The organism is Burkholderia sp. S171, from assembly GCF_009766085.1.
GTDB lineage: Bacteria > Pseudomonadota > Gammaproteobacteria > Burkholderiales > Burkholderiaceae > Caballeronia.
The window spans coordinates 87172-143330 of record NZ_LMUF01000052.1 but is presented as its reverse complement, the minus strand read 5'-3'; the positions used below and the strand labels follow the sequence as shown (position 1 = coordinate 143330).

At 59.5% G+C, this 56159-nt stretch carries 55 protein-coding genes and 3 pseudogenes (1 of these 58 running past the window's edge); 28 read left to right on the top strand and 30 right to left on the bottom strand.

Features of this window, described 5'->3' with window-relative positions; genetic code table 11:
* On the top strand, positions 1-762 hold the 3' portion of the coding sequence (locus GSQ93_RS29615; protein WP_158939272.1) for a DHA2 family efflux MFS transporter permease subunit. It extends 777 nt beyond the left edge of the window; the window shows 762 of its 1539 coding nt (coding positions 778-1539); its start codon lies off the left edge, out of view; the stop codon is at positions 760-762.
* The gene (locus GSQ93_RS29610; RefSeq protein ID WP_158939270.1) at positions 752-2317 is read left to right on the top strand and encodes an efflux transporter outer membrane subunit; all 1566 of its coding nucleotides are present in this window, start codon (positions 752-754) and stop codon (positions 2315-2317) included. The genes GSQ93_RS29615 and GSQ93_RS29610 overlap by 11 nt, the downstream gene beginning before the upstream one ends.
* Before the next feature lie 163 nt (positions 2318-2480).
* Here the strand turns inward: GSQ93_RS29610 and GSQ93_RS29605 are convergent, their stop codons facing one another.
* Complete coding sequence (locus GSQ93_RS29605; protein ID WP_254074125.1) at positions 2481-4274, bottom strand: arabinofuranosidase catalytic domain-containing protein; 1794 nt, start codon at positions 4272-4274, stop codon at positions 2481-2483.
* Between the two features lie 22 nt (positions 4275-4296).
* On the opposite strand from GSQ93_RS29605, the gene GSQ93_RS38390 reads away from it, so the two are divergent.
* The 3 genes from GSQ93_RS38390 to GSQ93_RS29595 all read left to right on the top strand — a co-directional run bounded on the left by GSQ93_RS38390 (position 4297) and on the right by GSQ93_RS29595 (position 7561).
* Positions 4297-4563 (top strand): hypothetical protein, encoded by a 267-nt coding sequence (locus GSQ93_RS38390; RefSeq protein WP_254074124.1) that lies wholly within the window; start codon positions 4297-4299, stop codon positions 4561-4563.
* Between the two features lie 992 nt (positions 4564-5555).
* Positions 5556-5918 (top strand): translation initiation factor Sui1, encoded by a 363-nt coding sequence (locus GSQ93_RS29600; RefSeq protein WP_158939268.1) that lies wholly within the window; start codon positions 5556-5558, stop codon positions 5916-5918.
* 506 nt (positions 5919-6424) lie between these two features.
* Positions 6425-7561, top strand: coding sequence for a branched-chain amino acid ABC transporter substrate-binding protein (locus GSQ93_RS29595; protein WP_158939267.1), 1137 nt, complete (start codon positions 6425-6427; stop codon positions 7559-7561).
* Between the two features lie 112 nt (positions 7562-7673).
* Here GSQ93_RS29595 and GSQ93_RS29590 read toward each other — a convergent pair whose 3' ends face one another.
* From GSQ93_RS29590 to phnA, 4 genes are all read right to left on the bottom strand, one after another.
* Positions 7674-8150 carry an Lrp/AsnC family transcriptional regulator gene (locus GSQ93_RS29590; protein ID WP_158939265.1) on the bottom strand — a complete coding sequence of 159 codons (477 nt, stop codon included), beginning with the start codon at positions 8148-8150 and terminating at the stop codon, positions 7674-7676.
* 159 nt (positions 8151-8309) lie between these two features.
* Complete coding sequence (locus GSQ93_RS29585; RefSeq protein WP_158939847.1) at positions 8310-8711, bottom strand: hypothetical protein; 402 nt, start codon at positions 8709-8711, stop codon at positions 8310-8312.
* A 120-nt stretch (positions 8712-8831) separates the two neighbouring features.
* Positions 8832-10118 carry an MFS transporter gene (locus GSQ93_RS29580; RefSeq protein ID WP_158939263.1) on the bottom strand — a complete coding sequence of 429 codons (1287 nt, stop codon included), beginning with the start codon at positions 10116-10118 and terminating at the stop codon, positions 8832-8834.
* A gap of 50 nt (positions 10119-10168) precedes the next feature.
* The gene (gene phnA, locus GSQ93_RS29575) at positions 10169-11392 is read right to left on the bottom strand and encodes a phosphonoacetate hydrolase (RefSeq protein WP_158939261.1); all 1224 of its coding nucleotides are present in this window, start codon (positions 11390-11392) and stop codon (positions 10169-10171) included.
* A 96-nt stretch (positions 11393-11488) separates the two neighbouring features.
* Between phnA and GSQ93_RS29570 the strand changes: the two genes are divergently transcribed.
* Positions 11489-12388: a LysR substrate-binding domain-containing protein gene (locus tag GSQ93_RS29570; RefSeq protein ID WP_158939259.1), complete on the top strand. Its 900-nt coding sequence runs from the start codon at positions 11489-11491 to the stop codon at positions 12386-12388.
* A 17-nt stretch (positions 12389-12405) separates the two neighbouring features.
* On the opposite strand, the gene GSQ93_RS29565 is transcribed toward GSQ93_RS29570, so the two are convergent.
* Positions 12406-12789: a hypothetical protein gene (locus tag GSQ93_RS29565; protein WP_158939258.1), complete on the bottom strand. Its 384-nt coding sequence runs from the start codon at positions 12787-12789 to the stop codon at positions 12406-12408.
* A 142-nt stretch (positions 12790-12931) separates the two neighbouring features.
* Between GSQ93_RS29565 and GSQ93_RS29560 the strand changes: the two genes are divergently transcribed.
* The 9 genes from GSQ93_RS29560 (at position 12932) to GSQ93_RS29520 (ending at position 22510) form a co-directional block, all read left to right on the top strand.
* On the top strand, positions 12932-13627 hold the full coding sequence (locus GSQ93_RS29560; RefSeq protein WP_254074123.1) for a GntR family transcriptional regulator: 696 nt from the start codon (positions 12932-12934) through the stop codon (positions 13625-13627).
* A 59-nt stretch (positions 13628-13686) separates the two neighbouring features.
* Complete coding sequence (gene mtnK, locus GSQ93_RS29555; RefSeq protein WP_158939254.1) at positions 13687-14955, top strand: S-methyl-5-thioribose kinase; 1269 nt, start codon at positions 13687-13689, stop codon at positions 14953-14955.
* An 89-nt stretch (positions 14956-15044) separates the two neighbouring features.
* Entirely contained in the window at positions 15045-16124 is a 1080-nt protein-coding gene (gene mtnA / locus GSQ93_RS29550; RefSeq protein ID WP_158939846.1) for an S-methyl-5-thioribose-1-phosphate isomerase, read from the top strand.
* Between the two features lie 5 nt (positions 16125-16129).
* Positions 16130-16792 (top strand): L-fuculose-phosphate aldolase, encoded by a 663-nt coding sequence (locus tag GSQ93_RS29545; protein WP_158939845.1) that lies wholly within the window; start codon positions 16130-16132, stop codon positions 16790-16792.
* 229 nt (positions 16793-17021) lie between these two features.
* Positions 17022-18128, top strand: a complete 1107-nt coding sequence (locus tag GSQ93_RS29540) for a sugar ABC transporter substrate-binding protein (RefSeq protein ID WP_158939253.1) — start codon at positions 17022-17024, stop codon at positions 18126-18128.
* Between the two features lie 88 nt (positions 18129-18216).
* Positions 18217-19764: a sugar ABC transporter ATP-binding protein gene (locus tag GSQ93_RS29535; RefSeq protein WP_158939251.1), complete on the top strand. Its 1548-nt coding sequence runs from the start codon at positions 18217-18219 to the stop codon at positions 19762-19764.
* Entirely contained in the window at positions 19761-20762 is a 1002-nt protein-coding gene (locus tag GSQ93_RS29530; RefSeq protein ID WP_158939249.1) for an ABC transporter permease, read from the top strand. The genes GSQ93_RS29535 and GSQ93_RS29530 overlap by 4 nt, the downstream gene beginning before the upstream one ends.
* Before the next feature lie 97 nt (positions 20763-20859).
* Positions 20860-21858, top strand: coding sequence for a dihydroxyacetone kinase subunit DhaK (locus GSQ93_RS29525; protein WP_158939247.1), 999 nt, complete (start codon positions 20860-20862; stop codon positions 21856-21858).
* A 31-nt stretch (positions 21859-21889) separates the two neighbouring features.
* Positions 21890-22510: a DAK2 domain-containing protein gene (locus GSQ93_RS29520; RefSeq protein ID WP_158939245.1), complete on the top strand. Its 621-nt coding sequence runs from the start codon at positions 21890-21892 to the stop codon at positions 22508-22510.
* Positions 22511-22577: 67 nt separating this feature from the next.
* Here GSQ93_RS29520 and GSQ93_RS29515 read toward each other — a convergent pair whose 3' ends face one another.
* From GSQ93_RS29515 to GSQ93_RS29480, 8 genes and pseudogenes are all read right to left on the bottom strand, one after another.
* The gene (locus GSQ93_RS29515; protein ID WP_158939243.1) at positions 22578-23240 is read right to left on the bottom strand and encodes a hypothetical protein; all 663 of its coding nucleotides are present in this window, start codon (positions 23238-23240) and stop codon (positions 22578-22580) included.
* Between the two features lie 95 nt (positions 23241-23335).
* Positions 23336-23578 (bottom strand): hypothetical protein, encoded by a 243-nt coding sequence (locus tag GSQ93_RS29510; RefSeq protein ID WP_158939241.1) that lies wholly within the window; start codon positions 23576-23578, stop codon positions 23336-23338.
* 608 nt (positions 23579-24186) lie between these two features.
* Positions 24187-24594: pseudogene (locus GSQ93_RS29505) on the bottom strand (ABC transporter permease); the annotation flags it as partial.
* Between the two features lie 74 nt (positions 24595-24668).
* On the bottom strand, positions 24669-25742 hold the full coding sequence (locus tag GSQ93_RS29500; RefSeq protein WP_158939239.1) for an ABC transporter ATP-binding protein: 1074 nt from the start codon (positions 25740-25742) through the stop codon (positions 24669-24671).
* A gap of 34 nt (positions 25743-25776) precedes the next feature.
* Positions 25777-26646 (bottom strand): ABC transporter permease, encoded by an 870-nt coding sequence (locus GSQ93_RS29495; protein ID WP_158939237.1) that lies wholly within the window; start codon positions 26644-26646, stop codon positions 25777-25779.
* Positions 26643-27572, bottom strand: coding sequence for an ABC transporter permease (locus GSQ93_RS29490; RefSeq protein WP_158939235.1), 930 nt, complete (start codon positions 27570-27572; stop codon positions 26643-26645). Before GSQ93_RS29490 ends, GSQ93_RS29495 begins: the two co-directional genes overlap by 4 nt.
* Positions 27569-28663 carry a PotD/PotF family extracellular solute-binding protein gene (locus GSQ93_RS29485; protein ID WP_158939233.1) on the bottom strand — a complete coding sequence of 365 codons (1095 nt, stop codon included), beginning with the start codon at positions 28661-28663 and terminating at the stop codon, positions 27569-27571. The genes GSQ93_RS29490 and GSQ93_RS29485 overlap by 4 nt, the downstream gene beginning before the upstream one ends.
* Positions 28664-28904: 241 nt before the next feature.
* A pseudogene (locus tag GSQ93_RS29480) lies at positions 28905-29100 on the bottom strand (arginase family protein); the annotation flags it as partial.
* A gap of 167 nt (positions 29101-29267) precedes the next feature.
* On the opposite strand from GSQ93_RS29480, the gene GSQ93_RS29475 reads away from it, so the two are divergent.
* The 4 genes from GSQ93_RS29475 (at position 29268) to GSQ93_RS29460 (ending at position 32897) form a co-directional block, all read left to right on the top strand.
* Positions 29268-29927, top strand: a complete 660-nt coding sequence (locus GSQ93_RS29475; RefSeq protein WP_158939231.1) for a M24 family metallopeptidase — start codon at positions 29268-29270, stop codon at positions 29925-29927.
* A 35-nt stretch (positions 29928-29962) separates the two neighbouring features.
* The gene (locus tag GSQ93_RS29470; protein WP_158939229.1) at positions 29963-30910 is read left to right on the top strand and encodes a LysR substrate-binding domain-containing protein; all 948 of its coding nucleotides are present in this window, start codon (positions 29963-29965) and stop codon (positions 30908-30910) included.
* A 215-nt stretch (positions 30911-31125) separates the two neighbouring features.
* Positions 31126-32328, top strand: coding sequence for an NAD-dependent formate dehydrogenase (locus GSQ93_RS29465; RefSeq protein WP_158939227.1), 1203 nt, complete (start codon positions 31126-31128; stop codon positions 32326-32328).
* A 65-nt stretch (positions 32329-32393) separates the two neighbouring features.
* A complete protein-coding gene (locus GSQ93_RS29460) occupies positions 32394-32897 on the top strand; it encodes an HPP family protein (RefSeq protein ID WP_158939225.1) in 504 nt (167 codons plus the stop codon).
* A gap of 64 nt (positions 32898-32961) precedes the next feature.
* Here GSQ93_RS29460 and GSQ93_RS29455 read toward each other — a convergent pair whose 3' ends face one another.
* Both GSQ93_RS29455 and GSQ93_RS29450 read right to left on the bottom strand, forming a co-directional pair.
* Entirely contained in the window at positions 32962-33750 is a 789-nt protein-coding gene (locus tag GSQ93_RS29455) for an aldolase (protein WP_158939223.1), read from the bottom strand.
* A 22-nt stretch (positions 33751-33772) separates the two neighbouring features.
* Positions 33773-34486, bottom strand: a complete 714-nt coding sequence (locus GSQ93_RS29450) for a haloacid dehalogenase type II (RefSeq protein WP_158939221.1) — start codon at positions 34484-34486, stop codon at positions 33773-33775.
* A 192-nt stretch (positions 34487-34678) separates the two neighbouring features.
* On the opposite strand from GSQ93_RS29450, the gene GSQ93_RS29445 reads away from it, so the two are divergent.
* On the top strand, positions 34679-35518 hold the full coding sequence (locus GSQ93_RS29445; RefSeq protein WP_158939219.1) for a LysR substrate-binding domain-containing protein: 840 nt from the start codon (positions 34679-34681) through the stop codon (positions 35516-35518).
* Positions 35519-35537: 19 nt separating this feature from the next.
* Here GSQ93_RS29445 and GSQ93_RS29440 read toward each other — a convergent pair whose 3' ends face one another.
* The 3 genes from GSQ93_RS29440 to GSQ93_RS29430 all read right to left on the bottom strand — a co-directional run bounded on the left by GSQ93_RS29440 (position 35538) and on the right by GSQ93_RS29430 (position 39403).
* Positions 35538-37031, bottom strand: coding sequence for an aspartate/glutamate racemase family protein (locus tag GSQ93_RS29440; RefSeq protein WP_158939217.1), 1494 nt, complete (start codon positions 37029-37031; stop codon positions 35538-35540).
* The gene (locus GSQ93_RS29435) at positions 37028-38305 is read right to left on the bottom strand and encodes a dicarboxylate/amino acid:cation symporter (RefSeq protein WP_158939216.1); all 1278 of its coding nucleotides are present in this window, start codon (positions 38303-38305) and stop codon (positions 37028-37030) included. The genes GSQ93_RS29440 and GSQ93_RS29435 overlap by 4 nt, the downstream gene beginning before the upstream one ends.
* 195 nt (positions 38306-38500) lie before the next feature.
* Positions 38501-39403, bottom strand: a complete 903-nt coding sequence (locus GSQ93_RS29430; RefSeq protein WP_158939214.1) for a LysR substrate-binding domain-containing protein — start codon at positions 39401-39403, stop codon at positions 38501-38503.
* A 488-nt stretch (positions 39404-39891) separates the two neighbouring features.
* On the opposite strand from GSQ93_RS29430, the gene GSQ93_RS29425 reads away from it, so the two are divergent.
* Both GSQ93_RS29425 and GSQ93_RS29420 read left to right on the top strand, forming a co-directional pair.
* Positions 39892-40281: a DUF2917 domain-containing protein gene (locus GSQ93_RS29425; protein WP_367889788.1), complete on the top strand. Its 390-nt coding sequence runs from the start codon at positions 39892-39894 to the stop codon at positions 40279-40281.
* Between the two features lie 106 nt (positions 40282-40387).
* Complete coding sequence (locus tag GSQ93_RS29420) at positions 40388-41038, top strand: glutathione S-transferase family protein (RefSeq protein WP_158939211.1); 651 nt, start codon at positions 40388-40390, stop codon at positions 41036-41038.
* A gap of 67 nt (positions 41039-41105) precedes the next feature.
* Here the strand turns inward: GSQ93_RS29420 and GSQ93_RS29415 are convergent, their stop codons facing one another.
* Positions 41106-42032: a LysR family transcriptional regulator gene (locus GSQ93_RS29415; protein WP_158939210.1), complete on the bottom strand. Its 927-nt coding sequence runs from the start codon at positions 42030-42032 to the stop codon at positions 41106-41108.
* Positions 42033-42154: 122 nt separating this feature from the next.
* On the opposite strand from GSQ93_RS29415, the gene GSQ93_RS29410 reads away from it, so the two are divergent.
* Positions 42155-43084, top strand: coding sequence for a DMT family transporter (locus GSQ93_RS29410; RefSeq protein WP_158939209.1), 930 nt, complete (start codon positions 42155-42157; stop codon positions 43082-43084).
* Here GSQ93_RS29410 and GSQ93_RS29405 read toward each other — a convergent pair.
* Positions 43067-43657 carry a hypothetical protein gene (locus GSQ93_RS29405; protein ID WP_158939208.1) on the bottom strand — a complete coding sequence of 197 codons (591 nt, stop codon included), beginning with the start codon at positions 43655-43657 and terminating at the stop codon, positions 43067-43069. The genes GSQ93_RS29410 and GSQ93_RS29405 overlap by 18 nt on opposite strands.
* An 11-nt stretch (positions 43658-43668) precedes the next feature.
* On the opposite strand from GSQ93_RS29405, the pseudogene GSQ93_RS29400 reads away from it, so the two are divergent.
* Positions 43669-43932: pseudogene (locus tag GSQ93_RS29400) on the top strand (FCD domain-containing protein); the annotation flags it as partial.
* A gap of 29 nt (positions 43933-43961) precedes the next feature.
* Here GSQ93_RS29400 and GSQ93_RS29395 read toward each other — a convergent pair.
* The 9 genes from GSQ93_RS29395 to GSQ93_RS29355 all read right to left on the bottom strand — a co-directional run bounded on the left by GSQ93_RS29395 (position 43962) and on the right by GSQ93_RS29355 (position 52936).
* Complete coding sequence (locus tag GSQ93_RS29395; protein ID WP_158939207.1) at positions 43962-44246, bottom strand: cupin domain-containing protein; 285 nt, start codon at positions 44244-44246, stop codon at positions 43962-43964.
* 26 nt (positions 44247-44272) lie between these two features.
* Positions 44273-45454 carry an amidase gene (locus GSQ93_RS29390; RefSeq protein WP_158939206.1) on the bottom strand — a complete coding sequence of 394 codons (1182 nt, stop codon included), beginning with the start codon at positions 45452-45454 and terminating at the stop codon, positions 44273-44275.
* Positions 45455-45461: 7 nt separating this feature from the next.
* Entirely contained in the window at positions 45462-46484 is a 1023-nt protein-coding gene (locus tag GSQ93_RS29385; protein WP_158939844.1) for an ABC transporter ATP-binding protein, read from the bottom strand.
* Positions 46484-47545: an ABC transporter ATP-binding protein gene (locus tag GSQ93_RS29380; protein ID WP_254074122.1), complete on the bottom strand. Its 1062-nt coding sequence runs from the start codon at positions 47543-47545 to the stop codon at positions 46484-46486. Before GSQ93_RS29380 ends, GSQ93_RS29385 begins: the two co-directional genes overlap by 1 nt.
* Positions 47545-48441 (bottom strand): ABC transporter permease, encoded by an 897-nt coding sequence (locus GSQ93_RS29375; protein WP_254074121.1) that lies wholly within the window; start codon positions 48439-48441, stop codon positions 47545-47547. The genes GSQ93_RS29380 and GSQ93_RS29375 overlap by 1 nt, the downstream gene beginning before the upstream one ends.
* Positions 48442-48444: 3 nt before the next feature.
* On the bottom strand, positions 48445-49398 hold the full coding sequence (locus GSQ93_RS29370) for an ABC transporter permease (protein WP_158939205.1): 954 nt from the start codon (positions 49396-49398) through the stop codon (positions 48445-48447).
* Between the two features lie 60 nt (positions 49399-49458).
* On the bottom strand, positions 49459-51114 hold the full coding sequence (locus GSQ93_RS29365; RefSeq protein ID WP_158939203.1) for an ABC transporter substrate-binding protein: 1656 nt from the start codon (positions 51112-51114) through the stop codon (positions 49459-49461).
* 90 nt (positions 51115-51204) lie between these two features.
* Positions 51205-51864, bottom strand: a complete 660-nt coding sequence (locus GSQ93_RS29360) for a FadR/GntR family transcriptional regulator (RefSeq protein ID WP_158939201.1) — start codon at positions 51862-51864, stop codon at positions 51205-51207.
* A 187-nt stretch (positions 51865-52051) separates the two neighbouring features.
* Positions 52052-52936, bottom strand: a complete 885-nt coding sequence (locus tag GSQ93_RS29355; protein WP_158939199.1) for a LysR family transcriptional regulator — start codon at positions 52934-52936, stop codon at positions 52052-52054.
* A gap of 134 nt (positions 52937-53070) precedes the next feature.
* Between GSQ93_RS29355 and GSQ93_RS29350 the strand changes: the two genes are divergently transcribed.
* The 4 genes from GSQ93_RS29350 to GSQ93_RS29335 all read left to right on the top strand — a co-directional run.
* Positions 53071-53919 carry a transporter substrate-binding domain-containing protein gene (locus tag GSQ93_RS29350; protein ID WP_158939197.1) on the top strand — a complete coding sequence of 283 codons (849 nt, stop codon included), beginning with the start codon at positions 53071-53073 and terminating at the stop codon, positions 53917-53919.
* 13 nt (positions 53920-53932) lie between these two features.
* Positions 53933-54625, top strand: coding sequence for an amino acid ABC transporter permease (locus GSQ93_RS29345; RefSeq protein ID WP_158939195.1), 693 nt, complete (start codon positions 53933-53935; stop codon positions 54623-54625).
* Entirely contained in the window at positions 54615-55277 is a 663-nt protein-coding gene (locus GSQ93_RS29340; RefSeq protein ID WP_158939193.1) for an amino acid ABC transporter permease, read from the top strand. Before GSQ93_RS29345 ends, GSQ93_RS29340 begins: the two co-directional genes overlap by 11 nt.
* Positions 55278-55327: 50 nt before the next feature.
* Positions 55328-56159, top strand: an 832-nt coding sequence (locus tag GSQ93_RS29335) for an agmatinase (RefSeq protein WP_158939191.1), incomplete at its 3' end; no start/stop codon positions are given.

The following is a 56159-nucleotide window of genomic DNA, read 5'->3' as shown; positions in this document are numbered from 1 at the left end:
GTTGCGCTCGTGGCGCTGGTCATTCGTGAACTGACCACCGCGCAGCCGATCGTGAACCTGCGGCTTTTCAAGTCGCGCGCGTTTGCCATCAGTTGCAGCGTGATGTTTGCGTTCGGTTTCATCATCAACAGCACGACGCAGATGCTGCCGCAATTCACGCAGGAACTCCTCGGCTATGACGCAACCAATGCTGGACTGACGCTCGGTCTGGGCGGTCTCGTTACGCTATTCATCATGCCGATAGCAGGCATTGTGACCGGGCGGCTTTTCCAACCCAAATGGCTGGTCATGATGTCGCTCGTCGGCACTGGATTTGCGTTGCTGCATACCGCGGGACTGGACTTGAACATCGGCTTCTGGGATGTATCGTTGTCGCGGCTCTATCAGGTTATCTGGCTGCCGTTCCTCTTCATTCCACTTTCGACCGTGCAGTTCATCGGCATCCCGCCGAAAGAGAACAACAATGCGTCGGCGCTGATCAACATGATGCGTAATCTCGGCGGCAGCTTCGGCGTGTCTTTGGTGACAACACAGCTCGCGTGGCGGGAACAGTTTCATCATGCAAGGCTCGCTGAGCACATCACGCCGTACAACGGCTTTGTCAGCTCGCTCGGATCGATTGCCTCGACGGTCGAGCAGCAGGCGTCGGTCATGAGTTACCTCGACGTCTTCATCATGCTGGGGGTGATCTCGCTCGTGCTGGCTCCCGTTTGTTTCTTGTTGCCGAAGTTGCCTAAGGGGGCACAGGTCAATGCGCATTGATTATCGATGGATTCCGTTCGTAGTCCTCCTGTCCGCCTGCACGATGGGACCGGACTTCAAGCATCCTGTATTGCAGACGCCGGCGCAATGGCCGGATGCGTCAGCCGCTACGGGTGCCGCTACCGATGCCGTTCGTTCGGTCCCGGTGCCTGAACCCGTTGATCCGCTGTGGTGGAACAGTTTCGGCGATCCGCTGTTGACCGAGCTGGTCACGCGCGCCATGGACAGCAATCTCGATCTCAAGATCGCGGCGGCGCGGCTCGCCGAGTCGCGGGCGCAGTTCGGACAAGCGAAAGCGGACGAGTTCCCTACGTTGAACGGCAACGCGTCCTACACGCGTGAGCTTCAGAGCGCCGATGGCGTCATTGGCCTGCTCGGGGGCAGCGGCTCACCGTCGGCAACCGATACGAACGGGCTCGGTGGACGACAGGGCGGCATACCAACGCAAAGCGCCACATCGAGCGCATTGCCGCCGTTCAACCTGTATCAGTATGGCTTCGATGCATCGTGGGAACTCGATCTCTGGGGCCGCGTAAGGCGCACGGCAGAAAACGCGAGCGCTACCGTTGATGCGCAAAATGAAGCGCGGCACGACGCGATTGTGTCGACGGCGGCGGAAGTCGCCCGCGATTATCTTAATCTGCGCGGAACGCAGGAAAAGCTGCGCATTACGCGAGAAAACCTCGCATTCGCCGAGCGTACCGTACAGTTGACGAACGAGCGCGCCAAGCATGGACTCGCTACCGATCTCGATGTGGCTAACGCACAAAGTCAGGCCGAATCGAATGCCGCCGATATTCCGCAGGAAGAGCAGCAGGAAGCGAAGCTGATCAACGCCATTGGGGTCTTGCTCGGAGAGTATCCGCAAGCGCTCGCAGCGAAGCTCAAGGAAGCGCCGGACGTGCCGGTGGTGCCGCCACGTGTGCCGATTGGCCTTTCATCTGAACTCGCGAGGCGCAGGCCGGATATCCGCGAAGCAGAGGCGCAGCTTCATGCAGCGACGGCGAATATTGGCGCGGCGAAGGCGGACTTTTTCCCCAAGATCACGCTGTCCGGAAGCGTCGCCATCCAGGCGACGCAATTCACGAATCTCGGTAGCTGGGGTGCGCGCAGCTATAGCGCGGGGCCGAGCCTTTCTATTCCCATTTTCGAGGGCGGGCGCTTGCGTTCCACACTCGCCTTGAGGGAAGCGCAGCAGCAAGAGGCGGCGATCACGTACCGCAAGACGGTGCTCTCGGCGTTCCAGGAAGTCGATGACGCGTTGACAGGCTTTGCCGCGGAACAGCGTCGCCGAGACCGGTTGGATGCGAGCGTGCAAGCGTCAAGACGCGCGTTGGATATCGCAAACAAGCGCTATGTGCGGGGTCTGTCGAATTACCTGGATGTGTTGACGGCGCAAAAAACCTTGCTGACGAGCGAGGAGCAATGGGTCGACAGCACGGCAACGGTATCGACGAACCTTGTCGCGCTGTACAAGGCGTTGGGCGGCGGCTGGAATGCGGAGGCCGGGCAGGACGCCAGTGGCGGCGTAATGTCCACGGCGGCGCGGGAATGAAGCCGATGCGTCGGCAGCATCCGGGAAGGTCGTTACCGTGAGGTGACGAACACCGCTTGCTCGCACTCGTGCGTCAAGTACCTTGCTGACGCCTCTCCGGGTGTTTCCGAGACTCCATGCGCTCAAGCGCTGGAGTCTCGGGAAAAGCGCTACCTTTTCACCGCTACGTTCCCGAGGCAGTCACGATTGCCAGGCTTGGGCAGTAATGCGTTGCGCTCAAGTACGGCGTTTGCTGTGAGCGGACTCCCCCAGCGCTAGACGTCGGCGGATCGATAAACACCTGCGCGTTGTTCGATCCTGCGGGAGCGGTAAGTGTCATCGTCACTTTCCACCAGTTGCCCGATTTCACCGCGGTGAGCGAGGTTGCCTGTCCGGAACCCCATGTCCCTCGAACGATAGCGCCCGTATTCGTATTGAGAACCCACGCAAATTCGGAGCCGTTCGGGTCATCGGTCTGGATTGATCCGCCGGGGAAGACCGTCGCGTTCGTGGTAGCAAGCACATAGTCAGTGAAACTATACGATTGCCCGCCCTGAACCCTGATGATTTCGCGGATATTCGAGACCGATGAACCATTCGTGCTGGTCACCGTCGCGGCCCCCTTGTCCGCTCCCGAGATGTCAGTCGCAGGCACGGCAGTGCCGCCGTTTTGTTGCGCCCATGCGTCCGGCGTCGCGAGACTCAGCGGCGAATTAATCAGATTGTTTGCATAGCAGGCTGCCACGGTCTTATTGGCCGGCGGGCCGTAAAAGCTTGCGATGCTCGCCTGGATCGCGTTGTCGGTCGGGTCGGATGTTGCCTTGGTGATGACCGCTCCTTCGAAGAACTGGATAGGCGCAGCGCTACCGTCGCCGCCTTCCCCAAGCGACAGTCCACCTTGCCATTGCCCGTTGAATGCATGGCCTGCATCGTTGCCAAAGTTAAGGGCTTCCGGGGGCGCCTGGTCATAGAGTGCTGTCAGCACACTCTGCGAGGCAGACCCGCCTTTGACAGCGAAGATATTTGACGCGGCAACCGGCGAGTATTTGGAGAGCACCGTGACGAACTTCTCCTTCGGAGCCTGCGGCGGCCCGTAAAGATACACGCCCGCTTCTGCATCGACACCCGGCCAGTTGATGTCAAGGGCGTTACATACCGGGTCCTTGACGTTGGGTGGCTGGCTCGAATTGCCGTCACAATATCCAAACACTGCTGCGTTGCCGTTCGAGAATGCCAGGCCGAACATTTCGCCTTCGACTTCTCCGTGTGCATAGGTGCCAGGGTTAGCACTGCTCTCCATATTTCCGTAGGTTCCGCAGCACGTGGAGGATTGGCTGTAGTGCGCTCCTGCCACCATATATTCAGCGATTTCAGAGTCCCCGATCGACTGGTTCACCGTTCCAAACCGGTTGCGATAAGCCTGTCCTGCCAACGTACCCAAGGCCGGAATCTGGGCGCCTTGCAGCGGCACGAAACCGAGCTTGGCGGGCGTGCCGGGCAGCGCCGGCAAATCATTACCGATCGATATCTGCTGCGTCGGCGCCTGCGTGGTCAGTGGGGTGGGAGGCTGGAGCAGTTGAACGTTCAGCATCCCGCTGGTCCCTGGAAGCGTGATAGTCGCGAAGCCGTTGAGGACCGGCACCGTCGTCGCCTTTTGCGACGCCGTGCTGGTGCTCGGGACGGTCAATGACTCGGTTCCGTTCGCGTTGAGCGTGAGGGTGGCCGGCACATTGCCGAACGCGCCCCCCTTAAGAGGCGCAACCAAATCGACCTGATCGTAAATGTAGGTGACAGAGCAGGTTGTATTGTTGCAGAACGAGTTTGCGCTTTTGACATTGGCCGAACTGATCAGCGTGTGGTCAGCGCCATTCGGCAAGTTAGCCGACGTATACGGATAGACATCCAGCGTGGTGTTATCCGACGCCCGTTGAACCTGGAACAGCGGACCCCTGTATTTTTTTGTCAGCAGGCGTGTCACGCTATGAGCCGCCGAGCACGGCGTGTTGGCTGTTGCAGCGACGTCGCAAGGTAGAGGAGATCCGGTTGCTGCTTCTGTTGCCGCTTCCGCTGATGCACTGTCGATTGACTGGGCTGCAGCAGTGAGTGACGCACTTGAGTTCAACACGCCTGCGCCTGTAGAGCCCGGCGTGCCGCTACTATCTCCGTTACATGCCGCGAGCGCGACAGTCATCGCCAACAAGACAGAAATTAATCCAACGCCTCTGGACATAATGAACTCCTCCTATGAAACCATGCTTTATGATTAGATTGAAAAACAGTTAGTTATACGAACATATTTACTTGCAATCAGCATTGGTCAAGCAGGTACTCTTCGGAACTGTCACTCTTCTTGGCGGCTTATAAAATGCGCTGCCGGACGGCGCAACGCACCTCTGGTCTATGTCGTGTTTTCATCGCAGGTTATTTGATCGCGATCCCGCACAGGCGCGGTTCGTGGTCGAAAAAAGGCTCTCAGCCACGTTGCGCACGGAATAGAGGTTGATCGGTCGGTAGACATTGCGCATGCCAGCAAGCTGCGCGGCGGTCGGGGTATCGAGCCGCACTGGCGGGCCGCCAAGCAGGATGTAGCCGGCGGCTTGCGAAAAAATGATGGCATGGTGCGTTGCTGGCAGCGATGGCTAATAAACGATGCCAGCGGTCACCCATAGCATCACCGCGCATTTCAGCGCTCTGCGATTCGCCATCCTCGTCTCCTTTGTCGTTGCATCGATTGTCTGCTCAACTCGAACAGCAACCGATGTCGCGAGGCGGTACGGCAGTCTCGCTAGGTAATAATATTAATACATAATATTACTCAGTTATCTTGGTGTATTCCCGCATGTCCGGCCGAAGGAGTTGAGCGGATGTAGCACGCTGGAAGGGCGAATGATGAAACATAGGGGCGTGGGTAGGTAATATTATCGCTAATGCAAATGTAATAAATCGACTGGCCGCTAGTCGAGAATTTGTCCTTCGATGTGATTGAATACTCGGGGTAAATAAAGTATTCCTAACCAACTAGTTTTCAACCGTGTCAGGCATCCGACTCGCTGAAACGATGATTTTTCGGTGACGCTACGCCACCGAGAATGACCGCTGTATTTCGGAAGCGCCAGTCTGCTGCAATTGGAGATGAACGGAAGGAGAGGTCGTCTGCAGAAGTTCAGCATGAGATCGGACTTGGCCCAGAGGTGGTTGCTAAGGCGCACCTGCTAAACTCGTCCCGATTCCCGACTTAAGCATTTTCGAGCAAGCAACTATGAAGAGTAGTCCCAAAGGCAGCCTTGTCTATTCCACCGATGGCGGGCGAATGTGTCCCGAATGTCGACAGGCACTCGCCGCATGTGTTTGCAAGACCGCTGCCAAGACACTGCCGGCAGGTGATGGCGTGGTGCGCGTGACTCGCGAGACCAAAGGCCGCGGCGGGAAAAGCGTGACGCTCGTTAAGGGGCTGGCGCTGGATCCGCTCGCGTTGGCGTCGTTAGGCAAACAGTTGCGCACGGCCTGCGGCTCTGGCGGGACAATCAAGGACGGCGTGATTGAAGTGCAGGGCGACCATTGTGAGCGGGTCATCGAAGCGCTCAAGAAGGTCGGCCACAACGCCAAGCGGGCCGGAGGCTAATCGATCAATCAGCGGCGGCACGATGAGGTCGATGGACCGCGTGCAGCCAAGAGTGGTCATCTGCAACGAATCATGGACCGTTGACAAGTCGAACGACGCCATCGCCCAGACCCACTCAACGAAAGGTCATTTCCAACGTTTTTATCCGTCGCGCGTCCGAATCAAGAAGTGTCACTCGCGCCTTGCTCGCGCTGGCAGAGCTTAGGCAGGTTTGCGCTCCTCCGGCCGGCGCGTCGCCGCGAAAGGTAGCCGCAAGCTTCCATCCGAGGTTCATCGCGTCGATGGACCTTGCACCACAGGGTCTCGCACGCGCCGATCCAGGGCGCCGATAAAAAAACGCTTCAGAGCACCTCTAATCGATTGAAAATTGCGCAAACGGGCGGGCACCCGATTTTGGCGATTGCGGCGCTCTTTTACCATCTTTACAGCCCCCCGAATTCTCCAGGGCCAACATCGTAGCGGCTTCTTTAGTGAAGCCGCAAACGCAACTGAGCGAGCGCCCGACCATGCAAAACCTGAAACTGACTCCTATTCTGCTGACCGTCTTAGTGGCGGCGCAACCGCTTCTGGCGCAGGCCGACGTGACCGTGAAAATCGGACAGGTCTCGCCATTGACGGGTGAGCTGTCTCACATCGGCAAGGACGATGAAAACGGTGTCCGGCTAGCGATCGAAGACCTGAATGCAAAGAAAATCCGCATCGGCGGACAGCCGGTGACATTCGTGCTTGATTCGCAGGACGACGCCGCCGACCCCAAGACCGCCATGACGGTTGCTCAGAAACTCGTTGACGACGGGGTATCGGGTATTGTCGGGCACGCCAATTCCGGTACCTCGATTCCTGCCTCCAAAATCTATTCAGATGCGGGCATCCCCATGATCACCGAGTCTGCGACCAACCCGAAACTGACCGCCCAGGGCTACAAGACCGTCTTTCGCATGGTTGCTAACGACGTCCGGCAAGGGACTGTCATTGGCACCTATCTCGTCAAGGATTTGAAGGCCACGAAAGTCGCGATTGTGGATGATCGGACTGCTTACGGACAGGGTCTGGCCGATGAAGTAGAAAAGGCCGTCAAGGCTGCCGGTGGTACCGTTGTAGACCGTGAATATGGAACGGACAAAACGACTAACTGGATGGCTGTTCTCACGACCATCAAGAGTCACGTTCCCGACGGCATTGTATTCACGGGCGGAGACACGCAAGCCGCGGCGTTCGCGCAGCAAGCCCAGCGACTCGGCCTGAAGGCCAAACTGATTGCGGGCGACGAGGCGTGCACGCCGCAATTCATCAAGCTCGCGGGCGCATCCATGAATAGCGATACGTACTGCACGCTTGCTGGCGTACCGCCCTCAAAGATGCCTCAGGGCGACGCTTTCTTCAAACGCTATCAGCAGCGATTCGGCGTGCAAGTACAGCTTTACGCACCGTATGCATATGACGCAGTGATGGCAATGGCTGGTGCAATGCAGGCTGCGGATTCAACCGATCCGAAGGTCTATCTGTCGAAACTCCAAACTCTGAATCTGGACGGCGTGACTGGCCCAATCCAGTTCGACGAGAAGGGTGACATCCGCAATGGAGCGATTACGGTTCGCCAGTTCAGCCAGGGTGACTGGCAGGATCGGAGCGTCGTCCGATAAAAAGCGGGGTTGGCCTTCGGGCAGCGTGCGATCCGCTGGCTACCAGCTTGAGGGCCGCGACGGAGCGGTTATTTGAGCCTTCGCGCGTCTCTCGATCATTAGACCGCGCTACTCATTCATCGAGATCCACAGGCACGTTCAGCCCGACCTTCACGCGGCTCATGCTCACCAGTGTCTTGAAGCGCTTCACGTTGTTATTGGCGAAAAAAAGCTGTCGGGTAAGCTCGTTGTATTGCTCCATGTTCCGCACCGTCATGATAAGCACGAAGTCCCATTCGCCGGCGACGTAATAGCACTGCTGGATTTGCGGGCACAGCTCGAATGTCCGCTTCATTGCATCCAGCAGGTCGATCTGTTCGCTCTCGACTTCTACCGTTGTCACGATAGTGAGCGGACAGCCTACTTTCTCTGGCGAAACGACGGCCGTGTACCGGTCTATCACGCCGTCGTCGGCCATCCGTCGCAGACGGCGGTTGACTGCGGCGGTCGACAGATTCACCCGCGCGCCCAGTTCGTTCTGAGGGGTATGAGCGTCTCGCTGGACTTCGGCCAGCAGCTTGCGATCGAAGGCATCGAGGGCAGCGGCCATGATTGAGCGTCCCACCTTAAGTAGATAATTTTTTGCGTCAGGCAGGGAAAATGCGGTGACGAAATGACACGTTGGAAGCAATATTATTTACGTATCAGCGGCCCGTCAAGCAGTCCCTCGGCCATTGGGTTGTGTCGCCCCAGCCGATGAAGATTCCATTCACTCCTCGCATTTCAGATCCGGCTTTGGCACAACGATAATCACCGGGTACGTCCCTTGGTCGAGTTCCACGCGCGCGACGACGGCCATCGTCGCGCTGTCGATGTCGTCGTACACGCTGACTTTTTCATGCTGAAGGGTTGTAATGCCGGTACAGCCGGACGCACGACCCTCGTCGGAGACGTGGCATTGGATCGGGTTGTCCTTAAGGAAGCGATATTTGTCTCTATCGGGGGCCGCAAGGTAGTCACGCACGCTCTGTGCCGACCCACCGACACCGGTCACATACCCAATGGCGCACTCTTGTTTGGGTGCATCATTGCCTGCGGGTGTTTGGGCTATCGCGGTCATGCTGGCGGCCAAGATGACCGCCGCGAATGTCGATGCAAAGAGGTATCTCATGGCGCAAATCACGGTTGGCGGATCGAAGTGCTGGATTGTAATGGCATCTTGCATAAAATACCCGCCATCCCCGGCCGCGTCATGTTTGCTTTTCTAAGCGACCTGCGCCGCCCGGCTCGATCAGCGTTTGATCAGCATCGACAATACCGCGCTCGCCGCGCACAGTCCCGCAACAATCGGAAAGATGATCGACGTCTTACCCGTTGAATCGATCATGTGGCCGATGACCGGTTCGCCAATGCCCGCGAATATATAGGACATGGTATTGAGGACACCCGTCGCAGTGCCCGCAACGCGGCGTCCAAAGATGTCTGGGCACAGCGCCCAGAACGATGACGCCGGGCCGAAGACAAAAAATCCGCACAGGAACAACAGGCCAATCGCGAGCATGCTTGCGTGCGGCACGAACATCATGACGATCGCGGTCGTCGATGCCAATACCATGTACGCGACGATCGCGACGTAGCGTCTTCCCTGAAACAACACGTCGGAAATCCAGCTGTTCGATAGTGAGCCAAGCGCCATCCCTACCGGCAGTGCAACTGTGATCCACTTCGGGTCGATCAGCGCGGCCGACGTCTTCCAGTCCATGCCGAGAAAATGGACGGGCACCCAGACGACTAACGCGTACCGTGCGGCGTTCTGAAAACCGATCGCAAGCCCGGTGATATACAGCCTCCAGTTTCGCAGCACGAGTGCGTATCGCTGTGCACTCGTCAAATCATCCTGCGCGGCCAGCGGCGGGGTGTTGCCCGAGGGTTCCACGCTCTGGAGATGCTTGTCTTCAGGACGCTCCGATACAAACAGCAGCAAGACGAGAGCACCGAGCAGCATCGACAGAGGAGCCAGTCTGAAAATCCAGATCCAGTCGAGATGCATCGTGCCGAGAATGAGGACGGGGAATACATAAGCGAGCACGGAAGAAAATCCGGAAAACCCGATATATACGCCGTACACAAAGCCGCGATGCTGGTGGTCCCACCAGTTCGATAGCAAGCGGCTGCCCGGCGCGAAACCCATCGACTGAAAGTAACCGTTCGCACCCCATGCAAGTAGAAAAAACAGGAATGTGTGACCGAAGCTGAAGACCCAGTTCGCCGCTAACGAGAGGACCGCGCCGGCGATCATCATTGCCTTGCCGCCAAGCTTGTCGCCCAGATTGCCGTTGATGAACTGGCCGCCTGCATAACACCACAACATCGTTGCGCTGATCCAGCCAATCTCGTATTTCGACAAGCCGTAATCGTGCTGGATGCCGGAGACCGCAAAGCCCAAAGTCTGGCGGCCGGTGTAATAGAAGAGGTAGCAGAACGTCACGCCTATGAGCGCGCGCCATTTGTACTGGCTAAAGGAGGCGCTTTGCGATATTGGTTGGCATTGCAAAGTATTGGGTGTATCTGAGGGCATTGTTGTCTCCGTGCGGCGCGCAGTCTTTGCTGCACTAGCCGGTTACTTGATTAACCGAGGTGGTTGAGCGCGATATCGATAATGTCGAAATTACGCAGACGACGGGCGCGATCGAGATCAACCACCTTGCGGTTGAAGATGAGCGGCACTTTTTGCTCGGACATCCCACCGTGAGAACGCAAAGGCACGGTCAATCCGGACAAGTCATGTTTGTCGCTTGCGCTGCCGAGCACCGTCAGCCGTTCTCCGAGCACCACGAGATTGCCAATCCGGTCTTCGGGCAGTTCGAACCGCTGACTGGCTTGCGAACGCGTCAATACCGCCTCGACACCCGCAATGCCGGCGAGAAAATCCGTGACACCGCGCTGGCGTTCTGCGTCTTGCAAATAAATAGTCGCATAAGACCCAAGCGCGCCGTGATGTTTCACATAGGGGTCCGTAATAGGCAGGATGACGCGCGCGAATTGCGCACCATATTGGGCGTCCAGAAGGTCTTGCAAAAATACGATGTTCGGGCGGCCTATCGCATCGGTCTTGGCATTCATCCCGTGGTCGGCCGTGATTGCCACCACTGCGCCTTTCTCGTGATAGCGTTTGAAGTAACTATCCATCATTGCGTAGAACGCATTGGCTTCCGGTGTGCCCGGCGCGTGCTTGTGCTGTATGTAATCGGTTGTCGACAGATACATCAAGTCGGGCCGCTCATTCGTCAGCAAAGAGAGTCCCGCGGCAAAAACAAACTCTGAAAGCTCCGCGCTGTACACGGGAGGCACCGGCAGACCGACCCTTGCCACGATGCCCTCAATACCGTGATCCGCCCGGTTCACCTCGTCGGCTTTTTCAGCGGAAAAGCAGATACCTTTGAGCTGATGACCGAGCAGGCTGCGCAACTTATCCTTTGCCGTCACCACCGCGACGCGCTGGCCCGCTCGAGCCATCTCGGCCAGGATAGTCGGCGCGCGAAGGTACTTCGCGTCGTTCATCAGGACCTCCTCTTTCGCTTCCTGATCGAAAAAGAAGTTTCCGCAGATGCCGTGAACGGACGGTGGTGCACCGGTGACAATCGACAGATTGTTCGGGTTCGTGAACGACGGAACCACGCAGTCTCCTGTTAGCACCGAGCCGAACCCGGGCAGCTCGGCGAGGAACGGAGCCTTGCCCGCCTGGATGGCCTGATTGATGTACTCCTGCTCGCATCCGTCGACGCAGACAACAATCGTCGGAGCCGAGGGCAGTCGATAGGATCGGGAATTAACGTTGATAAGTTCAGTCATGGATCACCTCTCTCGTTGAGCTGGTGTCAGCGTATGATGGGACGCTTTCTCACACAATCGCTAATAACTAGCCGTATCTGTGCATAAAGCTCACACATGAGACAAAAGCTTCCCCCGCTTAACGCGTTGCGCATATTCGAAGTCGCAGCCCGTGCAGGCAGTTATTCGGCTGCCGCCCGAGAGCTGAATCTGACCCATGGCGCGGTCAGCCGGCAAATCGCGAGTCTCGAAGACTGGCTGGGTCAGCCGTTGTTTGTGCGCGAGGGGCAGAGCATGGTGGCGTCTTCGCATGCCCGGGCGCTCGCGCGTGAAATCAGTGCCGCGTTCGATCACATTGCGGACGCCGCGGAACGCTACGGGAAGAATCGGCATGTAAAGGTCATCCGGGTCAGCGCATCGGCCACGGTCGCGATGCGCTGGCTGATCCCCCGGCTGCCTTTATTTGCTGAGACATCCCCGGAGGTGGACGTGCGCGTCTCAACCGTGCTCTCCACGGAACCCGCGCTCAGAGGAAGCTTCGACGTTGCGATACGGCGGGATGTACCGAACGGCGGTCAATTTCAGGCGTGGCCGCTGTTTCGAGAATCAAATACCGTGATTGCTAGCCCGTCTCTGCTTGCTCGTTCGGGCATCAGGAGCGTTGAGCAGCTCGCCACCGAGACCTGGCTGTCGACCGAAACCCGTCCGGGCGACTGGGAGGCGTGGGTTGAAGCCGCGAATCAACCTACGCTTCGGGCAAGTCGATCCTTACGATTCGATCATTTTTTTGTGACCTTGCAAGCGGTAGTCGATGGACTCGGCTTCGGCATCGGTCCCTTTCCTACACTCGAGACCGATTGCGCAACCGGCCGGCTTCAGCAGCCATTTCCCGATTTGCTCTCGCCGGGCTCAACCTACTACGCGTTGGTGCCGCTTGACGCTGATAAGCCGGTCCATATGAGAGCCTTTGTCGATTGGCTGCAATCAGTCAGCGCGAAGGAAAACACACGCGCTTGAATTGCTGGTCACTTGCTCTATCTCTTTGGCGATATAGATTTGCCGCCGCGCTTGCGGGGCTTGGGCTCGACACCTACGCGTGGGTCGCGTGCGAGCACAAGCGCCGTCATCCTCTTCGCGATGGTTTCAAACGCCGGATCGTCTTGCGGTACATAAAGCCATTTACCCAGCACCGGATGCGGCTGGAGTGCGGGCATTTCATCAATGAGCGCGGCCTGGCGGTCTTGCGATGTGCACACAAGCAAGCCGTTCCATGGCGGGTCGCGATCGGCGGCAACCAGGCACAACAGGCCATCTATATAGGCGGCGTCGCTGCCGAACATCCGCTTGGCGATGTAGGTTGAATCGCTCTCGAGTGCTTCGAAGATCCAGACAAGCGAGTTGCGGATTGAAGAGGGCATTGGCGTGAATTCGTGGGCTAAGAGGCAAGATGATATGACATAAATCTCAGGGTAAGTCCTGAAGAAAACATCAGACGTCTGATGTATCTTGCATCAAGTCAACGCACAAGAACAAGCCATGCGCCTCAGTGTAGAGCGATCGATGAGCGAGAAAATCCAGGAGTCTTTGCGCGCCATGATTCGCGAAAAGGCGCTGAAGCCTGGCGATCAGATCCCTACTGAAATAGAGCTCTGCGAGCGACTTGGCGTGGGACGTTCCAGTCTGCGAGAGGCCGTGGCGCAGATGATTTCGCACGGGCTTTTGTCGCGCATACAGGGACGAGGCACGTTCATCAGACAAATTTCCTTGAAGCTGGAAGGCGGTCTTGATGATCTGATGTCCGTAACCGACATGATCAAGAGCGTCGGCGCAGTTCCGTCGACCAGCCGTTTGCAGATCGAATCCATTGCCGCGTCGGAAAGCCTCGCAGAAAAACTGGCGCTGCAAGTAGGCAACCCGTGTGTGCGGATTGAGCGGGTGCGGTGGGCTGATGACGCCGTTGCAGCGTATTGCATCGACATCGTGCCGAAAGCCTTATACGACAGGGCAAATGGAGATATGGGCGAGTCCTTGTTCGCGATGTTCGAGCGCACCGGGATTCGCCTGTCACATACGCATAGTTCGATTCAACCAACGCTCCTGACTTCGAGGGACTTGCCGGAGTTGCGCGAGGGAGTCGGTCTGTTCCTGCTGCTGGATGAAGTGGATTTCGACGATACCGGCAAACCCATTTGCTACAGCAACGACTACTACAACACCAGCATCTTCAAGTTCGATCTGGTGCGAAAGCGCCACTGAAGCGCCACTAAGCACGCCGCACCAAGTTAAGTCTGAAGAAGCCTGCGAAGGAGTAATCGATGGAATTTGAAGCGTTGAATTCTGCTGACTTGACGGCTTACCTTAGCGGCGTACCGGCGGTGCGTGCGTTGCTCGGCAATACCGATGAACTGGACGTAGTCGAAGTCGGCGATGGCAATCTGAATTTCGTTTATTTCGTCAGTAATGCTCGTGCGCCGGAGAAAAGTGTTGTCGTCAAACAGGCGCCGCCTTTCCTGCGTCTCGTTGGAACGAGCTGGCCGCTGACGCGTCAGCGAATGGAGCACGAGGTGGCAGCGCTGCGCCGCTTCGGCGCGTTATGTCCGCAACACGTCCCTGAGGTTTATCACGCCGACAGCGAACTGTTCCTGATGGTCATGCAGCGCTTGTCCTCGCACAAAATCCTGCGACAAGGTTTGATGGAAGGAACCGTTTATCCAAAGCTGGGCGATCATCTTTCCACCTATCTGGCGCATACGCTGTTCTTCTGTTCGGATCTGTTCCTCGCGCCGCACGTGAAGAAGCAGGCCGTTAGCGCATCGGTCAATAGCGAGCTCTGCAAGATCACGGAGGACCTCGTTTTCACCTATCCGTTCGAGGATCATCCTTCAAACATTTATAGCCCTGTCTTGCCTCGCTCGGCGGTAGAACGGCTCAGAACGTCGGTGGCGTTGCGCATTGCCGTCGCGGAAATGAAATGGGCATTCATGAATCATGCGGAGAGTTTGCTGCATGGCGACCTGCATACGGGATCGATCATGATCAATCAGGAAGAGACCTTCGTCATAGACCCGGAGTTCGCTTTCTACGGACCCATGGGTTTCGACATTGGCGCGCTCCTGGCCAATCTCTGGTTAGCGTACTTCTCTCGGGACTGGCACGGTCGTGTGGGAGGAGCGAATCCAGAGCACTATCAGCAATGGTTGCTTGAACAAGCCGCACAGATCTGGAACGGTTTCGCCGACAAGTTCCTGACGCTCTGGCGGGATCATGAGAGCCGCAGCAAGCAGCATTTCATTGGCCAAGACTCTGACGAATCCTGCTCGGAAGCATTTCGAAACCATTTCATGCGAAGGCTTTTTGCGGACACACTTGGATTCGCGGGTTGCAAGATGATTCGTCGAATTGTGGGAATGGCAAAGGTCGCGGAAATCACGAGCATTCCCGACGAAGCAGCACGCGCAAAAATAGAAGTGCGTTGTCTGCGGTTTGCTGAAACCTTGCTCGTGCAACGCCAACAGTTCGATGGTATTGACGAGGTACTGGCTCACGCCAGGATCGTCCGGGCGCAAAGCGAGGAGCGGATATGAGCCTGCTAAACCCGATTCGTGCGGGTCAAACCGGCGAACGCAGCAGCGAGTCATCAGATCAGGAAAATGTCATTCAATCTGGAGAACTCATGGTTTCGCCGGCGCCTTTAGAAGCCCTTCCCGCGACCCTTGCCTGGCAGGAGGAGAGTCTGTTCCTCCTGGACCAGACGCAATTACCGCAGGCGATTGTGGTTGAACGAGTCAGCGGGGTAAAGGATGTATGGCGCTGGATTCACGAGTTGCGGGTGCGCGGTGCACCGGCCATCGGGGTGGCGGCAGCTTACGGTTTGTGTGTCGCGATGCAACCGTTGCGGCGCCTCTCCACTGAGGATTTTCAGTCGCAATTAATGCAGCAAGCCAGCTTCCTGGATTCGGCAAGGCCGACGGCCGTGAACCTCAGTTGGAGCCTCAAGCGCATGTTGGCTGCTGCGCAACGCTCGGCGACGCAAGATCCTGCCGCTGTGTACAAGGTGCTGGTTGCCGAGGCCATGAAGATTCACGCAGAGGATCAGGCGCTCTGCGCCGGCATCGGTGCGCATGGCGTGTCCCTCATCACGCCTGGTTGCGGTGTGTTGACCCATTGCAATGCGGGTGCGTTGGCGACAACCGGCATGGGTACGGCGACCGCGCCGATCTACATGGCTCATCAACAGGGCATCTCCTTCCGTGTTTTCGCTGATGAAACGCGCCCCTTGCTGCAAGGTTCGCGCTTGACGGCTTTTGAGCTGCAGAAAGCCGGCGTTGACGTGACCTTGATCACCGACAGCATGGCGGCTTCCATCATGTCGCAGGGCTTGGTGGACCTGGTGATTGTGGGCACGGATCGGGTGGCGGCTAATGGCGACTTCGCCAATAAGATCGGCACGTTGAGCGTCGCCATCACCGCGCGTTATTTCGGCATACCGTTCTACGTTGCGTGTCCGTCGTCAACGCTTGACCTGTTGACGGCGAACGGATCGGACATCGTGATTGAAGAGCGGCAAGACCATGAGGTGACGCATCTGGCGGGCCAGCCCACTGCGCCCGTCGATATCAAAGTGCGTAACCCGGCCTTCGATGTCACCCCTCATGATCTGGTGACCGGTTTCATCACTGAGCGCGGGATAGTAGAACAGCCCTTTGATAAAAACTTCACCGCGCTGTTTTCATCCGGCGGGGGTACGTTGTGAACAGCATGCCGGACACCGAGACTGCGCTGCGCCGAGAGGTGATTGACACCGCCCTCGAGATGGAGCGTCTTGGGATAAACCAGGGAACCTCCGGCAACATCAGTGCGCGGTGGAAGGAAGGTTTGCTGATCACGCCAAGCGGCGTCCCCTATGCGGAGTTGCAAACGCAGGACATCGTCTGGTTGCCGCTTGATGTGGCTGATGACGCGGCGGTGTTCGAGCAACGCCGGCCTTCGACGGAATGGCGGTTTCATCGCGACATCCTGCGTTCGCGGCCCGAGATCAACGCGGTGGTGCATACGCATTCGAATGCGGCCACTGCTCTGGCTATTCATGGCAGGGATATTCCTGCGCATCACTATATGGTTGCGGTCGCAGGGGGAAATTCCATACGATGTGCGCCGTATGCGACCTTCGGTAGCCAGACGTTGTCAGAACACACTCTTACCGCTTTGAAAGACCGTACAGCGTGCCTGCTTGCGCACCACGGCGTGATTGCTGTTGGACCTGATCTCGCTCGTGCGTTGTGGCTAGCCAATGAAGTGGAAGTCCTCGCTCAACAGTATTTACTTGCTTGCCAACTCGGAACACCGCCGGTGCTGTCCGATGAAGCAATCAACGAAGTCATCGAAAAATTCAAGGGATATGGTTTGCGTAGCAAGACTTGATGAACGGACGTGCTCCATTTTTGCAACGGGACCTTTCGATTTTGGGGATAGCGTGCCGTGGGTTGCGAGGATAGCATTCGACCACGATAGGCTGTATTTCGCTGGACTGAATATCGTTGAGTTCTGGCTTCGACGCTTCACTGCTTCAGCCAGAGGCTTGTCGATCGAAGTGAAAGAAGATGCAAGGGAATCTCAACCTGCTTTTAAAACTTACACAACGGAGACGGTTATGCCCTGGAATTCAGAAAGGTTCGACAGATGGTCGAAGGTCGGCACATCGACGGGAGTGCTGGTGCTTTGCGCGGCTGCCGCGCTAAGCGGGTGCTCGAAGAGCGAGACGTCGACAACGGCATCGACCGACGCGGGAGCGAGCGCTGCGGCAAGCGCGGCACCAGCAGCAGCGGCGTCGGATGCGGGCGGCGGCAAGGTCAAGGTCGGCTTTTCGGTTTCCACGCTGAACAACGCGTTTTTCGTCGGTTTGAAATCCGGGGTGGAGAAGGGCGCCAAGGCGCAAGGCTTCGATCTCGTTCAGACCAATGCCAATGGCGACGCACAGCAGCAGGTCAATGACGCGATCAACTTGCTAAGCCAGGGCGTCACCGCACTTGTGCTCAACCCGATCGACTCTAAAGCGATTATTCCCGCTGTCGAGAAAGCCAACGCCATGGGTATTCCCGTGTTCACGCTGGACCGCGGTTCGGACGGAGGCAAGGTGACGTCCTTCGTGGCGTCGGACAACGTGGCGCTCGGCGCAACCGGGGCGAATTGGATAGCTGACCAGTTGAAGAAGCGCTATGGCTCCGCGAAAGGCAACGTGGTCGACCTGATCGGACTGGTCGGCACGACGGCGGCTACCGATCGTGAAAAGGGCTTTAGCGATGCGATCGCCAAGTATCCGGACATCAAGGTGGTCGCCCGCCAGGAAGGCGCGTTCGACCAGGAGAAGTCTCTTAACGCAATGACGAACATCCTGCAAAAGTATCCGCAGATCGATGCAGTCTTCGGCGCGAACGACGACAACACCGTGGGTGCAGAGAAGGCGATCGATAACTCGGGGCGTTACAAGCCGCTCGGTGACAAGGACCACATCATGGTCATTGGCGCGGATGGTACGGCGCAAGCGCTTTCCGCCATTCGCGCGGGCAAGCAGGACGCGACCATTTCGCAGAACCCGATCGAAATGGCGGCGAAGGCGCTGAGTTTCATCGCGGATTACAGTGCAAAGAAACCGGTCCCGGCGAACTATGCATGGCCGACGTTGCTGATCGACAAGAGCAATATCGACTCCGATGCGACCAAGAAATACGGTCTCTGGTCCGAGCAGGTCAGTCAGTAAGCTGTTCATGCGCGCTCCCGCTGCACGGGGAGCGCGCATGCATGTGTCTGTGCATCTGATATTCAGTGATATTCAGTGAGACCCGAACATGAACAGTGAGAGGGGTTCGGCGGTGGGAACCACTAGCGCGGGCAGCACGGCCGCCGTGGCGCCGCTGTTGCGCATGGAAGGTATCGTCAAGAGCTTCCCCGGCGTCAAGGCGTTGCGAGGTGTCAGCCTCGAATTGCAGGCCGGCCATGTGATGGCCATCGTCGGTGAGAACGGTGCAGGAAAGTCGTCGTTGATCAAGACGCTTTCGGGTGCCTATGAGCCGGATGAAGGCACGATCGAGATCAACGGGCGGCCTCTCGCGCGCGGTACGCATGCGGCGATTGATGCCGGCGTGGCCGTGATCTATCAAGAGCTTTCGCTGGTCAACGACATGACGGTTGCGGAGAACCTGTTTCTCGGCCGCATGCCGTCGCGCAGTGGCCTGGTGTTGCGCAAACGGGCCAACGAGATGGCCCGCACAGCGCTCGCCCAAGTGGGCCTCGAAGGTGTTTCGCCGTCCATGCGCCTGGGAGACCTGCCTTTGAATAAACGCCAGCTTGTCGAGGTTGCAAAGGCGTTGGCGCGCGATGCACGCATTCTCGTGATGGACGAACCCACCGCTGCGCTGCAGCGCGAGGACATCGCCAATCTCTATGCCGTGGTCCGGCGTTTGCGTGAAGCCGGCATGGGCATCATCTTTATCTCGCATCATCTTGAAGAGGTGTTCGAGCTCGCGGATTCGGCCGTTGTCATGCGCGACGGCGCGACCGTGGGTGCACGTCCCATGGCGCAGTGGACCGAACAGGATCTGGTGCAGGCCATGGTCGCCCGCAACCTGGATTCGTTCTATCCGTGGGAGCCGCGCGACTATGGTCCCGTGATGCTGGAGGTCCGTAATCTCGCTAGCGCGCCCGTGCTGCGTGACGCCAGCTTTAGCGTACGCGCCGGCGAGATCGTGGGGATAGCCGGCATTGCAGGTGCGGGGCGCACCGAGTTGCTCAAGGCGATTTTCGGTGCACTGCCGCTAAGCGGCGGCGAAGTGCTGATACGCGGCAAGAAGGTTGCCATCGGTTCGCCTGCGGAAGGGGTACGCAACGGGCTCGTGTACACCTCCGAGGATCGCAAGCTTGAAGGGCTTGTACTCGATGCCAGCATCGAAGAAAACGTCGCGCTGTCCAGCTTGCTCGCGCTGGCCACCGGCGGCTTTGTCAGCAACACGAAAAAGCGCAAGCTCGCGCAGGAAGCAAGCACGCGTTTTGGTGTACGCGCGTCATCGGTCATGCAGATCACCGGCAATTTGTCCGGCGGCAATCAGCAGAAGGTCATTCTCGGCCGCGCGACGGCGACGCAGCCGGCGGTGATCATGCTGGACGAACCTACACGCGGTATCGATGTAGGCGCGAAGACGGAGATCTACGCGCACATGGTTTCGATGGCTCGTGCGGGTGCCGCCGTCATCATGGTCAGTTCGGAATTGCCGGAACTGCTGGGCATGTCGGATCGGGTCCTCGTGATGTACCGGGGCAAAATCGTCACCGAAATATCTCGCGACAAGGCAGATTCAGAAACGGTTATTCAGTGGGCTACAACAGGAGTAGGGGCATGACTTCCACGGCAGCGAATCAGGCGGATTCGGAAGCACGCTCCCGCCGCATCATCCGGCAATTGCGGACGGGTCTCGGACCGCTGCTGGCAGCGTTGGTCCTGATCTGTATCGGCTTATCGATTGCATCGCCGGAATTCCTGACTACCAGCACGCTCACCAACATCATGGTGCAAGTGTCCGTGGTCGGCATTGCGGCGGTCGGCGGCACCTTCGTGATCATTACGTCGGGCATCGACTTGTCCGTGGGCTCACTGGTCGCGTTGAGCGGCATGGTCGCGGCAACGGTGATGGCCGGATCGAGCCCTGACAACGTCGCACTCGGTATCGCGGGGTTGGGCGTGGCATTGGCGGTGGGCGCCCTGGTTGGCGCGCTGAACGGTTTGTCGGTCGCATGGCTCAGGCTGGTGCCGTTCATCGTGACGCTGGCGATGATGGCCATGGCGCGCGGACTCACACTCGCGATCTCCGATGGCCGGACCAAATTCGATTTCCCTAACGCGTTCACTGCATTCGGCGCCAAGACGCTGGCCGGCTTGCCTGCACCCATGATCGTGATGCTGGTGGTGTTCGTGATCGGTCATGTGCTGCTGCGCAAGACGACCTTCGGGCATCAGGTGTTCGCGGTCGGTGGTAACAAGGAGGCGGCCCGGCTTGCGGGTATCCCCGTGAACCGCGTGATCTTCTTGACCTACACGCTCGCTGGAGCGACGGCGGCGGTAGCGGGCATCGTACTGGCGGGGCGGCTCAACTCGGCGTTGCCATCGGCTGCAAACGGCCTGGAACTGCAGGTGATTGCCGGGGTTGTGATTGGTGGCACATCGCTTGCCGGCGGTCGTGGTTCGATTGTCGGGACCTTCATTGGCGTGGTGCTGATCGGCGTGATCAATGTCGGCTTGTCGCTGCTCGGCGTGAACCCGTTCTGGACGCAATTCATTCAGGGCGGCGTGATCTTCGCAGCGGTGCTGCTCGACGCTGTCAGCCAGCGGCGCAAGCTCTGAATTGAAGCCGTAAAAAATGACGGCTGAAACGCTGCGGCCACATGAAAACAGCGTGGAATCAACCCGGCACAGACCGCGCTTCAAGGAGACAAGACCCGTGAAAAAGATCATCAATCAGCCTGAGAATTTTGTCGACGAGGTGATCGACGCATTGCTGCTTGCGCATCCCGGATGGATCAAGGCGGCAACCGCGGACCGCCGCGCGCTGGTGCGTGCCGACGCGCCCAAGCAAGGCCGTGTCGGCATTGTGACCGGGGGCGGCTCCGGGCATATGCCGGGCTTCCTGGGGTACGTGGGCGAAGGTTTGTGCGGCGGCGTGGCGGTTGGCAATGTGTTTTCATCGCCGTCATCCGAACAGATCTTCGAGGCGACCAAGGCGGTCAACGGCGGCGCGGGCGTGCTCTACGTGTATGGCAACTATGGCGGCGATGTCTTCAACTTCGACCTTGCGGCCGACATGGCAGAGCTCGAAGGCATCGACATCAGGACTGTCGTCCTGACCGACGACGTGGCATCTGCGCCGGCTGAACGAAGCGCAGACAGGCGCGGCGTGGCGGGCATGGTGTTCGCGTTCAAGTGCGCGGGCGCAGCGGCGGAGCGGGGCGATTCGCTGGATGAAGTCGCACGTATCGCGGGCAAGGCGAATAGCCGGAGCCGCACGATGGGCGTCGGGTTGTCGCCCACTATTCTGCCCGCCGCCGGCAAGCCGACGTTCACGCTGCCCGATGGCGAGATGGAAATTGGTATCGGCATTCATGGTGAGCCTGGGTCGCATCGCGGCAAGCTGGAAACCGCCGATGAAATTGCTGACCGACTCACGGGGGCAATCCTTCGTGATCTCGCGTTGCCGACGGGCTCGCGGGTTGCCATCCTGGTGAACGGGCTGGGCGCGACGCCGCTGGAAGAGCTTTATGTGTTGTTTCGGCGAGCGGCCGGCATGCTCGCGGATCAGCGGCTGACGATCGCGAGAACGTATGTGGGCGAGTATGTGACGAGCCTGGAAATGGCGGGGGCATCGATCACGGTGATGCACGTCGACGACGAACTGGAAACGCTGCTGGCAGCGCCTGCCCGTTCGCCGTTCTTCCGCGAATGACCGGTCGCTGGATTAATCAGGAGAACATGCGATGAGCGTTACTTGCAAGGAGCTCCGGGACGTGCTGAAACGCAGCTTGAGCGCACTGCCGGCGCATGCCGACGAACTACGCGATCTCGACGCCGCGTTGGGTGACGGGGATCTGGGGATCACCGTGTCGGCCGGCTCCGCTGCGGTCGTCAAAGCGCTGGATGGTTTGCCGGAAGACGCGACCGTGGCTGATGTTCTGCTCAGTGCCGGGAAGGCGTTTTCGACCGCGAACCCGTCCACGTTCGCGGCGTTGATCGGTGGCGGTTTGTTGGCGGCATCGAAGGTAATGGCCGGAAAGACGTCGGTGGGAAAAGCGGAAGCGGTTGAGATCGGGCGTGCGGTGGCTGGGCGAATTGCTGAACGCGGCAAGAGCAAGGTCGGGGACAAGACGGTTCTCGATGCACTGATTCCTAGCCTCGACGTGCTTGAATCGTCGAGCGGCACGGCCGTTGAATTGTTAGCAGCGATGATTGCGACGGCTCAGGAGCAAGTCGATACGACCGCCCGATTGCAATCGCAAAAGGGGCGCGCGGCGTGGGTGCAGGAGCGCAGCGTGGGGCACGCGGATCCGGGTGCGACCGCCTACCTGCGGTTCCTTGTTGCGTTGAAAGCGGCGCTTTAAGCGTAGTGATGCAATTTGACCGTGTTCCTTGATCAATGATAACGGCCAGATGTACGAAGTGCCTCGTCTACGGCTGAACGTTGATATCGACGCATTCCACCAGCGCATTGACACCGACCGCCGACGATACGCTGACGATCCAGTTGGGTTGCATTGCACGGTGCAGGCGCGTGCAGCTACTGAGTTTTACAAGCGCATCGTCATAGGCGTGTGTGCCATCTTCGAGGATCGCAATGTTGTCCACGATGTTAGCGACGCCGAAATTTTCAATGGAACATCGAGTTGCGGTGCCGAAAGTGATGGTTGTTCGAACGCCATCCAGTGACAAGCCAAGCGTCAGGTCGCGCCCTTGCACCGCCATGATGTCGACGTGCCACTGCCGAAAATTACCGAGTGCCTTCAGTCCGTCCGCGGGGTCGGTTGCTGGCCTGGCCGGTGGCGCGGATATAGTTGGCGGGACCGGCTGCGTCCAATCCATCGGCGTGGCCGTTGCAATCTCCAAGCGGCCGCGAAGGCTGTGACGGCCTCCTACCAGGCTCATGAACGCCATGCCGCCGAGCAAGCGCGCGTCCTCGTTGGTGATCGGCGCTCCCGGCGCGGGGGACGGCAGTGCGTCTATCGGCGCGCGGTCGAGAAACGGCTCCACGGTCGACCGCCGTAGCCATGAGTATTTGAAAGTGTCGCTCTCGTCGTCGTAAAACGTGATGAATACTTTGTCGTTGGCAGCCATTAATATCCCAAGCAAGTGCGGTAGTTTTCGGACGCGCGTGAACTGCACAGCGCGTAGGTTCGGAGGTCGCCGCCATACATCGCTTTGGCGATGTTTCACATTTCCATGTCCTGCTCATAGTCTGCGAAGCACTGTGCATCGCGGCCCGAGCGCATTGCCATCGACATCAGGCCGTCGGAAGGTGCGCTAGAAAAATACTCGAATGGTGCTGCTCCACCCAACGGCGTGGACGCGTCGCTGATTATCGTCCCTTCGCCCAAACCTACGGCGTCGGTCAAACGCGTCCCTTGATTGAAGACGCCGACAATTGCAGCGGCGACGTTCAACCGCGTGCGCATCAGGGTACTACCTCGCAGGGGCGGCAACGCCGTCGCTATTTGATGCGCGAAATCGTTTGTCCAGCCCTCAAGCTGGTCGTGCAACGTCGAAGTCAAAGGGCGCAGCAGGCAACGAGCTGTAGCAGGTGTTTTCGGATATAAAGGGTTTCGTCTCCCATGAGCGCGCCGCGGCAAGCCGGGGCGGTTGGACGAAACCATTGTTTGCGTTTGTTGGTTCCTCCCGGACCACCCGAACCTCGCCTTGCATGACCTTGTCGCGCAAGTATTCAAGGATGCTCACACGACCGATGCAGCGGAAGTCCAAAAATTTCGATCTCAGCCAAGTTTCGACGTCTCGACGAGTTCAAAATCATTCTCCCAATCGTATAAAGACGCACCGTCGAACGAGGCAGGCCCCGAATCAGGTGCATTACCGTGAATGTCGTGCTTGGCGTACAAGGCATAAGTCGTGCCTTGCACCACAATAAGTTCTCTCGTCATTCTGATTATTATTTTATTGCGACGACAGTAACCTACCGTACTTTACGCGCGCCTCATCTCAAAAACGGAGTCGCAGTCGTTTCCCATCGTAGCGTTCGCGCTCTGCTTCCGCTTCCTCGCAGACTTACGTTTATGCCGATAAGTGTGAACCCGTCGTGGAGGATCCCTAACACCGCAGCGCCAATCAGCCCGCCGAGGATTGTGCCCGAGCCACCGGCAAGCGGCGTGCCGCCGATCACGGCAGCGGCGACCGCGAGGAACATGATCTGGTTGCCACCGGCCTGTGGATCGATGGGCGTTATCCGGGAGCCTTCCAGGATGCCGGTGAAACCGGCTAGCAGCGCAGCAATTACAAAGTTGCCCAGTTTCAGGCGCTTCACCTGAATGCCGGCTTCACTCGCACCTAGCTGATTCGCGCCCGCCGCGATGGTATGCAAGCCCCATCGAGTATGGCGAAGCAATACGTGCATGACCGCGGCGATTGCTATCGTCCAGATGGTTTCGCTGTATCCCCACTCGCCCATGAACGCCGAAAAACGCGTGCGAGTTCGACCATCACGTCGAGCACTCAATGAAGCGGATTCAATGAGGTGGATTCAATGAGGCGGATTCAATGAAGCGGGCGCGCCGCGATCAGCTTGCAGGCGTGCGCGGGCAATTCGGCCAGCACCGGCATGCCAAGCGTGAGGCCGGGCGTTTCGCGCTGCGTGGTGGCGGCTGTCAGCGTGAAGCCGGCGCAGTCGATCGTCGCTTCCAGCGTGGCGCCGACGTCACGGATAAACGTGACCGTCCCGGCAAGATAGTTAGGACCGCTCGTGGTCGATACGTGCTTCACGCAGACGTCTTCGGGGCGGATCAGCAAGCGGATGTCCGCCGTGGATTCCGGCACCCATGCGCCATCAGCCACGACGATCTGCTGTCCGCCCGGCAGCTTCACACCGCCGCGTCCGTCATGCGTGACCGCAAGGATGTTGCCGAGCCCGATGAAGTCGGCGACGAACTCGCTGACCGGGTTCCGGTAGATGTCGAGCGGCTTGCCGACCTGCGCAATGCGGCCTTTTTCCATCACGACGATCTCGTCGGCCATCGTCATTGCTTCGCGCTGGTCGTGCGTGACCATGATTGTCGTGATGCCAAGGCGCTGCTGCAGCAGGCGGATTTCGACCTGCATCGATTCGCGCAGCTTGGCGTCGAGCGCGGAGAGCGGCTCGTCGAGCAGCAATAGTTTCGGCGACGATGCTATTGCCCGCGCGATCGCCACGCGTTGGCGCTGTCCCCCGGACAGTTGCGTGACCGGCCGGTTCGCCATGTGCGGCAGCTGGATCAGTTCGAGCAGTTCGGCTACACGGTGCCCTTGTGCCGCCTTGGCCATTTTGCGCAGCCGCAGCGGGTACGCGATATTTTCGGCGACGCTCATGTGCGGAAACAACGCCAGCGACTGGAACACCATGCCGAAGTCGCGCTGGTTCGCCGGCAAGTGGGTGATGTCGCGGCCCGCGAAAGTTACGCTGCCGGAGCTCGGCGTCTCAAGGCCCGCGATCATGCGCAGCAAGGTCGTCTTGCCGCAGCCGGACGGGCCGAGAAAGCAGACCAGCTTGCCGTCCGGGACGCTCAGGTCGACGTGGTCGACAGCGTACGCAGCGTTGAAGCGCTTGGTCACGGCCTGGAGTGTCAAATGAGTCATGATGTTTCCTTGGATACTTGCGTTCCTAGAGTGCCTAAAGTGCAACCCCTTCGTCGCCGATCAACTTTTCAAGCAGCCATATCAGCGCAAAGTCGATTGCAACAATAAACACCGCGAACGAAAACACGGTCGGGTCGAGCGACGACACCGTGCGGCTGTAGAGCCACACCGGCAGCGTCATCGTGTTGATGCCGTACAGGAAGAACGTCACCGTGAACTCGTTGAACGAGATGATGAACGCGAACAGCATGCCGGCCAGGATGCCGGGGCGCATCAGCGGCAACACCACATCGAACATGGCGCGGCGCGGGCTCGCACCCATCACGCAGGCGGCTTCCTCGAACTCCGGGCCAATCGATGCCGCCGACGCCGCGCAGTTTTTCACCGTGAATGGCAGCACTAGGATCACGTGTGCAATGATGAGCCGGAACACGCCCAGTTCCACGGGCAGCACATTGAAGACTAAAAGCAGCGACAGTCCGAGCATTACGAGCGGATAGACGAGCGGCAGCGCAACGAGCTGCTCGACGGCCGACTTGCCCCGAAAGCGATAGCGGCTCAACGCATACGCGGCGGGTACCGAGACCAGCGTCGCGATGATCATCGTCGACACCGCGACAATCAGGCTCGTCGTCAGCGCGGTGCCCATGGAAAGCACATCGCTTGCGTCGGGCGAGACGAAGCTGTGCCATGCCGCGCGATACCACTGCAGGCTGTAGCCGGGCGGCGGGAATTCCAGCGTGTCCGAAGCACTGAACGACATCAGGATCATCGTCAGGATCGGCAGGGCGGCAAGGAACAGCACGATGGCCGCGAGCAGTGCCGCGGGCCTGCCGAGGCGGCCCGGCATGGTCGCGGGCAGAAGACGCGCGCGCGATTGGAATCGATTGATTGGAGTGCTCATGCAGACGGCTCCTTGAGACGCTGGGTTCGCCGCACGAGGCTCTGCGAGATCGCCATGACGGCGAGCGTGGCGACCATCAGCACGACGCCGGACGCGGAGGCCGCCGGCCAGTTCAGCAGCGGCGAGACCTCGTCGTGCACCAGCACGGCAAGCATTGGCACGCGCCGGCCGCCGAGCAGCAGCGGCACCGCAAACGCGCTTGCGTTGTAAGCGAACACGAGCAGTGCGCCTGAAACAAGCCCGGGCATCGCGAGCGGCAACATGATGTGACGCAGGATCTGCCAGCGCGTTGCGCCGAGCGTGGCAGCAGCTTCCTCGTAGGAGAGCGACACGGCACGCATAGCGCTCGACAATGGCAGCACGGCAAGCGGAAACGCGGTCTGGATCAGGCCAAGCAGCACGCCATGCTCACGATAAAGCCATTGCATCGGACGCTGAATCACGCCGCTTGCGAGCAATGCGTGATTGAGCAAGCCAGCCGGGCCGAGGATCACGAGCCAGCCATAGCCTTGCAGCAACAAATTGACGAGCAGCGGCAACAGGACGCCCGCCAGAAGCAAGCGCCTCGCCAGCCGCGACTCGGTACGCGCCATTGCAAGCGCGACCGGGATCGCCAGCAGCACCGCGCACACCATGCTTTGAAACGCGAGGCGCAGCGTGAGCCACAGTGCCTTCAGAAAATACGAATCGGCGAGGTTCGCGTAGTTCTGCAGCGTGAACCCGTGCCACTCGTCGCCCTGCGCTCCAAAGCTCATGCGCAGGACCACGAGGGCCGCCGCCGCGAGCACCGCGAGAAACGCGAGGATCGGGGCGAGCAGCAGCCACGGCCGCGCACGGGCGAGCGCGGCTTCGGAGCCGGGGGCAACCGGCTGGTCGGGCGCGCCGGGCCCGGCGCGCCGCGTGGAGCGCTCAGCCATCGTGGTCATGCCGAGAATATCTCGGTGTAGCGCTTGATCCACGCAGCTTGTACGACAGCAAGAGATTTGTCGTCGTGCAGGACGGACTTCTCCGCAATCTGCTTCGGACTCGGCACGAACCTGAGGCTCTCGGCGGGAATGACGGCCTTCGAATTCACCGGGCCGTTCAGCACGTCAGCGGCCATCCGGCCCTGCACGCCGGCATCGAGCGAATGGTTGATGAACGCGTGAATCAGGTCGAGGTCGCCAGGGTGCGATTTCGGAATCACCGTGAACATCAACTGCGTGGCGAAGCCTTCCTTCATGCCGTACGTCACGCCCATCTTGTATTCGGGTTTCCTGATCTGGTCGGGAAAGAACGCGGGCGAATAGATGCCGCCGATATCGAGCGAGCCCGTGCGAAACAGGTCGGCGACCTGATTCGGGTTCTCGCCGAGCGTCATCACGCGGTCCTTCAGTTCCGCGAGCTTCTTGAAGCCCGGATCGATGTTCTGCTGCGAACCGCCCGACATTTTTGCAGCGATGATCGCCAGGTCGACCGCCTCGGCAAATTCCGGCGGCGGCAAGAACAGGCGGCCGGCGTACTTCGGGTCCCACAGCGCTTCATACGATCCAGGCGCCGTTTTGACGGTCGACGTGTTGTAGATCAGGCCGTCGGACCACAGCAGGTAGCCAACACCAAAGCCATCTGCACCCGTTCGATACCGCGCCGCCACGTCCTTGAGATTCGGCAGCTTGTCCAGGTCGGGCTTGACGAGCAGGCCCGCATCGCCGAGACCCGAGGCGCCTACGCCCGCGAGCGTGATCACGTCATAGGTGGGTCGGTCGCCCGCAGCCTTCACCTTGGCGACCATGCCGGAGGTGCCGTCCGCGCGGTCGGCGATCACCTTCGCGCCGGTTTTTGCCATGAACGTGGCCGCTATATTGTGCAACGCGGCGGTTCCCGTATCGTCTGACCAGGTCAGCAGGCGTAGTGTCTTGCCCGAGAAATTGTGTTCCTGGGCTCTGAGATTGAGGAATGGCGCCGGCAGCGTGGACGCTGCGAGCGCTGCGCCGATCGTCTTGAAGGCTTGCCGCCGTCCTGTGCTGAATTTTTTCATCGCCGACTCCGTGGAGGGTTAAGTAAGATGTCCGACCCATGCGCCGGGCGAACGGTTGAATTCGTTCGCATGGGTCCGTGCATGAAAAATGTTAGGATCGCAAAATAGCCATCACAATCGATATATCGTCATGTCTGCCATGACCAAAACGCATGGCTCCGCTGCTTTATCGTTGGTTTTTGCGGGTGTTGGCATGCCGGGCGTGCATGGCAAGCCGGGGCCAATAATCAAACGAAACAGCCTACGCCCGGTATTCCACCTTCGGCAGCACGCACAACATTTCATACAGCAGGTTCGCGCCGACCGGCGCGGTATTGCCGGACGGGTCGTACGGCGGTGAAATCCACAAGGCCGCATCCCACGATATCCAGCCCACGGCAGCCACGGATAATTTCAAGCGCTTGCCAGATTGTCAGGCCGCCAATTTCCGGCGTGCCAAAGTGCGTAGGCCCGGTCAATCCAGACGCTCGCCGACCCCGCGTAGAATATGACGATGATGCCGCAGAGAAACATGCCGTTCCCCGTGCGCCTCAAGGCTCGGAAATGGACTTTCCTGGTGGCCGTCGATATATTTATCCGAATATAACGAAGCCGGAGAGATTGAGTGAGCAATACCACGCAACAAGCGGTCGGGGAGAAATTCGTTCTCGAATCGATGCATTACGCGCGCGACAAAACGTGGGAAGTCGTCGAACAGGTGGCGGCCCGGATTCAGCCCGGGATGCTCGAGTCGGAGGCGGTGAGCGAGTGCAAGCGGGTTCTGCAGGAGCTTGAGATGGAGCGAATCTGGCATCCCATCCTGATCCGGTTTGGAGAAAATACCTTGCGGACGTTCAAGCAACGTTCAGAGGAAGATCCGCGTCTAAAAGACGACGACATTTTTTTTGTCGATCTCGGCGTGGTCTGGAAAGGACACGAAGGCGATGCGGGCGCGACCTTCGTGGTCGGTGCGGACGCGGAAATGAAAGCGTGCGCGGACGCGGCCAAGACCGTTTTCGACGAGGTCGAACATCATTGGCGAACGACGGGAGCCGGCGGCACGGCGTTATATGACTACGCGGCGGAGCGTGCTTCAGCGCTAGGGTGGAAACTGAACCTCGACATCAAGGGGCATCGCGTGAGCGATTTTCCGCACGCCATTTTCAAGGCCGGCAATCTCGGGAATTTCGACCCGCATCCGGAGGCCGGCCTCTGGATCCTGGAGATTCAACTCGCGCATCCGACAAGACCGTTCGGCTCGTTCTACGAGGACCTGCTTGCCTGAGCCGTGTCGGCGAAGAAACGCTAACAAAGGACGCAATGTTCATTCGGCAACTCGAGTATCTCGTCACGTTGGCGCGCGAAAAACATTTCGCGCGCGCAGCAGAAGCCTGTCACGTCTCCCAGCCCGCGCTGTCGTCGGCCATCCGCACGCTTGAGGCGGAACTGGGGCTGGTTATTGTCGAGCGGACGCGGCGCTTCGTCGGCTTTACGGAGGACGGTGAGCGCGTGCTGGGCTGGGCCAGGCAAACGCTCGCGTCGCTGCAGAACATGCGACAGGATGCGTCAGCTGCTCAGGTCAATCTGATTGGGACGCTTCGTATAGGCGCGATTCCGACCGTCATGCCGGTGACCACCCGGATGCTCGCCCCGTGCATGCGCGAGCATCCGAACATGCACTACGAGGTCCGCTCGCTCAGCTCGGACGCGATCCTGCGTCAACTGGACGAGCACGAGCTCGATGTCGGCCTGACCTATCTCGACGATCAGGTGCAGGCGGGCTTCAGCGTGTTGCCTCTTTATATCGAACGCTACCTGCTTTTGTCGCCCTCCGGTTCCGGTGATGGGTTTGACACGGGTACGGTGCAATGGAGCGGTGCGGGTGGGTTGCCGCTTGGTCTGTTGACCGCCACCATGCAGAACCGGCAAGTGATCAACGCAGCGTTTCGACGCGAGGGCGTGCAGCCTACCGTGGTTCTTGAAACAGACTCCCTTCTATCTCTCTACGCGCACGTTCAGCATGCGGGCTTGTCCAGCGTGTTTCCGCATAGCCTTCTAAGCGTCTTGCCCGTGGGCAGCGGTGCGCGTGCGTCACTTTTATTGCCGGAGTTGACGCGCGGTATTGGCCTTATCGCGCGCAATCGCAATACCTTGCCGCCTCTCGTCGCCGCCATTTGGAAAGCGGCCGAGCAGCTTGATCTGCAACGGGAGTTCGACGCATTGCTGCCCGAGACTGCCCGCGCATCACAGGGCGCGGTGACCGTCTAAAGCTGACCGTCCAAAGCGGAACATCAGCAGCGTTCTGCACGCACTTGCAACCCTTGATAAGAAGCGCTTATCACCTGATCCATCCAAACGATTGGACCCTCAGCGGTCCCTTGGAGACACTGTCCTGCGTCGACGTGCCAGCCCCACGTAACGACCAAGGCGGCGCCGGGACGTCGGCGCCAGTGTTATTCAAATCAGAGTGGAGTGAGACAGTCATGGCCAAGGTTCTATGCGTTTTATATGACGACCCCGTCGACGGTATGCCGAAGAAGTACGCCCGGGACGACATTCCCGCCAGCACGAAGTATCACGACGGACAAAGCGCCCCGACACCGAAAGCAATCGACTTCAACCCGGGCGATTTGCTGGGCAGCGTGTCCGGTGAGCTGGGCTTGCGCAAGTTCCTCGAATCGCAGGGACATACCCTGGTTGTCACGTCCGACAAGGACGGTCCGAACTCCACGTTCGAGCGTGAACTGGAAGATGCGGAGATCGTCATTTCGCAGCCGTTCTGGCCGGCGTATCTGACGGCCGAGCGGATCGCCCGGGCGCCGAAACTCAAGCTCGCGCTGACCGCAGGGATTGGCTCGGATCACGTCGATTTGCAGGCAGCGATCGATCGCGGCATCACGGTGGCTGAAGTGACGTTTTGCAATAGCATCAGCGTGGCCGAGCATGTTGTCATGATGATCCTGTCGCAGGTCCGGAATTATCTGCCGTCACATGAGTGGGTCAAGAAGGGCGGCTGGAATATCGCGGATTGCGTCTCGCGTGCGTACGATCTTGAAGGGATGAACGTGGGGACCGTGGCGGCCGGGCGGATTGGCGCGGCGGTGTTGCGCCGGCTCAAGCCCTTCGACGTCAAGCTGCACTACACGGATCGGCATCGTCTGCCGGAAGCGGTCGAGCGCGAGCTTGGCGCCACCTGGCACCCCACGGCTGAATCGATGGCGCGTGTCTGCGATATCGTGACCATCAATTGTCCGTTGCACCCGGAAACGGAGCATCTTTTCGACGAGAAGATGATCAGCAAGATGAAGCGCGGTGCGTACATCATCAACACGGCACGTGGGAAAATTGTGGATCGCGACGCGGTTGTGCGTGCGCTGGAATCCGGTCAACTAGCGGGCTACGCAGGCGATGTCTGGTTCCCGCAACCGGCTCCGAGCGATCATCCGTGGCGGACCATGCCGCATCAGGGCATGACGCCGCATACGTCGGGCACGACGCTTTCCGCTCAGGCGCGCTACGCGGCAGGCACGCGCGAGATTCTCGAGTGCTGGTTCGCCAAGGAACCCATTCGCGAAGAGTATCTGATCGTCGACGGCGGACGTCTCGCCGGCGTGGGCGCGCATTCATACAGCGCAGGCAATGCGACCTCGGGCTCGGAAGAGGCAGCCCGCTTCAAGAAGGCTTAACGCCGTGGGCACGCTGGTCTCGCTGTTGAGGGTCAGCGTGCGCATTTCCATAGGCTTTAAACACAATGAACGAACAGATCGCGCGCGCGGCGCCCGCAGTTCCTTTAGCGCCATTTAAACAAGCGGCATTCGGCTTCCTGGGTGGTTTTCTGGCGATTGGCGTGATCTCCCTGCTAGGGCATTTGACGAGCAATCCCTTGGTGATTGCGCCATTCGGTGCGTCCAGCGTCCTGCTATTCGGCGCGCCCGATAGTGCATTCGCCCAGCCCCGCAACCTTGTATTCGGACATCTGCTTTCCACTGCGGTCGGATTGGCGGTGTATTGGGTCGCCGGTCCGGGGGTATGGCAAATGGCGCTGTCAGTAGGGCTCGCTATTGGCTTGATGCAGCTCGCCCGTTGCGTGCATCCTCCGGCGGGTGCTGATCCGCTGGTGATCATGCTTAGCGGCAACGCTTCACCAGGATTTTTTTTTGTTCCTGTCCTTAGCGGCGTTTGTCTGCTGCTGGTTATTGCATTGCTGTTCAATAACGTCGTGCGCGGCCGGCGATGGCCTGAGCGATGGAAATGACATGGCTATCCGCTAGCGGCAACGCGTTGTCGCTAGCGGAATAACTGCATATTCCCGCTTACGTTTACTGCTCGAACCCGTTGCGCTGATTGCGCAATATGCGAATCGAGCTGTCGAGATGCGCACGGGCACTTTGTGCATCGCCCAGGCGCATTTGTTCATACGTGCGCTGCGCTACTTCGTGCGGCACGGGCTTAAGCGGCTGGTTGCTGCTCATGGCCTTAAGCTGGACCTCTGCGGCGCGCTCCAGGTAATAGAGATCGTCCCAAGCCTCTGCGATGCTCGCGCCCGCCACCATCACACCGTGGTTCTTCAGGAAGAGGATGTCGGCGTCACCCATGGCCTCAGCAATACGATCTCCCTCCGACTCATCCAGCGCGAGGCCGTTGTAATCCTCATCGACGGCAGTGCGGCCATAGAACTTCAACGACGTCTGCCCGAGCCACAAAAGCGGCGGCCCTTCGATCAGGCACAACGCGGTCGCATTCGGCATATGCGTATGGAAAGCCGCTTTTACTCGCGGTTTGGCCCGGTGCAATCGTGCGTGGATATAAAACGCGGTGGCTTCCGGCTGGCCTTCACCCGCGATCACATGCCCTTCGAAATCGCAAACGAGCAGGCGCGATGCCGTGATCTCGGCAAACGCATAACCATACGGATTGACGAGAAACAGATCGTCGTGCCCGGGCACGACTGCGGAGAAATGATTGCACACCCCTTCCTCGTATCCCCGTTGCGCCGCAAGCTGAAAGCACGCGGCAAGTTCGATGCGCGCCTGCATGACGGCGTCGGAATCAAGCCGCGCGATACGCGAGGGAGCAGGAGCGCTGCCGACAGAAAGCGAGTGAGCCATGATGATTGATTACCCTGAAAATTTACCAGCCGAGTTTGCTGAATAGCACAGGCACTTGATCGAGCGTTGCAAGCGTGGCGTCGGGTGTGTAATCCGGCAGCATTGTGCGGCCCGTACCACGATCGATCCATACGCAGCGAAAGCCGACCTCGCGAGCGGCCGCATGATCAAGGTGCGGGCTGGCGCAAATATGAACGACGTCGTTCCTCGTCACGCCAAGCGAGTCGAAAGCATAATCGAATATTTTCCGCGACGGTTTATAAGCCCCGGCCTGCTGCGCCGTTATGACTCGATCAATCAATCCGCCAAGCTGCGCAACATTGCCCGCGATGATCTCGTCATCCGTATTCGACACAATACACAAACGATAACCCGCCTCCTTAAGCCACTTCAAAGCACCGGTTACTTCGGGAAAGGGCGGCATGGCGGCGATGCTGTCCGTTAGAACGCGGGCGTCGTCTGCGTCGCTTTGCAAGCCTAGCTCATCGAGTGTGAGACGTAATGCATCCGCGCTCACGCTGCGAAACGACCGATGCGGCGAGGTTTGTTCGAGCGCATGTTCATGCCGATCATAAACGCCGATGAAACGGGCCGGATCAACCGCCTCGGCCTGCTTGGCGGAGAGGATCTTGCGGACGGCGGCTTGCAATCCTTCATCCCACTGGATCAGGGTGCCATAGCAATCGAAGGTAAGCCATTGCGGCCGGTGGCTGTGTTCAAGGGCGTTAAGAGCCATGATTGATTCGCTTAGTTGCGTGACGAAGTTAAGTGACGAAGTTGAGTGACGAAGTTAAGTGACGAAGTTGAGTGACGAAGTTAAGTGACGAAGTTACGTGCATGCTGCCAAGCGTAAAAGGATTGATTGATATTTGGAAATTAAATTAAACTCTAAAGGTCAATCGAAATTCAAATAACGGGGCGGTCGCTCATGCTAGATCTCGAGTTGTTGAACACCTTGGTTTGCGTGGTCGATGAGGGCAGCTTTACGCGCGCCGGCGAACGCGTCCATCGCACCCAGTCGACGGTGAGCCAGCAGATCCGCAAGCTGGAGGCAGCGGTCGGCCGCACGCTGCTGCTGCGTGACCGAACCGGCAATCATGTGAGCGCTACCGAGCATGGAGAGTTGCTCGCGCACTATGCGCGGCGGCTGCTGGCGTTATCGAGGGAGGCGCAGGACGCGTTGACGAGCGACGTTGCGCTTGAACCGGTACGCATTGGCGTACCCGAGGATTTCGACGCACGCCGCATGTCGGCCATGCTGTCGGGATTCGTGAAGATGAAACCCGGTGTGCGGCTTGAAACGGTAAGCGGCATGAGTGTCGATCTCCAGCGCAAGCTTTCTGCAGGCGAGATCGAGATTGCGTTGCTCAAGCGCGAGCCGGGCAGCGGCGAGTGCCTGGCTTCGTGGCCCGAATCGCTTGTATGGGTAAAGGGCGAAGGCGTTGAGCTGACGGACGAACCGGTCCCGCTAGCCTTGTTTCCACAAGGTTGTGTGTACCGGCAACGCGCGATCCGTGGCTTGGACAAAGCGCGGCGGCGCTGGCGAATCGCGTTCGGGAGTCATAGCTTGACCGGCATTCAGGCGGCGGTTTCATCGGGGCTTGGCGTGTCGGTCTTGCCGACGACCGCCGTGCTTCCTGAGCATCGCGTGTGTACAGGTCTGCCCGATTTGCCGCCGACCGAGCTTGCACTGGTGAGCGCAGGCGGCGCGCTTAATGCAGTCCAGCAGGCTTTGATCGAATTTCTGTGTGCGGAGATCAAGGCTTAGTACGGGCTAGCGCGGTGTCTTAAGGGGCTTCTGATTCCGTCGCCAGTTCAGCCGCTGCCATGGCGTACGCAACGCAGCGTTTTGCCAGAATATCCGTTGGGTCCACTAGCGTGATCGTCCGTCCGCGAGCGCTGAGCCATTGAGTGCCCGGAAGCAGTAATGGCAACTCCGTACATCCAAGAATCACAATCTCAACGCCTTCGTCGGCCAAGCCTTCCAGCGCCGCGCAGATGTCGTCCATACACTGTCCGTTGACGAATCCCGCCTTGACTCCCTCCTTGCCATAGATCGCATTCATCACGCTTGCCTGCAATGCCGGACTCGGCAAGACCTGCCGCAATCCTTGTGCTTCCAGCGCTTGCCGATACACCCCGCTTGCCACCGTCCCCGATGTCGCAAGGAGCCCGACATCGCGAAGCGACGGGAACGAATCGCGAAGCATCTCGACCGTCACGGTCAGCATGTTGACGATCGGGATGCTGAGATAAGGCTGGATGCGCTGAACAAATGCGTGCGCCGTGTTGCACGGAATAGCGATGATGTCAGCGTCGCCGCTCTCGAGTTTCTTGCACGTGGCGTACAACGAGAGAGTGGGGTCCGGGCCATCACCGATCAGGTTGTCGGTGCGATCGGGGATCTGCGGATTCTGCTCGACCAGCAGCTTGATGTGATCCTGGTCCCGCTTCGCCGGCGTGTTGCTGACGATCTTCTGCATGAAGTCCACGGTCGCCGCGGGGCCAACGCCGCCCACCACACCGACCTTGAACAGCTTGGCCGGCGACTCATACCGGCCCGACACAATGTATTGCGCGTACGCAAGATTCGAGTCGATCAGCGGGACGCTCAGCGCGCCTAGCTCATTTGCGACGAGTGCGATCTCGGTCATGCCCGGCACGATGATCTGCGCACCTTGCGCAATGAGATCGTCGCAAGCGGCTTTCAGCAGCGCAACCGGCTGGCCCATAAGATGGCCGGACTTGATGCCATGTTCCCCATACACAGCACGCGTGACGAGATCGGTGGTTTCATCGATTCGCGGATGAATGATGTCGAACTCGGGCGCAGAAAAATAGCGTTCAAAGAGACCGTTGCGTCGCGTGTAATCCGATGCCAGCACGCCAATGCGACGCACGGAAGGGAACTTGTGCCGCACATGGTGTCGCACCGCCTCGATCATGTCCACGATCTGCAGGGGCGAGTTGGCCTTCAACTCGTCCATGAAGGTGTGGCTCAGGAAGCAGGGCAGCACGACCGTCTCTATGCCGCGTTTCTCGAACGCGCGAATGAGATCGAAGATGTAGAGCTTGCGTTCCACCGTCGCGGCGCTGGTGACACCGGCGCCACGAAACGGATGCTGCTCGAAGACGACATCGAAGTGATCTGCGTCGCCCGTTGCGGGCGTCGACTTGACGAGTTTAAAAAACATGTCGGCGCTGGCGAGCGGGCCGAGTCCGCCAATGACGCCAAAAGAGCGGCGTCCCTGCTCAGGCTTCTCCCTCAACTCCTCCTTCATTTCGCTTCGCCTTGCAACTGATCGAAGGTCACGGCTTTCGTTCGCGTGACCCGAGCTGTTTCCCACTTCGCAATCACGGCCGTTGCAATGCTGTTGCCGATCACATTGGTCGCGGTCCGGCCCATGTCGAGTATCTGGTCGATCGCGAGGATCAGCACAACGCCGGACGGAGGCAGATGGAACATCGGCGCAACGGCTGCTACCACCACGACCGAGCCTCGCGCCACACCGGCCATGCCCTTGCTGCTGACCATGAGCACGAGCAGCATCAGGATCTGCGTGCCTACCGGCATGTCGATACCAAACGCCTGCGCAATGAAGATGGCGGCGAACGCCTGGTACATCATCGAACCGTCCAGGTTGAATGCATACCCCAGCGGCAGCGTAAAGCCGACGACCTTCTTGTCCACGCCGAATTCTTCCAGCTTTTCGGTCAGGCGCGGATATGCTGCTTCGCTGCTGGCGGTTGAAAACGCCAGCATGGCGGGTTCGCGCACCGCTTTGAGCAACGACCATATTGCGTTACCTAGGAACGCGTAACCGGCGCCTATCAGGATCACCCACAGCAGTACCAGTCCCACATAGAAGCTGCCGATCAGCTTGCCGTATGTCATCAGCACATCGAGACCATGCAACGTCACAGCCGATGCAATTGCGCCGAATACGCCCACGGGTGCTAGGCGCATGACGTAGTCGGTGAGCTTGAGCATCGCGGGAACGAGGGCGTCGATACCTTGTACGAGCGGCGTCACCCTCGGGTCCGACTTGATCGCGCCCAACACAACGCCAAAGAGCACGGAAAACACCAGGATTTGCAGGATGTCGTTGCGCGCCATGGCGTCGAGAATGCTTGTCGGAAACGCGTGCGTGACGAAGTCCTTGAAGTTCAGCCCTGCCGTATTCAGGCCCGTGCTTACGTCGGAACTGGTCTGGACCATATGGAGGCCCGCACCCGGTTGCAGGAGATTGGCGAGACAGAGCCCAAGGGCGAGCGATATGAGCGAGGCACTGACGAACCAGCCAACTGATCGAATGCCAATGCGGCGCACGTCGCTCGTGCCGTCCATTCCTGCAAGACCCGACACCAGCGTGGCAAATACCAGCGGTGCAATGATCATCTTGATGAGCCGCAGGAAGATGTCGGTGATGATGGAGAAGTAACCGGCCATTTCTTTTGCTGCGTTCGCATCAGCGGCGGTCCGATGACACACGTAACCGGTCACGATGCCAAGCACCATGCCGATAACTATATAGAGCGTTAACCGGTTTTTCATTTCAATCCTTCCAGAGGTGTCTCGCACGAAAATGAGCGTGGGCGACCGTGCGATGGGCTTGACGAAAAGTGCCATTAGCGAAGGCCTTTTCTGTCTCTGGACGGATAGTAGAAGCGGACAAAAATCCCGCGATGCGGGTTCAGTATGTCGTTATGCGATCGGCGCATAACCAGGGTAAACGCTAGGAAAATAAGCTCAAGCGGACGATCGCAGGTATCGCCACAAGGTTTCAATGAACTCGTTTCTATTCGACGCGTCGCGGTACACGCGCAACTCGACTTCGAGATGCCATTCCTTGCCGCCGGCCGGAACAAGCTCGCCATTGTTCAGCTCGGTTTGTATTGAGCTTTTCGGCAGCCACGCAATGCCTTCGCCTTCCAGCACCATCTTCTTGAGCACTTCCGCCATATCCGATTCGTAGTGCGGACGCAGCGCCGGTTGCGTCTTTGCACGGCGAAGCAACAAGGCCAGGCAGCGGCCAAAATAACTGGTCTCCGTGTACGAGATAAGCGGCAAAGGGCGGCTCACCGTGCCGGGCAAGCGCAGAGACGGTCCCGACTTTTGATTCGGCTTGCAGACTGGCATGAACGTGTCGATGCCGACCGTCAGGTATTCATAGCGTGTGGGATCGAGATGAAGCGGCAGGTCGGGGTGGTGATACGCAAACATCAGTTCGCAGTTGCCGTTCACCAGCATCAGGATGGAATCATGGACGTTGGTCGGAATCACGCGCGCCCTGACATCGCGAAATTGTCCGGTCAACGCGTTGAGCCACGCCGGAAGAAAACTGAGCGCAATGGTATGACCCGCAGCAATCTGCAGCCCGATACCGGGCATTCGCTGTTCCGTACGAATGATGGCCCGGGTGTCGAACAGGCGGTTGAGAATGTCGTCGGCCGCTTCCCTGAAGAGACGTCCGGCGGGCGTCAGTGTCGGCGGATAACTGCTGCGGTCGATCAGATCGGCGCCCACCCATTGCTCGAGCGCTTGAATCCGACGGCTGAAACCGGACTGCGTGACATTGCGAACCTCAGCGGCACGCGAGAAACTTTGGTACTGGGCAAGAGCAACAAAGTCCTCGATCCATTTAATCTCCATACCGCTCCTTGCTGGCGCCTCATGACGACGCGAGTGTGTGTATGTCGGGCGAGTCGACTGCTGTCATGCGCGTGTGGCGGATGCCGTGTAATGAATGGCAAGGCTTGACCAAGCGAGCAAGCGAGTTCGGCCAAATTGATCCACTCACGACGATTGTATGCGAGGTCAATTCAACTCACCGCCGTAAGCCATTGGCTAGCGGATATCAGGCGCACTTAGGCACTTAGGAACGCCATATGTTGTTGCGCTTGAATTTAAACCAGAGTTAAAATTTGTTGACAAGCGCCAAGCGATATCTGACACTCAATACCATGCAAAAGCTCACGTCCGTAGCAATTATTAACCGAGTGAACGCCCTGTGGGGTGCTTCATCGGGGACGTGTTTGCATTAGAAATAGGTAAGTATGCGCAAACACCAGGCCCTACCGAAAAACGGTTGGGCCTTTTTTTTGTGGTGCCTCCGTCTTTCGGTTTAATCGACGGAGAAGATGATGGTTGAATCAAGCGAGCAGTGTGTTTTTCGGGCAGCACCCGGAACCTCGGCGTCAGCGCATGCGCGATCGCCGGAGATGGTCATTCGTTTTGTTATACAGCCGGGCCAAACCGCCTCATGGCGCGTGCGGTCGGATTCCGAATTGCGTGTGGGAGCGGCAAGGGTCTGGGTTACGCGCATTTTCTCGCCCTACGACCACTGGTTGCAAACGGGTGACGTGCTTCGCGTGACGCGAGGCGAGCGCATCTGGTTGAGCACGGACGCAAACATAGCGGCGGAAATTTCGCTGACCAGCGCGTATGCTGTCGCACGCAGACCGCTAGTGAAGTGGATCGAGCGGCTAAGAGATTACCTTGCCGATATCTCTCGATTGCGATCACGCTAGTCGCTTAGCGGGTGAGTTAGCGGTCGGTCCTATCCAACCGCTAACGAATGAATGAGCGGAGAATGAACCGCTAAGGACAGCGGCTTCCAACTTCAGGGGATATGCCATGCTTCAGGTTTGGGGACGACGCAACTCGTCTAACGTTCAGAAGGTGATGTGGTTGATCGGCGAGCTGGATTTGCCACATGAGCATATTCCAGCCGGAGGAAGCTTCGGCCTGCAGCAGAGCGCCGAGTTCCTGGCCATGAATCCGCACGGACGTGTGCCGGTCATTAAAGACAGCGACGGCACAATTGTGTGGGAGTCGCACAGCATCTTGAGATACCTCGCCGCGCGTTATGGCAGCCCGCATTTCTGGAGTGGTGACGCGGCTAAGCGGTCGCAGGCGGACCGCTGGATGGACTGGTCTCAGAGCACCTTGCAGCCAGCCTTTCTGACGGGGGTGTTCTGGGGCTTTTACCGGACGCCGGAAGCTTTGCGCAATGCAAAGAGCATTGAAGAGAACCTGGGTCGTTGCGCGCAGTATTTTCAACTGCTCGACCGTATGCTGGGCGAGCGGCCCTTCATTGCGGGAGACAGTTTGAGCCTGGGCGATATTGCGGTCGGGTCCAACCTGTATCGTTATTTCGAGCTGGATATCAAGCGGCCCGTCGTTCCTAATGTAGAAGCCTGGTATGAACGGCTTCAGCTACGCCCTGCATTTCGCCAGCACGTAATGGTCCCATTCGATGAATTGTTCGGGCGGCTCACCTTTTAGCGCGGAAGCTTGCTGGCCTAAGCGCGCATGCTTAAACACCCAGGCTACGCAAGACACCAAGCTAATGTCACTTACGGTCGTGTTCGTGTATGTGCTCGACCAAATAATCGATTAACGCCCGCACCTTGGGCGGAAGAAAACGATTCGGCGGATACAACAGCCACACCGAGCCTACATACGCGAGCGCTTCGAGGTCCCAGTCGGCGAGCACTTGTACGAGTTCGCCACTTTCTAACGCTCCGCTAGCCGAGAATTCCGGCAGGCTCGCAATGCCGAAATCCTGCTGTGCCGCTTCGAGCCGCGCGCCCGCATGATTCGCTATATATCGACCGCTTACCTCTACGGTCTGCGTCTCGGTACCACGGCGAAAACGCCAGCGGTTGTCGTCGGCAGTTTCGCCCAGATAGAGGCAGTTGTGCTGCGCGAGATCGCGTGGGTGCCTGGGCGTGCCGCGCGTACGCAGATACGCGGGCGATGCACACAACACCCAGCGCACTGATCCAAGCCGCCGTCCCGCCAGACCGGGCGGTGGACGATCCGTTAGCCGGATCACGAGATCGAGATCATTCTCGAGCGGATCGACTTCGTGATCCGCGTAAAGCAACTGGAGATCGACCTCCTCATACGTGCGCAAAAAGCCGGGCACGAGCGGATGAATCACCGTTTTCGCAAAGGCCGTTGGCGCGCTCACACTCACTTTCCCCTGCGGCCGGCCGACCAGTGAACCGGCTGCATCCACCGCGCCCGACGCCGCGCTCACAATGTCGCGGCAGAAACGAACGACTTGCTCGCCCGATTCGGTCACCTTCACCTTGCGCGTCGATCGCTCGAGCAGCCGTGTTGCCAGCGCTTCTTCAAGACGCTTGATCTGGCGGCTGACCGTCGACGGCGTGCTGCCGAGCTGGCGCGCAGCCACCGAAAAGTTGCCGGCATCGACGACACGAGCGAATACGGCCATGTCGGGCAGCAATGCAAAAAGTTCTGTTGGATTCATTGGGCCATCGCGAGTGGGGCGCAGGATTAATGCATCTGCGACATAAAGGCTGTGCGCATCGACCCGATTATCGTCGCATGTGCAACGATCGACAATACGGACTCATCTCCTGAGGTCCGACTATGCCTAAGCAAGACCGCCTGCTCTTACTGTCCGACCTGATGCTGCTCGTGGTCGCGGTGGTCTGGGGAACAAGTTACGGAATCGTCAAGGGCGCGCTGGTGTTCTATCCGGTGCTGGGCCTGCTCACGCTGCGATTCGGTATTACGTTCGTCATTTTGTCGCCTGCATTGCGAAGCTTGCGTCATGCTGGCGCGCGCACGCTGCGCGGTGTGTTTATCGCAGGCTTGCTGCTGCTGGGAATTTTCTTGAGCGAAACCTTTGGCGTGTTGCTGACGCGCGCTGCTAATGCGGCGTTTCTGATCAGCCTGTGCGTGGTGCTGACGCCGCTGGTCGAGTGGATGCTGCTCAAGCGCAGACCGGGGCGAATTGAGTGGGCGGCAGTCGTGCTCTCGCTGTTTGGTGCATGGCTGCTTGCCGGTGACGGCGCGGTCGTGTTGAATCGAGGCGATGCGTTGATCCTCTTGGCCGCCTTGTTGCGTGCGCTGAATGTCTGTGTGACGAAACGCGTGATGCGTGACTCGACGCTGCCCCCTTTGTCAGTGACGGCGGTGCAGTCGGGTGTGGTCGCGTTCGGTAGTGCGGCCGTGGCGCTCGTGTTCGCGCCGCAGCAGTGGCAGCACGTGCCGTCGTTCGCGGGACACGTGCCGTTTTGGGGCAGCGTGTTTTATCTGGTTTTTGCGTGCACGCTGTTCGCTTTCTTCGCGCAGAACTATGCGATCAAACGCAGTAGCCCGACCCGCGTTTCGTTGTTGATGGGAAGCGAACCCGCGTTCGGCGCGCTGTTCGCATGGTTTTGGCTGGGCGAAAAGATATCGCTTGTTGCATGGGTCGGCGGCGGTTTGATTGTCGTGGCGTCCATGCTGGCGACAGTTCGCTGGCGCAAGGCGGTAGTGGTGAGCGTCCCGCGTGCTTCAGAGGTTCTGCCTTGATGAAAAGTTGATCTCGGCGGCCTTTCGGTTGGTGTTTTCAATCGCCGCCCTCGCGCCGCCCCTCAACTGCGTAGCCGCTTCAATCAGCGCGCGCCGGAACGTGTCGTTCGAAGCAAGTTCGGGACTACATACATCGCTGCAACCGAGCATTGCATCGACAAGACTTTCCGGCGCATCACCCGCGTTAGTCGCCAGCGCAGTCAGGCGCGAGGCCAGGGGATCATTGATAGCGAAAGTCGCGCCGTCGTCGGCGCGTCCGCGCAAGAAAATGAACCACGCTGCAACGCCAAGTGCTAGCCGCACTATTGACTGACCTCGCTCCAAATGCGCCGCAATGGTCGCGAGAAGCCGCGGCGGAATCTTCTGACTGCCATCCATGGCAATCTGCGGACAGCGATGTTTCAGCGCCGGATTCGCATAACGTTCGAGCAGTGCATCGCGATACGCCATCAGGTCGAACGACACGGGAACACTCAAGGTCGGTGCGATTTCGTGCGTCATCATCGAATGAATCAAAGTGCGCAACGGCGCGAACGAGATTGCTTCATCGATGGTCGCGAACCCCGCCAGCATCGACAAAACGCTTTCACTTCCTCATAGCGCAATCGATTGACTGCGTCGCGGCATGGGACACCATTCAGGACATCAAGGCGCGAATGGACCGCGTGCGTTATCTGAGCCTGCCGGAAGTCTCGCCGCTTGAATTGCTGATCAAGCAGCATGCGCGGATTGTGAGTGCACTAAAAGCGCATGATGCCGATGGGGCCGAGGAAGCCATGCGCGCCCATTTGCGCGAGATCCTGATGTCGCTAAAACCGGTTGCCGAGCGCGTCCACCTTGCCAACTAGCTTGCCGGCATCGCGCTCCGCTTGGGCTCTTAGACGATCTCGATCTCGACGAACACAACTTCATGATCGCTGGCATTCACGACGTTGTGCTCAACGCCCTTCAAGCCGGCATAACTCTGCCCGGCATGCAACTCGGAAACCCGATTGCCTGTTTTAGTTTCAAGCAGGAGTTCCCCGTTGGTTTGCGGAACGACAATGTAGTCGTGCCCATGGACATGCCAACCGGTCTCGGTGCCCGGTGCGAATCGCCATTCGGTGACGATCGCGCGATCGGTTAATACCTGTTGCGTAGGGACTGCCGGTGTTCGGGTCATGCGCTTTCCTCCAATGTTGGACGGCTTCAGGCCATCAGCATGCGGCCCAGTTCAATCAACCCTTTGTCGCTGCCGGGCGGCCCGATCAGCGAGAAGCCCAGCGGCACGCCGGCGAGTTGCATCAACGGCAGCGAGAGCTGCGGGCATCCGCTGAGTCCCGCGACGCACAGCATCCTGATCGCCTGGTTACGATACGCATCCAGCGCTTCGTCCGTGTCTGTCAGCAGCGGTGCAACGCCGGGCATCGTGGGCATTAGAATAATGCGCCCGCCGTCGAGCAGGCTCACCAAGTTTGCACGGAATTCCTCGCGTACGCGTTCACTGTCCTCGTTCTGTGCCGGCGTGACCGTACGTGACCATGCGAAGCGTTCGCGCACGCCCGGGCCGAGCTGCAAGTCGAATCGTTCGATCGATTCACCCTGGCTTTGCCACGCCTGGAATCCCTGGGCGTAGCGAAACGCCCAGTAGAGCGCGTCGGTGGAGGGCGTCATGATGTCGACGCTTTCTATCGATCCGAAGCACGTCTTGACACGGTCGAGTGTCGCGAAGAAAACCTTTACCACCGGTTCAGGCAGTCCGGCCAGCACCTCGCGCGGCAAGCAGGCTTGCGGCGTTGATGGGAGCGTCGTTGTATCTTCGCCGAGCAACACGTTGCCCACGCGTGCAAATGTTTCGATGTCGCGCGCGAACCAGCCACAGGTGTCGAACCCAGGTGACAACGGCATGCAGCCGTCGAGCGACACGCGCGCGTGGGTCGGCCGCAAGCCAATCAGGCCGCAATGGCTTGCCGGCGCGCGGACCGAGCCACCAGTGTCGGTGCCGAGCGCGAAATCGCACAGTCCATTCGATACCGCCGACGCCGACCCCGAACTCGATCCGCCGGTCACGCGGTCCGGCGCGGCGCCATTGCGTGGTGCGCCGAAATGTGCGTTCTTGCCGGTCATCGAGAACGCGAGTTCCTCCGTATAGGTCTTGCCGGCGAAGGCGGCGCCGGCTGCGAGCAGGGCGTCGACAACCGGCGCGTTGGCCGTCTTGATACCGGACATGGCCAGCATGTGCGGGTTGCCGCAGCCGGTGGGGTAGCCGGCCACATCGAAGATGTCCTTTACGCCGAGCGTCAGGCCCGTGAGCGGGCCGGTCGCCGCATGGGGTACTGGATGATCGGGATAGGGTACGAAAGCGCGGTAGGAGGCTAGATCTGGTGTCATGTCGTTGTTAGTGGGTGGGGGCAGTTTCGGGCGTCGGTTGCAGCATGGCGATGTCGTCAACCCGGATACAGCGGGCCGAATGCGCGATACCGACCGAGCGTTCTTCAGGCTGTGTTTGCAAGCAGCGGTCGATCGCATGCGCGCAACGCGGCGCGAATGCGCAGCCCGGCGGCAGCGCGGATAGGTCGGGTGGCGCACCACCAATTGTTTCCAGCCGGACGCCTTTTTTCATGGCGCCTTGCGTGCGGCCTTTGAGCAGCGCGATGGTGTAGGGATGCCGCGGTTCGGTCAGCAGCGCGAGCGCCGGCCCCTGCTCGACGATCCGGCCCGCGTACATCACCGCGATGCGATCCGCGACCTCGGTCGCAGCCCCTATGTCGTGCGTAACGAACACAATCGACAGGCCCAGTTCCTGTTGCAGGTCGCGCAGAAGCAACAGGATCTGGATCTGCACGGTCGCGTCGAGCGCGGTAGTCGGCTCGTCGGCGAGCAGGACACGCGGTTCGCACGACAACGCCAGCGCGATCATCGCGCGCTGCCGCATGCCGCCCGACATCTCGTGCGGATACGCATCCAGCCGACGTTCAGGACTTGGAATGCGGACCTTTTCGAATAACGCCAGTGCTCGCTTGCGTGCTTCGGCCTTCGATACCCTCTGATGCCGGCGCACCATCTCCGCAATCTGTGCACCGAGCGTGTAGACCGGATCAAGCGCGAGCAAGGGCTCCTGGAAGATCATCGATACAATCTTGCCGCGCAGGTCCGAGAGCTGCCGGCGCGAGAGGTTCAGGACGTCCTGGCCTTCGACGTCGAGTCCGCCCTCCATTTGCGTAGTCTTCTCGGAATGCAGCCGCATGATCGCGCGCAGTGTGACACTCTTGCCCGAGCCGGATTCACCAAGCAAGGCGACCACCTCGCCGCGTCCCACTTCCAAGTCGACGCCGTTGACTGCGTGGATCGTCCGGCCGGGCGTGATAAAGCGGACCTTCAGGTCACGCAGGCTGATGCTGACCTCCGGCTTCGCGTCCATCATGCGACCTCCTGCGCAGCTGCAATCGAGATTGGAACGTAGCCGCTGTCCGGCTCATATTCGAGGCACGTTACTTGTCCTCCACCCACCGTGGAGACAGCAGGTACGCGTTTGCTGCAGACGTCCTGTGCTTGCGGACAACGCGTGTGAAAGCGGCAGCCGCTGGGTGGGTCGATAGGATTGGGCGGATCGCCGAAGAGCGGGGCGACGGTCGTGCGGCGCGTTGGATCGACGCTCGGCATGGAGTTGAGCAAGGCGCGCGTATACGGATGCAACGCATGCGCGAACACGTCCTCCGCAGTGCCAATCTCCACGATCTCGCCAAGGTACATCACCACCAGCCGGTCCGAGATGTAGCGCACCACGTTCAGGTCGTGGCTGATGAAGACATAGGTCAGTCCGAATTCCGCCTTGAGATCCGCAAGCAGATTCAGTACCTGGGCTTCGACGGATTTGTCGAGCGCTGAAACAGCCTCATCAAGAATCACGAGGCGCGGACCAAGCGCCAACGCGCGTGCAATATTCACGCGCTGTCGCTGACCGCCCGACAGCTCGTGCGGGTAACGTCCCGCGAATCTTATGGGATCGAGCCCGACGCGCGCGAGCAAGTCGCGTCCGCGCGCTATGGCGTCTTTCTGCGAGACGCCGTGAACCGTTGCGCCGAACGCGACCGAATCTTCAATCGTCATGCGTGGATTGAGCGACGAGAAGCTGTCCTGGAACACCATCTGCACCTGACGGCGAAACTCACGCAGGGGCAGGGCGCGGGAACCGACCGTCTCGCCGTCGAAGATAAGTTCGCCGCTATCCTGCTGCAGCAGTTGCATCATCAGCCGCGCCATGGTGGATTTGCCGCAACCTGATTCACCGACCACGCCAAGGGTCTCACCCTTCAGTACATCGAACGAGATGTTGTCGACGGCGCGCACCACGTTGCGCGCGTCCTTTAGAAACGGCAGCCCTTTGTTGCCGAGCGGAAAATGCCGGACCACATTCTTGACGCTCAGCAACGGCTGGGCCGGGCCGCCGATGTCGCGATCATCTGTCATGAGCGCGGCCATTACTTGATCTCCATCGCAGCGCGCAGTCCGTCGGACAACACGTTGAAAGCAATCGAGGTCGCGAAGATAAACACGCCCGGCAGCGCCGCGAGCCAGGGCTGCACATAGATTGCCGTGCGCAAGGTATTGAGCATCAGGCCCCACTCAGGGTTCGGCGGCGTGACGCCCAAGCCGAGGAACGAGAGGCCGGAGGCGAGGATCATCGAGACGGAAATGAGGCTGGTGGAGAACACGAAGATCGGGCCGATCACGTTGCCGAGCACATGCACGCGCACGATCGTGAAAGCGCTTGCCCCCGACGCGCGTGCGGCGTCGACGAAATCACTGCGGCGTACTTGTGTGGTCACGCTCTCGGCAATCCGCGCAATCTGCGGGATGAACACCACGGTCAGCGATACCAGCGCGTTGCCAATGCCTGTACCCAGCGCACCCGATAGCGCGATCGCTAATAGCACTGACGGAAACGCGTAAAGCACGTCGATCGTGCGCATCACGAGCGCGTTGAGCACACCGCCTGCGTAACCCGCCATGACCCCCACCGCTCCGCCAATACCGAACGCGAGCAGGACCGGCGTCACGCCCATGAAGAGCGACAACCGAGCGCCCAGGATCAGGCGGGACAGCATGTCGCGGCCGAGTTCGTCGGTGCCGAGCAGATAACCCGTTGTGCCGATCGGTTTCAGGCGATTGAACATGGACGCGGCGAACGGATCGGCCGGCATCAGCAGTGGCGCCGCTACTGCCATGATCAGGAAGATGAGGATCACCGTGGCGCCGAGCATCGCCTGGGGATTGCGGACCAGGCGCCGCAGCACGTTTGCGCCGTGTCCGCGCGAGCGCAACGGCGTGGCAAGGGGCTTGGCGGTGTCGCCGGTGGTGGTGATAGTCGTGGTCACGGCTCAGCCCCTTTCAATACGCGGATCGAAGACGGTTTGAAGTATGTCAACCAAAAGATTCAGGATAACGAAGAATAGTGCGAGTACCAGGATCGTGCCTTGCAGCAACGGCAGGTCCCGTTGGAAGATCGCGGCGTTGAGCAGAAAACCGGTGCCCGGCCACGAGAACACTGTCTCGATCAGGATCGATCCACCCAGCAGATAACCGAGTTGCAGGCCCATTACCGCCAACGCGGTCGGCGCGCAGTTCTTCAGCACGTGACGGAACAGGGCGAACTCGCTCAAGCCACGCGCCCTCAATCCGACCATGAACTCCTGCGACAGCGTATCGGCCACCAGCGCGCGGACCGTGCGCGCGATGATGCCCATGGGGATGAACGACATGGTGACCGCAGGGAGGACGAGGTACTGGAAGTGCGCCCAGTCCCAATGCCAGTCGGCCGAACCATCCGGCCCCGCGCCAGTGGCGGGCAGCCACATCAGCTTCACCGAGAACACGATCACGAGGACCATGCCCAGCCAGTAATGCGGCACGCTCACGCCGGTGACGGAGACGAGCGAAGCCGCGCGGTCGATCCATGAGCCGCGCATGTAGCCCGCGACAAAACCGAACAGAGAGCCGAAGGCAAAGCCGATCAGCGTGGCCAGTGCAGCGATCATCATCGTATTGCCGACCGCCTTGATTACTTCGCCGGCGACCGGTCGACCAGTCGCAATCGATGTACCGAGGTCGCCGTGCAGCGCGCGCCAGACCCAGCTAAAGAACTGCACCGGCAAAGGACGGTTGAAACCGTAGAGTTCCATCAGTTGCTTCTGCAGGTCAGCCGATGCATCGGGCGGCAGGATGGAGACCAACGGGTCACCCGGCGCGATATGAACCAGCATGAAGCAGAGGAACGCAACGCCCAGCATGATCGGCAACGCATAGAGCGCGCGCCGTAGAAGATAGGAAAGCATGAGGTCGGGACCGGTTGCCGCGACTCGGGCGCAGAGTGCCCAAGCCGCGGCGGGTTCAGGTCAGTTCATCGACATGGTGGCGATGTCGATGAACCAGCTCTTCGGCTGCACCACGCCGTGCACCTTGGCCGAGATCGCGCGGGGGCCTGTGTCATGCGCGATCCAGATGAAGGGGGCGTCGTCGACAATATCGCCGTGCAACTGCGCGAGCAGCACGTCGCGTTGCTTCGCGTCGAAGGTCGTCCGAGCTTGCTGGATCAGCGCATCGATCTTCGGGTTGCTGTAGTAACCCCAGTTATTCGATACCGGCGGGAAGGCTTGCGTGCTGACGAAGCGGACCATGGCGAAGAACGGGTCCATCGACGCGAAGCTCACGTTGGTTGCGTTAGCGCCATGTGCCGACGGGTCCTTCGCACCAAGGCGCCAATTGGTGTAGAGCGTGTTCCACTCGACCACGTCAAAGCTGACGTCGATGAAACAGGCCTTCAGGTTCTGTTGCACGAATTCGTTCATGGGCAGCGGCTGCATCTGGCCCGATCCTGAAGCCGAAATCTGCACCTTGACCTTCAGCGGCTTGGCGGCCGAATAACCGGCTTCGGTCATCAGCTTGCGGGCCGCGTCCGGGTCGTACTTGATCTGAAAGGTCGGGCTGCCGCGCCACGGGTCACCCGGCTCGAAGGTGCCGGTCGCTTCGCTCATCATGCCGCCCAGCAACTGCTTGAGCGCTGTGCGGTTCACGCAGAGGTTGGCTGCGTAACGCACGCGTTTGTCGAGCCATGGTGAACCCGGCAGGAACGAGAGCTGCCACGGCCATACGTGGGGCTGCGGGTTCGAATAGATCTTGAAACCGCGCGACTTGATCGCGTCCATGGAATCCGGCGCGGGCGCCTCGATCCAGTCAACTTGCCCTGACAGCAGGGCTGCTGTGCGCGTGTTGGCTTCGGGCAGTGGCAGCAGTACTACGCGATCAATCTTCGGCCTGCGCGCCGGGTCCCAGTACTCGGTGTTCTTGACCATCTCCAGGCGTTCGCGCGGTACGAAGCGGGCCATCTTGAACGGGCCCGTACCCGATGCATCGGCGGCGAACGCGATCCACGCCTGCTTGTCGCGCTCGGCGGGATCGGTCACTGACGCGGGGATGGCGGCGAGTTTTTTCTGCCACTGTACGGGCGAAGCCATATACAGGTTTGTCAGGTTGATTGGCAGGAACGAGTCGGGTTCAGAAGTCGTCAGCTCGACCGTCAGGTCGTCGATCTTTCGTGCTGAGCGCAGCGTGGGCATGCGTGATGCGGTCACGCCGACCTGGCTTGGGTCGAAGTTCGGCGCGGTCTTGTTGAGGACCTTGTCGACGTTCCAGACGACAGCGTCGGCGTTGAAGGGCGAGCCGTCGTGGAACTTCACGCCGGGGCGCAGCTTGAAGATCCACTTGGTGTGGTCCTTGGGATCGACTTGCCAGGACGTGGCGAGATCGGGGATCAGTTCGCTCGGGCCTTTCTCGTGGCTCAGGTCCCATTGCGTGAGGCCGTCATACAGGGTGATGCCTGTGAAGCGATTTCCCTCATAACCCTGGTCAGGTTGGCCCAGCGTGCGGGGGATATCGCCTGCTGTCATGGCGATTCTCAGCACTTTTTCCTGTGCTTGTGCGGTGGCAGGCAAGAGCGCGCTGCATGCCAGCGCGCAGGCCCACGTCAGCAAACTTGATTTGATGAAGTTCATGCAGGGACAGTCCTTTATGGTGGTTGATCTTCGGTGGATGCCGGGGAGGGCGGCCAGGAACGGCACACCTTCAGTTAGTCATGCTGATAGTTACGGAATGGTGAAAACGATGCCGGCGCGTTCGGCGGCGCCTCGCAGATGGCGCTGCATCGCGGTCATGGCGGCGGTGGCGTTGCCGCCGGTAATCGCGGCAACAATGTGTTCGTGTTCCTCGAACGCCTCGATCAGACGTGGCGTATTGGCGAGGGGAAAGCGTTGACTTTTGCCAATACGGTCTTCGAACGAGTGGGAGATTTCCGCGAGGATGTCGTTGCCGGAGCAGGCGGCAATTGCCTGATGGAAAGCGAGGTCGCAGTTGGCGGCGTCTATCAGGTCGTTGCGCAGCAGAGCATCTTTGAAGCGTGCTTGCATGTCGCGGAACTGGCTTGCTACGCCGGGGCCGGTTGTTCGTGCGGCGAGTGCAGCCGCGGAGGGTTCGATGATGTAGCGCAGTTGCATGGTTTGCTCGGCGCTACGGCTGACGGGCTCCGTATCGCGTTGGCCGCGATGCGAGACGAACGTGCCTTTACCGGGGATAGAGCGAAGGAAGCCTAGCGTCATCAGTACGGACACGGCTTCGCGCAGGGCGCCGCGGCTGACGCCGAGCTGGCCTGCTAGTTCGCGCTGCCCGGGCAGGACTTCACCGGGCACGTATACGCCTGAAAGAATGCGTTGCTGAAGGGTTTGCGCAACGAAATTCGACATGCTCATGCAGTGCACTCCTACCGGTAGGACCGGAGTGCTTATGCGTGAACCGTGCCAGGAATATGTTGGCTTTTAAAACAATGGCTTGGAGTGGTGAACGGACTTTTGGAAGTGGCGTATGCACTGGTTCCTAGCGATCGATTCGGTGCATCGCACGAAATAAGGGCAGAAGGTCTGCAGAATATCAACCCTCTCACCGATGCGCCTCCAACAGCAAATTCAAAAACGCCTCCGCAGCACGCGTCAAGGGCCGCACTTCCTCGACGATGGCGCAAAACGGCATCGAATAAAATGGCGAATCAGGCAACACTGCAAACTCGTACCGCGGAGAAAGCTGCGCCGCGTAGTGCTCGGGCAGCAGTCCGACATAACGCCCGGTAGCGATCATCATCGCGACGGCTTCGAGTCCACTCACCTCCAGCCCTTGCACAAACCCTTGCGTGGCAAGCGCGTCCTCAACAAACGGATGAGGCCGATAAACCAGCGGCAACCCGCGCGTATCCCCGTGCGCCTGAATCTCCCCCGCAGCCGCAGGCCGATAAAACACCCGATGCGTTTCGGTAAAAAGTGGATAGTGCCGAAACGCCCGGATACGCTTATAAGCGCCGCGAATGGCGATCTGCACCCGCCGCTCAGCCAGCGCGGCACCCAGATCGTTAAAGGTCATGACGGACAACGACGGCCTCACAAGCGGTGCAATCCGATGCAACTCGCCCAGCGCCTCGGAGATCCTGCACCCCTCATGCGTCATCACATGCTCGGATGTTCCGAGTAATAGGGGTCCGGACAAAACCCCACGCACAGCATCGACTTCAGGCTTGATCCGCTCCAGCGCTTCGAGTGCCTGCAATGCCACGCGCAACGCGACTTCTCCGCCCTCCGTGAGCTGAAACCCGCCCGGCCCGCGCTCACATAATTTGACCCCGAGCCGCGCTTCCACCTCATTGATATGCCGGCTGATCGACGCCTTCGACATCGACAATGCACGCTCTGCCGCCGCGAAGCCGCTTGCCTGGGCGGCCGCGCAAAACACGCGCAGCGAACGCAGGTCACGCTCGTTCAAGTCCATTTTCTTCATCGATGCGCGCCTTGAAAGGTTTCGGTTTCCGGAACCATATCAACGAAAAAATGGTTTTTCAAAACTTTTTTGACTACCTACATTTCCCTCACCAACGCTTCTCAACGCTTTTCAAAGTTTCCCGGGGGAACTTCATGATCACGCTCGACCGTCGCAAATTTCTTACCGTTGCAGGCGGCGTCTCGCTTGCGCTGGCGATGCCGTCCTTGGCGTTTGCCGAGGGCGGAACGCTCGCCGATATCCGCCAGCGCGGCAAGCTGACGGTCGGCACTGAAGCCGCTTACGAACCGTTCGAATTCGTCGAGAACGGGAAGGTGGTGGGCTACGGGCACGACATCCTCGTGTATATGGCGACCAAGCTCGGGGTCACGCTCGATCAGGTCAACCTGCCGTTCCAGGGCTTGCTGCCCGGGCTCATGACGCACAAGTTCGACTTCGTGGCGACAAGTGTTGGCATCAATCCGGAACGGGCAAAACGCTTTGCCTTCTCCGAGCCGGTGGGCGTGGTCGACACGGTGCTGGTCGTGCGTGCAAGCGATACCGCCGTCACCAAGGCGGACGATGCGGCCGGGAAGATAGTCGGTACGCAGATGGGCTCGTCATCACAACCGATCGCGCAGGCGTTCGATACGCAACTGAAAACGAAGGGTGCGGGTTATGCAGACATCAAGCTGTTTCAGGCATATCCGGATGTGATGGTTGCGCTGACGAACAAGACGCTCGACGTGGGGATCATGCCGTCGAATATTGTCGCGGTCCTGATGAAGAAGGAGCCGGGACAGTTTCGCGTAGTCGGCAAGATTGGTGAGCCGAAGATGCTCGCCTGGGTCGCGAATCCGCAAGACAAGGAGATTCGCGACTTCATCAATACGTCGCTTATGGAACTGACGAAGAACGGCCAGCTCGCGCAAATGCAGCAGAAGTGGTTCGGTTACACGATGAACCTGCCGACCAGCGGCTATCTGCCTGAAGGCGCGGTCTGACCCGGGGCGCTGCATGTTCGCCTCTCTGAGCAACCTTAGCGGTCTGATCGCTGCGCTTGGGCCGTTCCTTCACGATGTCGCCGAGGGTGCCGCCACCACGATCGCAGCCAGCGTGGTGGCGTTCGCGCTCGGTGTCGTAATCGGTTCGCTGCTGTTGCTTGTGCGTCAGCATGGTGGACGCGTGCTGACTGCGGTCGTGATTTTTTATGTCAGCGTGATACGCGGTACGCCGGCGTTGATCCAGATGCTGGTGGCGTATTACGTCCTGCCTTCCGTGCTCCATCTGCCGCTCTCGCCGCTGCAAGCCGGCATTCTCGCGCTGGCGATGAACACGGCTGCGTACGTGTCGGAGATCCTTCGCGGTGCGCTGAACTCGCTCGGACGCGGACAGATACCGGCTGCTCGGGCACTTGGCATGCCGCCGGTGCAGGTCTGGCGTTATATCGTGTTTCCGCAGCTTTTCTATCGCTCCATTCCACCGCTGACCAACGAGTTCACGATGTTGCTGAAGGCTTCCTCGCTGATGTCGATCATTGCGGTGCATGACTTGGCGACGGTCGCACGCGACGCCACGCTGCAGACGAACTTGCCGTTGCAGGTGTTCTCCGCGACGGCGGCGGTCTACTTCGCGATCCTGTTTCTCGCGTCGTCGGCATCGCGTGGTCTCGAACGCCGCGTGGCGAAGGTGCTGCCCAATGTCCATTGACTTCGCTGTTGTCGAGTCGTCCATCCTGCCGCTTCTCAAGGGGCTCAAGGTCACGGCGCAAGTCTGCGTGCTCGGCATTCCGCTGGGCATCGTGCTGGGAACGATTGCCGCGTATTTTCGCGCATCCACTTGGCGCATGTTGCAGGCAAGCGCGCTGGCTTATGTGGAAATCGTGCGTAATGTGCCGTTCCTGATCCTCGTTTACCTCAGCTTCTTCGGCTTGCCGAAAATTGGCGTTGCCATGCCGGCGTTCGCCATTGGCGTAGCCGCGACCGCGTTCTACACCGGTGGTTATTTCTGCGAAATCCTGCGCGCGGCGTTCGGCAGTCTCGCCCATGGACAGGTCCAGGCCGCGAGATCGCTCGGGCTATCCGGCCTTCAGGTTCAGCGTCATGTCGTGCTGCCGCAGATTTTCGGATATCTGGCGCCAGCGACAACCAGCCTCACGATCATGATGTTCAAGGACTCGTCGATCTTCTCGGTGATGAGTCTCACCGAACTCACGTATCAGAGCAACCTGCTTACCGCTGACACCTTCGCCTACGTCGAAGTGCTTGGTACGACCGCGCTGATCTACTGGCTCTGTAGTGTGCTGCTCGACGTTGCAGGGCAGTGGTCGGAGCGCTACGCGACGCGCTACCGGCGCGCCTGATGTTGGTCACCATGCCTCGTGCATGAATTTTAAATAAAGGATACCTAATCATGACAAAACCACTGACTGTCGCACCGAGAACCGGCCACAAGACCTTGCTGTACTCCGAACTCGCGATGGACCTGGATAACCTGGAGGCCGACATCGCCGTGCTGGGGATGCCCTACGGCTCCGCGTACTCTGCGGCTGACTTCACCAATGATCAGACCAACGCGCCCACGGCAATCCGTCAGGCGACCGACCGCGTGGTTCGCTCGCCCGGCCATTACGATTTCGATATCGACGGTCCGCTCTTGCAGGAACGCGACGATATCCGCTTTGTCGATTGCGGCGATGTGATCGCCGACCTCGCGGCGCCGGGCAGTCACTATGAGCGTGTAGAAGCAGCGGTGCGGAAGATCCTCGCTGCGGGCGCGTTGCCGATCGTCATGGGCGGCGATCACGGTATTACGACGCCGGTACTGCGCGCCTTCGACAGCCTTGGCCCGATCACGCTTGTTCATGTGGACGCGCATCTCGACTGGCGCGATGAAGTGAACGGCGTGCGTGACGGGCTCTCCAGTCCGATCCGCCGGGCATCGGAAATGAAACATGTCGCGAAGATCGTGCAGATCGGGTTGCGCGCGCAAGGTAGCGGCCGCCCGGAAGAACTGCGCGCGGCTAAAGCTTACGGGTCGGAGTTGATCACCGCGTACGAACTTCATGACGTGGGCATGGACACCGTGCTCGCGCGCATCCCGGACGGCGGCAACTACTATCTGACCATTGATGCCGACGGGCTCGATCCGTCGGTAATGCCTGCTGTCGCGGGTCCGGCGCCGGGCGGCGTGACCTTCCTGCAAGCACGCAAGCTGATTCATGGCCTGGTGAAGAAGGGCCGCG

Excerpts from the sequence above, each read along its gene's own strand:
- GSQ93_RS29455 (WP_158939223.1), bottom strand. The coding sequence starts at position 33,750 with ATGGCTCACTCGCTTTCTGTCGGCAGCGCTCCTGCTCCCTCGCGTATC.
- GSQ93_RS29520 (WP_158939245.1), top strand. The coding sequence starts at position 21,890 with ATGAGCGTTACTTGCAAGGAGCTCCGGGACGTGCTGAAACGCAGCTTG.
- GSQ93_RS29425 (WP_367889788.1), top strand. The coding sequence starts at position 39,892 with ATGATGGTTGAATCAAGCGAGCAGTGTGTTTTTCGGGCAGCACCCGGA.
- GSQ93_RS29360 (WP_158939201.1), bottom strand. The coding sequence starts at position 51,864 with ATGAGCATGTCGAATTTCGTTGCGCAAACCCTTCAGCAACGCATTCTT.
- GSQ93_RS29510 (WP_158939241.1), bottom strand. The coding sequence starts at position 23,578 with ATGCGCACGCGGTTGAACGTCGCCGCTGCAATTGTCGGCGTCTTCAAT.
- GSQ93_RS29405 (WP_158939208.1), bottom strand. The coding sequence starts at position 43,657 with ATGCTGGCGGGGTTCGCGACCATCGATGAAGCAATCTCGTTCGCGCCG.
- GSQ93_RS29355 (WP_158939199.1), bottom strand. The coding sequence starts at position 52,936 with ATGAAGAAAATGGACTTGAACGAGCGTGACCTGCGTTCGCTGCGCGTG.
- GSQ93_RS29585 (WP_158939847.1), bottom strand. The coding sequence starts at position 8,711 with ATGAGATACCTCTTTGCATCGACATTCGCGGCGGTCATCTTGGCCGCC.
- GSQ93_RS29395 (WP_158939207.1), bottom strand. The coding sequence starts at position 44,246 with ATGACCCGAACACCGGCAGTCCCTACGCAACAGGTATTAACCGATCGC.
- GSQ93_RS29430 (WP_158939214.1), bottom strand. The coding sequence starts at position 39,403 with ATGGAGATTAAATGGATCGAGGACTTTGTTGCTCTTGCCCAGTACCAA.
- GSQ93_RS29560 (WP_254074123.1), top strand. The coding sequence starts at position 12,932 with ATGAGCGAGAAAATCCAGGAGTCTTTGCGCGCCATGATTCGCGAAAAG.
- GSQ93_RS29380 (WP_254074122.1), bottom strand. The coding sequence starts at position 47,545 with ATGGCCGCGCTCATGACAGATGATCGCGACATCGGCGGCCCGGCCCAG.
- GSQ93_RS29350 (WP_158939197.1), top strand. The coding sequence starts at position 53,071 with ATGATCACGCTCGACCGTCGCAAATTTCTTACCGTTGCAGGCGGCGTC.
- GSQ93_RS29470 (WP_158939229.1), top strand. The coding sequence starts at position 29,963 with ATGTTCATTCGGCAACTCGAGTATCTCGTCACGTTGGCGCGCGAAAAA.
- mtnK (WP_158939254.1), top strand. The coding sequence starts at position 13,687 with ATGGAATTTGAAGCGTTGAATTCTGCTGACTTGACGGCTTACCTTAGC.
- GSQ93_RS29595 (WP_158939267.1), top strand. The coding sequence starts at position 6,425 with ATGCAAAACCTGAAACTGACTCCTATTCTGCTGACCGTCTTAGTGGCG.
- GSQ93_RS29345 (WP_158939195.1), top strand. The coding sequence starts at position 53,933 with ATGTTCGCCTCTCTGAGCAACCTTAGCGGTCTGATCGCTGCGCTTGGG.
- GSQ93_RS29385 (WP_158939844.1), bottom strand. The coding sequence starts at position 46,484 with ATGGACGCGAAGCCGGAGGTCAGCATCAGCCTGCGTGACCTGAAGGTC.
- GSQ93_RS29590 (WP_158939265.1), bottom strand. The coding sequence starts at position 8,150 with ATGGCCGCTGCCCTCGATGCCTTCGATCGCAAGCTGCTGGCCGAAGTC.
- GSQ93_RS29490 (WP_158939235.1), bottom strand. The coding sequence starts at position 27,572 with ATGACCACGATGGCTGAGCGCTCCACGCGGCGCGCCGGGCCCGGCGCG.
- GSQ93_RS29450 (WP_158939221.1), bottom strand. The coding sequence starts at position 34,486 with ATGGCTCTTAACGCCCTTGAACACAGCCACCGGCCGCAATGGCTTACC.
- GSQ93_RS29365 (WP_158939203.1), bottom strand. The coding sequence starts at position 51,114 with ATGAACTTCATCAAATCAAGTTTGCTGACGTGGGCCTGCGCGCTGGCA.
- GSQ93_RS29415 (WP_158939210.1), bottom strand. The coding sequence starts at position 42,032 with ATGAATCCAACAGAACTTTTTGCATTGCTGCCCGACATGGCCGTATTC.
- GSQ93_RS29440 (WP_158939217.1), bottom strand. The coding sequence starts at position 37,031 with ATGAAGGAGGAGTTGAGGGAGAAGCCTGAGCAGGGACGCCGCTCTTTT.
- GSQ93_RS29500 (WP_158939239.1), bottom strand. The coding sequence starts at position 25,742 with ATGACTCATTTGACACTCCAGGCCGTGACCAAGCGCTTCAACGCTGCG.
- GSQ93_RS29420 (WP_158939211.1), top strand. The coding sequence starts at position 40,388 with ATGCTTCAGGTTTGGGGACGACGCAACTCGTCTAACGTTCAGAAGGTG.
- GSQ93_RS29340 (WP_158939193.1), top strand. The coding sequence starts at position 54,615 with ATGTCCATTGACTTCGCTGTTGTCGAGTCGTCCATCCTGCCGCTTCTC.
- GSQ93_RS29465 (WP_158939227.1), top strand. The coding sequence starts at position 31,126 with ATGGCCAAGGTTCTATGCGTTTTATATGACGACCCCGTCGACGGTATG.
- GSQ93_RS29410 (WP_158939209.1), top strand. The coding sequence starts at position 42,155 with ATGCCTAAGCAAGACCGCCTGCTCTTACTGTCCGACCTGATGCTGCTC.
- GSQ93_RS29545 (WP_158939845.1), top strand. The coding sequence starts at position 16,130 with ATGCCGGACACCGAGACTGCGCTGCGCCGAGAGGTGATTGACACCGCC.
- GSQ93_RS29535 (WP_158939251.1), top strand. The coding sequence starts at position 18,217 with ATGAACAGTGAGAGGGGTTCGGCGGTGGGAACCACTAGCGCGGGCAGC.
- GSQ93_RS29540 (WP_158939253.1), top strand. The coding sequence starts at position 17,022 with ATGCCCTGGAATTCAGAAAGGTTCGACAGATGGTCGAAGGTCGGCACA.
- GSQ93_RS29570 (WP_158939259.1), top strand. The coding sequence starts at position 11,489 with ATGAGACAAAAGCTTCCCCCGCTTAACGCGTTGCGCATATTCGAAGTC.
- GSQ93_RS29580 (WP_158939263.1), bottom strand. The coding sequence starts at position 10,118 with ATGCCCTCAGATACACCCAATACTTTGCAATGCCAACCAATATCGCAA.
- GSQ93_RS29600 (WP_158939268.1), top strand. The coding sequence starts at position 5,556 with ATGAAGAGTAGTCCCAAAGGCAGCCTTGTCTATTCCACCGATGGCGGG.
- GSQ93_RS29610 (WP_158939270.1), top strand. The coding sequence starts at position 752 with ATGCGCATTGATTATCGATGGATTCCGTTCGTAGTCCTCCTGTCCGCC.
- GSQ93_RS29495 (WP_158939237.1), bottom strand. The coding sequence starts at position 26,646 with ATGAGCACTCCAATCAATCGATTCCAATCGCGCGCGCGTCTTCTGCCC.
- phnA (WP_158939261.1), bottom strand. The coding sequence starts at position 11,392 with ATGACTGAACTTATCAACGTTAATTCCCGATCCTATCGACTGCCCTCG.
- GSQ93_RS29515 (WP_158939243.1), bottom strand. The coding sequence starts at position 23,240 with ATGGCTGCCAACGACAAAGTATTCATCACGTTTTACGACGACGAGAGC.
- GSQ93_RS29435 (WP_158939216.1), bottom strand. The coding sequence starts at position 38,305 with ATGAAAAACCGGTTAACGCTCTATATAGTTATCGGCATGGTGCTTGGC.
- GSQ93_RS29390 (WP_158939206.1), bottom strand. The coding sequence starts at position 45,454 with ATGACACCAGATCTAGCCTCCTACCGCGCTTTCGTACCCTATCCCGAT.
- GSQ93_RS29460 (WP_158939225.1), top strand. The coding sequence starts at position 32,394 with ATGAACGAACAGATCGCGCGCGCGGCGCCCGCAGTTCCTTTAGCGCCA.
- GSQ93_RS29530 (WP_158939249.1), top strand. The coding sequence starts at position 19,761 with ATGACTTCCACGGCAGCGAATCAGGCGGATTCGGAAGCACGCTCCCGC.
- mtnA (WP_158939846.1), top strand. The coding sequence starts at position 15,045 with ATGGTTTCGCCGGCGCCTTTAGAAGCCCTTCCCGCGACCCTTGCCTGG.
- GSQ93_RS29445 (WP_158939219.1), top strand. The coding sequence starts at position 34,679 with ATGCTAGATCTCGAGTTGTTGAACACCTTGGTTTGCGTGGTCGATGAG.
- GSQ93_RS29485 (WP_158939233.1), bottom strand. The coding sequence starts at position 28,663 with ATGAAAAAATTCAGCACAGGACGGCGGCAAGCCTTCAAGACGATCGGC.
- GSQ93_RS29370 (WP_158939205.1), bottom strand. The coding sequence starts at position 49,398 with ATGCTTTCCTATCTTCTACGGCGCGCGCTCTATGCGTTGCCGATCATG.
- GSQ93_RS29565 (WP_158939258.1), bottom strand. The coding sequence starts at position 12,789 with ATGCCCTCTTCAATCCGCAACTCGCTTGTCTGGATCTTCGAAGCACTC.